48 protein-coding genes, 2 tRNA genes, 2 riboswitches and 1 other annotated feature are annotated in these 57,671 nt (G+C 57.3%); of the genes, 25 read left to right on the top strand and 25 right to left on the bottom strand.

Going from position 1 to position 57,671, the window contains the following annotated elements; genetic code table 11:
- Positions 1-755 precede the first annotated feature (755 nt).
- From HPY64_08635 to HPY64_08625, 3 genes are read right to left on the bottom strand one after another with little or no spacing between them, the layout of a single operon-like run.
- A complete protein-coding gene (locus HPY64_08635; protein NPV67196.1) occupies positions 756-1,835 on the bottom strand; it encodes an ABC transporter ATP-binding protein in 1,080 nt (359 codons plus the stop codon).
- Positions 1,835-3,535: an iron ABC transporter permease gene (locus HPY64_08630; GenBank protein ID NPV67195.1), complete on the bottom strand. Its 1,701-nt coding sequence runs from the start codon at positions 3,533-3,535 to the stop codon at positions 1,835-1,837. Before HPY64_08630 ends, HPY64_08635 begins: the two co-directional genes overlap by 1 nt.
- Positions 3,499-4,575, bottom strand: a complete 1,077-nt coding sequence (locus HPY64_08625; GenBank protein NPV67194.1) for a thiamine ABC transporter substrate-binding protein — start codon at positions 4,573-4,575, stop codon at positions 3,499-3,501. The genes HPY64_08630 and HPY64_08625 overlap by 37 nt, the downstream gene beginning before the upstream one ends.
- An 84-nt stretch (positions 4,576-4,659) precedes the next feature.
- A riboswitch (TPP riboswitch) is annotated at positions 4,660-4,766 on the bottom strand.
- 137 nt (positions 4,767-4,903) lie between these two features.
- On the opposite strand from HPY64_08625, the gene HPY64_08620 reads away from it, so the two are divergent.
- A complete protein-coding gene (locus HPY64_08620; GenBank protein ID NPV67193.1) occupies positions 4,904-5,893 on the top strand; it encodes a site-specific integrase in 990 nt (329 codons plus the stop codon).
- Positions 5,894-6,041: 148 nt separating this feature from the next.
- Here the strand turns inward: HPY64_08620 and HPY64_08615 are convergent, their stop codons facing one another.
- The 9 genes from HPY64_08615 to trmFO form a co-directional block, all read right to left on the bottom strand.
- Positions 6,042-6,800 (bottom strand): amino acid ABC transporter ATP-binding protein, encoded by a 759-nt coding sequence (locus HPY64_08615; GenBank protein NPV67192.1) that lies wholly within the window; start codon positions 6,798-6,800, stop codon positions 6,042-6,044.
- Positions 6,793-7,632: an amino acid ABC transporter permease gene (locus HPY64_08610; GenBank protein NPV67191.1), complete on the bottom strand. Its 840-nt coding sequence runs from the start codon at positions 7,630-7,632 to the stop codon at positions 6,793-6,795. The genes HPY64_08615 and HPY64_08610 overlap by 8 nt, the downstream gene beginning before the upstream one ends.
- Positions 7,633-7,707: 75 nt before the next feature.
- Positions 7,708-9,201: a transporter substrate-binding domain-containing protein gene (locus tag HPY64_08605; GenBank protein ID NPV67190.1), complete on the bottom strand. Its 1,494-nt coding sequence runs from the start codon at positions 9,199-9,201 to the stop codon at positions 7,708-7,710.
- A gap of 188 nt (positions 9,202-9,389) precedes the next feature.
- Positions 9,390-10,199: a GNAT family N-acetyltransferase gene (locus HPY64_08600; GenBank protein NPV67189.1), complete on the bottom strand. Its 810-nt coding sequence runs from the start codon at positions 10,197-10,199 to the stop codon at positions 9,390-9,392.
- 50 nt (positions 10,200-10,249) lie between these two features.
- Complete coding sequence (locus HPY64_08595) at positions 10,250-11,182, bottom strand: hypothetical protein (GenBank protein NPV67188.1); 933 nt, start codon at positions 11,180-11,182, stop codon at positions 10,250-10,252.
- A 14-nt stretch (positions 11,183-11,196) separates the two neighbouring features.
- Positions 11,197-11,457, bottom strand: a complete 261-nt coding sequence (locus HPY64_08590) for a hypothetical protein (GenBank protein NPV67187.1) — start codon at positions 11,455-11,457, stop codon at positions 11,197-11,199.
- Positions 11,458-11,478: 21 nt separating this feature from the next.
- Complete coding sequence (gene hflX, locus HPY64_08585; protein NPV67186.1) at positions 11,479-12,840, bottom strand: GTPase HflX; 1,362 nt, start codon at positions 12,838-12,840, stop codon at positions 11,479-11,481.
- Between the two features lie 75 nt (positions 12,841-12,915).
- Complete coding sequence (locus HPY64_08580) at positions 12,916-14,139, bottom strand: HAMP domain-containing histidine kinase (protein ID NPV67185.1); 1,224 nt, start codon at positions 14,137-14,139, stop codon at positions 12,916-12,918.
- Positions 14,140-14,217: 78 nt separating this feature from the next.
- Complete coding sequence (gene trmFO, locus HPY64_08575; protein NPV67184.1) at positions 14,218-15,555, bottom strand: methylenetetrahydrofolate--tRNA-(uracil(54)-C(5))-methyltransferase (FADH(2)-oxidizing) TrmFO; 1,338 nt, start codon at positions 15,553-15,555, stop codon at positions 14,218-14,220.
- A gap of 93 nt (positions 15,556-15,648) precedes the next feature.
- Between trmFO and HPY64_08570 the strand changes: the two genes are divergently transcribed.
- Entirely contained in the window at positions 15,649-17,136 is a 1,488-nt protein-coding gene (locus tag HPY64_08570) for an LCP family protein (GenBank protein ID NPV67183.1), read from the top strand.
- A 10-nt stretch (positions 17,137-17,146) separates the two neighbouring features.
- Here the strand turns inward: HPY64_08570 and HPY64_08565 are convergent, their stop codons facing one another.
- Both HPY64_08565 and HPY64_08560 read right to left on the bottom strand, forming a co-directional pair.
- The gene (locus HPY64_08565) at positions 17,147-18,403 is read right to left on the bottom strand and encodes a tetratricopeptide repeat protein (protein ID NPV67182.1); all 1,257 of its coding nucleotides are present in this window, start codon (positions 18,401-18,403) and stop codon (positions 17,147-17,149) included.
- Between the two features lie 129 nt (positions 18,404-18,532).
- Positions 18,533-18,614, bottom strand: a tRNA-Leu gene (locus HPY64_08560).
- Positions 18,615-18,921: 307 nt separating this feature from the next.
- Here HPY64_08560 and plsX point away from each other — a divergent pair.
- The 7 genes from plsX (at position 18,922) to HPY64_08525 (ending at position 26,072) form a co-directional block, all read left to right on the top strand.
- Positions 18,922-19,956, top strand: coding sequence for a phosphate acyltransferase PlsX (gene plsX / locus HPY64_08555; GenBank protein ID NPV67181.1), 1,035 nt, complete (start codon positions 18,922-18,924; stop codon positions 19,954-19,956).
- Positions 19,957-19,982: 26 nt separating this feature from the next.
- Positions 19,983-21,242 (top strand): beta-ketoacyl-ACP synthase II, encoded by a 1,260-nt coding sequence (fabF, locus tag HPY64_08550; protein NPV67180.1) that lies wholly within the window; start codon positions 19,983-19,985, stop codon positions 21,240-21,242.
- A 232-nt stretch (positions 21,243-21,474) separates the two neighbouring features.
- Positions 21,475-22,542, top strand: a complete 1,068-nt coding sequence (locus HPY64_08545; GenBank protein ID NPV67179.1) for an ABC transporter substrate-binding protein — start codon at positions 21,475-21,477, stop codon at positions 22,540-22,542.
- Positions 22,543-22,619: 77 nt separating this feature from the next.
- Positions 22,620-23,393 carry an ABC transporter ATP-binding protein gene (locus HPY64_08540; protein ID NPV67178.1) on the top strand — a complete coding sequence of 258 codons (774 nt, stop codon included), beginning with the start codon at positions 22,620-22,622 and terminating at the stop codon, positions 23,391-23,393.
- Entirely contained in the window at positions 23,393-24,196 is an 804-nt protein-coding gene (locus HPY64_08535) for an ABC transporter permease (GenBank protein NPV67177.1), read from the top strand. Before HPY64_08540 ends, HPY64_08535 begins: the two co-directional genes overlap by 1 nt.
- A gap of 7 nt (positions 24,197-24,203) precedes the next feature.
- Positions 24,204-24,908 (top strand): ubiquinone/menaquinone biosynthesis methyltransferase, encoded by a 705-nt coding sequence (locus tag HPY64_08530; protein ID NPV67176.1) that lies wholly within the window; start codon positions 24,204-24,206, stop codon positions 24,906-24,908.
- Positions 24,909-24,977: 69 nt separating this feature from the next.
- Positions 24,978-26,072, top strand: a complete 1,095-nt coding sequence (locus HPY64_08525; GenBank protein NPV67175.1) for a hypothetical protein — start codon at positions 24,978-24,980, stop codon at positions 26,070-26,072.
- Between the two features lie 12 nt (positions 26,073-26,084).
- Here the strand turns inward: HPY64_08525 and HPY64_08520 are convergent, their stop codons facing one another.
- Positions 26,085-27,722 carry a response regulator gene (locus tag HPY64_08520; protein ID NPV67174.1) on the bottom strand — a complete coding sequence of 546 codons (1,638 nt, stop codon included), beginning with the start codon at positions 27,720-27,722 and terminating at the stop codon, positions 26,085-26,087.
- 187 nt (positions 27,723-27,909) lie between these two features.
- Here HPY64_08520 and HPY64_08515 point away from each other — a divergent pair, with 187 nt between their 5' ends.
- From HPY64_08515 to HPY64_08495, 5 genes are all read left to right on the top strand, one after another.
- Positions 27,910-29,130: a S41 family peptidase gene (locus HPY64_08515; protein ID NPV67173.1), complete on the top strand. Its 1,221-nt coding sequence runs from the start codon at positions 27,910-27,912 to the stop codon at positions 29,128-29,130.
- 12 nt (positions 29,131-29,142) lie between these two features.
- A complete protein-coding gene (locus HPY64_08510) occupies positions 29,143-30,414 on the top strand; it encodes a S41 family peptidase (GenBank protein NPV67172.1) in 1,272 nt (423 codons plus the stop codon).
- Positions 30,404-30,883 carry an SsrA-binding protein SmpB gene (gene smpB, locus HPY64_08505; protein ID NPV67171.1) on the top strand — a complete coding sequence of 160 codons (480 nt, stop codon included), beginning with the start codon at positions 30,404-30,406 and terminating at the stop codon, positions 30,881-30,883. Before HPY64_08510 ends, smpB begins: the two co-directional genes overlap by 11 nt.
- An 18-nt stretch (positions 30,884-30,901) precedes the next feature.
- The gene (locus tag HPY64_08500; GenBank protein NPV67170.1) at positions 30,902-31,714 is read left to right on the top strand and encodes a hypothetical protein; all 813 of its coding nucleotides are present in this window, start codon (positions 30,902-30,904) and stop codon (positions 31,712-31,714) included.
- Positions 31,715-31,835: 121 nt separating this feature from the next.
- Positions 31,836-32,065: a binding site (T-box leader), on the top strand.
- A 138-nt stretch (positions 32,066-32,203) separates the two neighbouring features.
- Positions 32,204-34,840, top strand: coding sequence for a valine--tRNA ligase (locus tag HPY64_08495; GenBank protein ID NPV67169.1), 2,637 nt, complete (start codon positions 32,204-32,206; stop codon positions 34,838-34,840).
- An 83-nt stretch (positions 34,841-34,923) separates the two neighbouring features.
- Here the strand turns inward: HPY64_08495 and HPY64_08490 are convergent, their stop codons facing one another.
- Positions 34,924-35,142, bottom strand: a complete 219-nt coding sequence (locus tag HPY64_08490) for a HEAT repeat domain-containing protein (protein NPV67168.1) — start codon at positions 35,140-35,142, stop codon at positions 34,924-34,926.
- A gap of 220 nt (positions 35,143-35,362) precedes the next feature.
- On the opposite strand from HPY64_08490, the gene HPY64_08485 reads away from it, so the two are divergent.
- Positions 35,363-35,435, top strand: a tRNA-Thr gene (locus HPY64_08485).
- Between the two features lie 101 nt (positions 35,436-35,536).
- Positions 35,537-36,178: a uridine kinase gene (udk, locus tag HPY64_08480; GenBank protein ID NPV67167.1), complete on the top strand. Its 642-nt coding sequence runs from the start codon at positions 35,537-35,539 to the stop codon at positions 36,176-36,178.
- A 3-nt stretch (positions 36,179-36,181) separates the two neighbouring features.
- On the opposite strand, the gene HPY64_08475 is transcribed toward udk, so the two are convergent.
- Positions 36,182-36,463: a hypothetical protein gene (locus HPY64_08475; GenBank protein ID NPV67166.1), complete on the bottom strand. Its 282-nt coding sequence runs from the start codon at positions 36,461-36,463 to the stop codon at positions 36,182-36,184.
- A 225-nt stretch (positions 36,464-36,688) separates the two neighbouring features.
- Here HPY64_08475 and HPY64_08470 point away from each other — a divergent pair, with 225 nt between their 5' ends.
- From HPY64_08470 to HPY64_08460, 3 genes are all read left to right on the top strand, one after another.
- Entirely contained in the window at positions 36,689-38,272 is a 1,584-nt protein-coding gene (locus HPY64_08470; protein NPV67165.1) for a PAS domain-containing protein, read from the top strand.
- 79 nt (positions 38,273-38,351) lie between these two features.
- Positions 38,352-40,196, top strand: coding sequence for a DNA mismatch repair endonuclease MutL (mutL, locus tag HPY64_08465; protein ID NPV67164.1), 1,845 nt, complete (start codon positions 38,352-38,354; stop codon positions 40,194-40,196).
- A gap of 71 nt (positions 40,197-40,267) precedes the next feature.
- The gene (locus tag HPY64_08460) at positions 40,268-40,624 is read left to right on the top strand and encodes a hypothetical protein (protein ID NPV67163.1); all 357 of its coding nucleotides are present in this window, start codon (positions 40,268-40,270) and stop codon (positions 40,622-40,624) included.
- A 25-nt stretch (positions 40,625-40,649) separates the two neighbouring features.
- Here the strand turns inward: HPY64_08460 and HPY64_08455 are convergent, their stop codons facing one another.
- From HPY64_08455 to HPY64_08445, 3 genes are all read right to left on the bottom strand, one after another.
- Positions 40,650-41,726, bottom strand: a complete 1,077-nt coding sequence (locus tag HPY64_08455; protein ID NPV67162.1) for a LysM peptidoglycan-binding domain-containing protein — start codon at positions 41,724-41,726, stop codon at positions 40,650-40,652.
- 11 nt (positions 41,727-41,737) lie between these two features.
- Positions 41,738-42,592 (bottom strand): LysM peptidoglycan-binding domain-containing protein, encoded by an 855-nt coding sequence (locus tag HPY64_08450; protein NPV67161.1) that lies wholly within the window; start codon positions 42,590-42,592, stop codon positions 41,738-41,740.
- Between the two features lie 619 nt (positions 42,593-43,211).
- Positions 43,212-43,811, bottom strand: coding sequence for a DUF218 domain-containing protein (locus HPY64_08445; protein NPV67160.1), 600 nt, complete (start codon positions 43,809-43,811; stop codon positions 43,212-43,214).
- A 289-nt stretch (positions 43,812-44,100) separates the two neighbouring features.
- On the opposite strand from HPY64_08445, the gene HPY64_08440 reads away from it, so the two are divergent.
- A complete protein-coding gene (locus HPY64_08440) occupies positions 44,101-45,105 on the top strand; it encodes a GNAT family N-acetyltransferase (GenBank protein NPV67159.1) in 1,005 nt (334 codons plus the stop codon).
- A gap of 3 nt (positions 45,106-45,108) precedes the next feature.
- The gene (locus HPY64_08435; GenBank protein NPV67158.1) at positions 45,109-46,404 is read left to right on the top strand and encodes a glycosyltransferase; all 1,296 of its coding nucleotides are present in this window, start codon (positions 45,109-45,111) and stop codon (positions 46,402-46,404) included.
- On the opposite strand, the gene HPY64_08430 is transcribed toward HPY64_08435, so the two are convergent.
- Positions 46,390-46,695, bottom strand: coding sequence for a hypothetical protein (locus tag HPY64_08430; GenBank protein ID NPV67157.1), 306 nt, complete (start codon positions 46,693-46,695; stop codon positions 46,390-46,392). The two genes, HPY64_08435 and HPY64_08430, sit on opposite strands and share 15 nt — an antisense overlap.
- Before the next feature lie 114 nt (positions 46,696-46,809).
- Between HPY64_08430 and purH the strand changes: the two genes are divergently transcribed.
- Together purH and ugpC are read left to right on the top strand one after the other, a co-directional pair.
- On the top strand, positions 46,810-48,339 hold the full coding sequence (gene purH / locus HPY64_08425; protein ID NPV67156.1) for a bifunctional phosphoribosylaminoimidazolecarboxamide formyltransferase/IMP cyclohydrolase: 1,530 nt from the start codon (positions 46,810-46,812) through the stop codon (positions 48,337-48,339).
- Between the two features lie 145 nt (positions 48,340-48,484).
- On the top strand, positions 48,485-49,618 hold the full coding sequence (ugpC, locus tag HPY64_08420) for a sn-glycerol-3-phosphate ABC transporter ATP-binding protein UgpC (protein ID NPV67155.1): 1,134 nt from the start codon (positions 48,485-48,487) through the stop codon (positions 49,616-49,618).
- An 85-nt stretch (positions 49,619-49,703) separates the two neighbouring features.
- On the opposite strand, the gene HPY64_08415 is transcribed toward ugpC, so the two are convergent.
- From HPY64_08415 to HPY64_08405, 3 genes are all read right to left on the bottom strand, one after another.
- Positions 49,704-50,618 (bottom strand): ABC transporter permease, encoded by a 915-nt coding sequence (locus HPY64_08415; protein ID NPV67154.1) that lies wholly within the window; start codon positions 50,616-50,618, stop codon positions 49,704-49,706.
- Position 50,619: 1 nt separating this feature from the next.
- A complete protein-coding gene (locus HPY64_08410; protein NPV67153.1) occupies positions 50,620-51,624 on the bottom strand; it encodes an ABC transporter permease in 1,005 nt (334 codons plus the stop codon).
- A gap of 102 nt (positions 51,625-51,726) precedes the next feature.
- Positions 51,727-53,376 (bottom strand): ABC transporter substrate-binding protein, encoded by a 1,650-nt coding sequence (locus HPY64_08405; protein NPV67152.1) that lies wholly within the window; start codon positions 53,374-53,376, stop codon positions 51,727-51,729.
- A gap of 310 nt (positions 53,377-53,686) precedes the next feature.
- A riboswitch (SAM riboswitch) is annotated at positions 53,687-53,815 on the top strand.
- A 140-nt stretch (positions 53,816-53,955) separates the two neighbouring features.
- On the opposite strand from HPY64_08405, the gene HPY64_08400 reads away from it, so the two are divergent.
- Positions 53,956-55,203, top strand: a complete 1,248-nt coding sequence (locus HPY64_08400) for a PLP-dependent transferase (protein ID NPV67151.1) — start codon at positions 53,956-53,958, stop codon at positions 55,201-55,203.
- Here the strand turns inward: HPY64_08400 and HPY64_08395 are convergent.
- A complete protein-coding gene (locus HPY64_08395) occupies positions 55,200-56,504 on the bottom strand; it encodes a threonine synthase (GenBank protein ID NPV67150.1) in 1,305 nt (434 codons plus the stop codon). The two genes, HPY64_08400 and HPY64_08395, sit on opposite strands and share 4 nt — an antisense overlap.
- A 63-nt stretch (positions 56,505-56,567) precedes the next feature.
- On the opposite strand from HPY64_08395, the gene HPY64_08390 reads away from it, so the two are divergent.
- On the top strand, positions 56,568-57,509 hold the full coding sequence (locus HPY64_08390) for a homoserine kinase (GenBank protein NPV67149.1): 942 nt from the start codon (positions 56,568-56,570) through the stop codon (positions 57,507-57,509).
- The last annotated feature ends 162 nt before the right edge of the window (positions 57,510-57,671 follow it).

The raw sequence follows: 57,671 nt of genomic DNA, 5'->3' as shown, positions 1-57,671 counted from the left end.
ACAACGGCGACTGTGCTGCCGCCATCGCGAGTGAAGACGCGCAGCCGTAACTGGTAGATGCCATCCGGGGTCTGACGTGTATCCCAGAGGCCCAGCATGGCGTTCTGAACTGGAACTGTCGAAATCGAACCCGGAATCAGCGCCCACAGGTTGCCAGGATCAGGGCTAAACTCCAGCTGCGATTGGACAAAGAACGGGTGTGTTGCGCTACCGAGAATTTGCACAATACCCGCCAGTACGTTGTTGTTGACCGGCGAGTAAATAGCAATGTTGGCTGCCGGGAGTGGCGTGCTGGTTGGAATACGCGTTGGGAAGGGCGTTGCAGTATAGAACGGAATCGCCGTTGGCAGGATCACTGTGGTTGGCTGGATGGCGATCGGTGTATTCAGGAATACTAGGGTTGGCGGTAATGTGATGCCCGGTAGGGGTGTGGGAATCTGACCGGTTGGCGGCAACGTGCGGGTAGGTGGAACGGTGTTGATTACCGCCAGAGTCGGTGTAGTCACCGCAGCCGGCTGGTTGATAAGGTTACAGGCAAGGCTGCTCATGACCAGCAGCAGCAAGCCAACGACAACCGGCCAGGGTAGGGCAGGGGGCTTAACAGCACTTCGCTTATCCATGTACCGCTGCTCCAGTCTGAATACCACCGGTATCCACGTAGATCTTTCTTCCCCCATTATACGTCATGCCAGGGTCCAGGCTATCCGACCATCAACCTACTGACACCTGATGCTTTCCTGACGTTGTTATTCCGCCTAACAGGGTGATGATCCCCACAGGGGGACGACCAGATTAGGGTCATAGGTGATCGCGATCTGCTCACCATATTGTGGGCAGCGTGCGCCATTCATAGTTTCTGTTGTCGGCAGGCGGAAAGAGAACACAATCCCTGTCGCCTGGTGGAGGGTCACTGTCAGACGGTACGAGTCGCCGGCGAAGACGCAACGGTTTATCGTTCCTGTCAGGACAGGGTGCGACGCTCCAGGCTTTCCGGTGACAAGCTGGATTCCCCCTGGATGGATCAAGAGCGCCTCCGGTATCCGAGGGTCTTGCTGTTTCCAGTTAAGGGGAAAGCGCCCGATGCTGGTCTCTGCTGAGTCGCCATCAATTGCCGTGACGGGGACAAGGTTCTGCAAGCCCAAAAACCGGGCGACAAACACTGTTCGGGGATACAGGTAGAGCTGTTGTGGAGTGTCGATCTGCTCGATGCAGCCGTCGCGCATCACTGCAATTCGGTCAGCAATGGCAAAAGCTTCTTGCTGATCATGTGTAACGTAAATGCTGGTCAGGCCAGCGCGCTTGATAATCGTCCGCAGTTGCACCACCAGCTGCTCCCGTAAGGCTGCATCAAGCGAACCGAGTGGTTCGTCAAGCATCAAGAGTCGTGGTTTTGGAGCCAGGCTTCTGGCCAGGGCTACACGCTGGCGTTCTCCGCCTGAAATCTCATGAACACTGCGGTTTTCGTATCCCTGCAGATCAACAAGCTCAAGCACTTCCTTCAAGCGCTGGGCGCTTTCGTCGTGCCGCAACCGGTGCATACGCAATCCGAACCGGATATTCTCCGCGACGTTCAAATGTGGGAACAGGGCATAGTCCTGAAACATCAGCCCGAAGTCGCGCTCATGAACAGGAGTCCGGGTCACCGGCATACCATCAAACAGAATCTCTCCACGCTGCGGTGTTTCCAGGCCGGCGATGGTCCGGAGTAGCGTGGTTTTGCCACAGCCGCTGGGGCCTAGCAGACACATGATTTCACCCGGCTGAACATCCAGATTGATGTTGTGAAGGGTCTGTTCGCCGTTGTATCCAAAACTTACCTGGTGAACGCTCAGCATCAGAATTCCCCCACACCTGTCAGGCGCAGTTGCTCGATGATACTCAAACTGAGGCCACACACGATCATCAGAAGGACACTCAGCGCTAGCGCCTGCCCGTAATTAACTACTCCCGGTTGGCCCAGCAAGCGGTAGATGGCGATCGGAATAGTCGGAATTTCGGGTCTGGCAACAAAGACTGAAGCTCCAAACTCGCCCATGCTGACTGTGAAGGCGAACGTTGCACCAACGGCGAGACCACGCCCGATCAGAGGCAGATCGACGAGGCGCCAGACTTGCCAGGGTGATGCGCCGAGTGTCTTTGCTGCCTCATGGATATGTGCCGGAATGCTGCGCATCGCGGGGAGTACACTGCGCACCACAAAGGGCAGGGCTACCAGCGTATGAGCGATGAGCAGCAAGACAGGGGAAGTGCGCAGGTTGAGAGGTGGTTCATCTAGGGCGACGATGTACCCGAAACCTAGCGTCGCTGCACTGGCAGCCAGGGGAAGCATGAACAGTGGGTCCAGCCAGCGTGCAATCCGCCACTGTTGTGTGAGCAGTTGCGCCGTCAGCAGTCCCAGCAGGACAGCCACTAACATAGTTCCTGTGGCGAAGAACAGGGAGTTGCCTACCGCCTCGATCGGGGGCACAAACAGAATTGAGCCACGCGGGTTGTGCGCCAGTGCCGTGTAGTAGCGCAACGTAAACCTGTTTTCGCCAAGTGTCAACGATCGGATCACCAGGGCGGCCAGAGGGACAAATAACAGTAGGCCCATGAATCCTAGATTGGCGGCAACCATCAACTTTTGGGAGAACCTATTGGGCTTACGGCTTACCGATCTGGATGACCGCAATTCGCTGGCTATCTGGTTTTGCAGCCGTGCATAGACCGCCATCAGCGCGAAGAGTATCCCCATCTGGATCAGCGAGAGCGCAGCCGCCATCGGGAGGTTGAGGTAGCTGGTGGTCTGGCGGAATATCTCAACCTCAAGGGTGGCAAAGCGTGGCCCGCCCAGGATCAGGATGACCCCGAAACTGGTAAAGGTAAACACAAAGATCAGTAGCCCGGAGGCAAGGATGATAGGGCGGAGCAGAGGGATGCGTACAAACCACCAGAGACGCCATCCGTGACAGCCCAGTAAACGGGCCGCTTCTTCAATCTGAGGGCTTTGGTTAACCCAGAAGCTGCTGATCATCCGTAGTGCCAGCGGATAGTTGTAGAAAACGTGGGCGATGAGGATGATAGCGAACGTTCGCTCAAGTGCAATGGGCGGCTCTGTCAAGCCCAGCATTGACGCCGCGAGTGTATTGATAACACCCGTCCTACCTAGCAAGGCGGTAAATGCCGCTGAAACAACTAGTGTTGGTAATATAAATGGCAAGACGGACAGAGAAAGCAGCGTGCGTTTCAAGGGAAATTCGTAACGGGCAAAGACGTAAGCGCCGGGCAGGGCCAACACCAGCGTCAACATGGTGGAGAGCGTAGCCTGTCCTGCTGTAAAGCCGATGATTCGCCGGTAGTAATCTGATGAGAGAAGCTCCAGAAAGCTGCTAAGGTCGATAGTGCCTTCAGGTGCCAGACCAATGGCCAGAATGGCAGTGAGCGGGTAGAAGAAAAAGACCGCCAGGAAGAGTAGCGGCACGAGCAACAGCCCGTGCCGCACGCCTAAGAGTATCTCGCTTAGCGGAGGACGACGCTGGTCCATGCCTCGATCCATTCCTCCCGGTACGCTGCGATGGTCTCGCTGTCCAGATAGGCCGGCTCTTCCGGAATGGCGGCATACCTGGCGAAAACTTCAGGTAGTTCGGCCTCTCTGTTGACCGGGAAGACAAACATCTGCAGCGGCATATCTTCCTGGAATGGCCGGCTTAGCAGGAAGTCGATGAAGCGCTGTGCTGCTTCAATGCGCTGTGTTCCAGCCAGAATTCCAGCGAACTCGATCTGGCGGAAGCACATTCCGCTCGCTGTGATGCTGCCGGTTGGAGCGTCCTCAAGCTCTTCTTCAGCGAAGTAGACCTCGGCGGGCGGGCTGCTGGCATAACTCACCACCAGTGGCCTCGTACCATCCCCGGTCGCGCTGAATTCTCCGTAGTAAGCATCGCTCCAGCTATCGACCACCAGTACATCGTTAGCGACAAGGTCCGCCCAGAAGTCGAGGTAAGTGTAAGGCTGTATCTCCTCCTCTTCATTCCCCGTGCCAAAATAACCGATTGTTGCCAGCAGGAAAGCCAGACCAGGTGAGGAGGTGGCGGGGTTTTCAACTACCAGCAGGCCACGGTATTCTGGCTTGGTCAAATCTTCGAAACTGGCAGGCAGCAACAGATCATGTTCCGCAAAGTATGCTTTGTCGTAGTTAAGGCAGACATCGCCATAGTCGATTGGCGTGACGCGATGCTGGCTGTCGAGGATGAACTCTTCCGCAACATCCTTCAGCAACGGCGATTCGTAGGGCACAAACAGATCAGCATCCAAAGCTCGCGTCAAGAAAGTGTTATCAAGCCCATACAGGACATCCGCCAGCGGATTGTTGCGGCTCAGGATCGCCTGGTTGATCATGGTGCCGGTGTCGCCAGCGCGCAGGATGCGTACCCGGATTCCCGCTTCCTGTTCAAAGCTGCTCAGCACTTCCTCACTGACGCTAAAGCTGTCATGAGTGATCAGGGTCAACTCAACCGGTTGCTGGAGCGCGTTAAGCGGTCCTGTAGCAGCGAACGCCACAAGCAATATGCAAACCCACCAGACATACTTTCTTCTCATCACAGCACACCTCCCGGAACTGGCAAAAACCTTCGATAGAGGGAGGGAGAGATGAAAATTGCCACCGCGTAGGGTGGCAATTGCGTTCTTGAAAACTGGCTCTCCCTACGCCGGTATTACCCGGATCAGGTCACAGGGTCGACGCTACTACGTCCTCTCAGTTCGCGTTGCGAACTCCCCTGGCCATACAGTATCAGTTGTTAAACGGATATCAATATATATTATACACCTGTCAAGAGCTTGCCAAGAGGGCAAATCAGTGCTACTTTATAAGGGCGTATAAAGTCCCTAATGCGCCCTTATTATCTGTCAGAATGTGAGCGCCCTCATGAAAGCAAGATCGCGCACTTTGGCAACGGTCAACGATAACTTTCAGGTTCTTGTGCCTGCTGACTCCAGCAAAGATGGCCGCCATCGGCTCAACAAGTTTGCCAGCTGGCTCAACGCCACGGGCGGCGGCTGGGCCGCGCCGGATTTGCGTCGTTATCGGGATTACCTGCTTCATGAGGAAGGATTGTCCCCGGAGAGCGTGGCGGTGCATCTATCTACCGTCCGCACGCGATATAGAGAGCTGCTATTGAACCGGCGCCTGTTTTTCTCACTGGTTCCTCCACAGGCAAGCTTTGCTGAACATAAGGCGCTTGTCGATGAACTCATTGCGCGAATTCAGGCCGCTATTGACCCGCGCGCAGCCAGCGTCCGAACGCGTTCGCGCCAGGATCGGGCTGACTCCGAGCGGCTCCGCCTTAGCCAGGCGGAAGTGCGCGCACTGCTGGCTGCACCGGACAGCAGTACCCTTGCTGGTACACGCGATCGGGCGATCATCGCCCTGCTACTCTGCACCGGCATCCGCGAGGCGGAACTATGTGCTCTGCAGACGCAAGATCTGCGCCAGCATCTTGAAGGTGCGCTTGCTCTGCACGTCCGCGCCGGGAAAGGACAAAAGGAACGGCTGATCCCATACGGCGAACTTGACTGGTGCCTGTCTTATGTTGACGCCTGGTTGCGCAAAGCCAATATTGATAGTGGCTATGTATTTCGCGGTCTGCGCAAAGGTGATCATGTGCGGGAAACACCGCTCAATGAACGTACCATCCAGAAGATTCTGGCCCGCTATCCGATTGAGATTCAGGGGAGAATGCGCGTGGTACAACCGCATGACTGCCGCCGGACCTACGCCCGGCGACTATATGATGCTGGCGTCAAGGTAGATGCTATCCGGCAGAATATGGGTCATGAGACGATTGAGATGACTTTTGGCTATATCGGACGTCCCGATGTGACGGATCGGTTGCCTCCGAGGGTTTTCCAGCCGTAATCCGGGTAAATTAATACCCCCCCTGCCCCAACAAATAAAGCTCAAAATAATATGTAAAACTTATAAAATATATATTATCTATTGTGATAATAGTAGATTCATGTTCTTCCTACTTTCTACTTTCTCTGTAGGTGGCTTGTTGTATGGCTCAGTGGGCCAGGATGCGGCTCAGGAATTGCCGGGTGCGGTCGTGCTCTGGCGCGCTGAAGAGCTTCTCTGGTGTGGTTTCCTCAATCTTTTCACCGTTATCCATGAACACAATCCGATCGGCAGCGGCTCTGGCGAAACCCATCTCGTGGGTTACGACCACCATAGTCATGCCTTCCTTGGCCAGTTGCAGCATGACATCCAGAACCTCTTTGATCATCTCCGGGTCCAGGGCCGATGTTGGCTCGTCGAACAACATGATCTTCGGGTTCATGGCCAGCGCACGCGCGATCGCTACGCGCTGTTGCTGCCCGCCTGAGAGTTGCGCCGGGTAACTTTCGGCTTTTTCCGGAATGCCGACCTTCTGCAGGTTTTCCATGGCAATCCGGCGCGCTTCCTCCTTACTGCGTTTACGCACCACCCGCTGCGCCAACATGATGTTTTCCAGCACGGTGTAATTGGGAAATAGGTTGAAGAGCTGAAACACCATGCCGATCTCTTCACGCACCTTGTTGATGTCGGTCTGGCGATGTGTCAGGTGAATGCCATCGATCCAGATGTCGCCGCTGTCTATGGCTTCCAGGTGGTTGATGCAGCGCAGCAAAGTGCTCTTACCGGAGCCACTGGGGCCAATGATGACAACTACCTCACCGCGCTTTACCCGCAGGCTGACACCCCGCACAGCCTGAACCGGGCCAAACGCCTTATAGATGTTCTCCAGGATGATAATGTCATCGCTCGGCGCAGGTTTGTCACTCATTGGGAGACATCCTTCGTTCCAGATATCGGACACTGCGGGTCAGTAGGAGAGTCATCGCAAGATACAGGAAGGCCGCAACATTCAACGGCTGGAAGGTGGTGAATGTACGGTTACGGTGCTGACGGCTGAGATGCGTGATTTCACCTACCGCCAGCGCCGACGCCAGAGACGTGTCCTTGAGCATGGCAATAAAGTCGTTGCCGAGCGGGGGCAGCACGGTCCGAATCGCCTGCGGTAGGATCACGTAACGCATCGCCTGGCGGTAAGACATACCGAGCGAGCGTGCTGCTTCCATCTGCCCCTTATCGATAGACTCGATTCCGGCCCGGAAGACCTCGGCCTCAAATGCGCCGTACGCCAGCGCCAGCCCGAAGATGACGCGGGTATGCATCTCAACGTCACGGATCGAGAAGCCAAACCCCGCTGCTGTCAGGCCATCAACAAACAGAGGGAAAATCACAAAAGTTACGTACAGAAGCTGCACCAGAATCGGTACGCCACGGATGGTTTCCACATAGAACGTGGCGATATTGTATAGAATCGGGTTGGTTGAGACTCTGGCCAGCCCTGCCAGCAGGCCGATGACCAGCGAAAGGGCAAACGACGTCACGGTCAGGAACAATGTCATTTGCACACCCGGCCAGATGTAGTCGAAGGCGTCACGATAAGAGGGATCAAAATAGATCGCCAGGACTATCAAAATGCCGAGGATAACCACCACATAAGCCCAGAGGACCTTGGGATTGACCATGCGGCGCCAACGATCAGGAACTCTGGCATGTTGTTGTACCTTACTCTGTGCCACAATCGCCTCCTGTTTCGCGTACTGCATCAGGGTTCGCCAGCGGGCGGGAAGGGCAATGAGGTTACCCCCCTGCCCTTCCCTGTCCTCGAAAGTTCGATGACTCTACTCTGCAGGCTCGAACCACCGCGCATACAGGATGGCGAAGGTACCATCCACGCGCATTGAGCGCAGCGCCGCGTTCACCGGCTCAATCAACGCCGAGCCTGGCTGGAAGATGAAGCCCAGCGCCTCAGAAGTGAAAGGCTCGCCGACGAACTTGAGCCGCCCGGGGTTGTTGTTGATGAACCCGATGCCGGCAACGGTATCGATGACAACTGCGTCAGCATCGCCGCTGAGCAATGCCTGGACAGCCACGCCGAAATCTTCATAGCTATCTACACGCTCTGGCCCCAGCAGCTCAATAGCGGCGAGTTCGTTCGTGGTGCCCTGCTGGACAGCGGCACGGAGTTCGGGATTAGCGGCGAACTCCTCGGCATCGGCAAAGCGATCTTCATCAGCTACGGCCAGCAAGGCCTGCCCGTAGTACATGTAGGGTTCAGAGAAGGCGACAATCTTCGCTCGCTCTTCCGTGATGGTGATGCCATCCGCCGCAACGTCGAATTCTCCTGCGCTGGCAGCCTCAAAGAGGCCGTCCCAGGCCCACTCTTCCATGACCGGCACGCAGTTGATGCGGATACAAATCTCCTGCCAGGCGTCGTAGTCCCAGCCTTCGGGTTCTCCGTTTTCGCCGATGTAGTTGAACGGTGGATAGGCGTTCTCTACTGCGACAACAACTTCGCGCCCACCCAGGTCGGGCAGCACTTCTGGTTCCTTACCCGGTTCGAACCACTTTTGATACAGCGCCCACAGTGTCCCATCGCGACGCATCGACCACAGGGCGGCGTTGACCGGCTCCACCAGGTCTGATCCGGGTTGGAAGATAAAGCCCAGTAATTCGCTGGTGAACGGCTCGCCGACGAACTTGAGCTGGTCGGGATTCTGGGTGATGAAGCCGATACCGGCTACCGTGTCGATGACGACCGCATCGGCATCTTCGCTGAGCAGCGCCTGCACAGCCACGCCAAAGTCCTCGTAGCTATCCACGCGCTCTGGCCCAACCAGATCAATGGCCGCGAGTTCATTCGTTGTGCCCTGCTGTACAGCAGCTCGCAGCGAGGGATCGGCGGCAAACTCATCTGCGTTAGCAAAACGATCCTCATCAGCGCGCGCCAGCAACGTCTGGCCGTACTCCATATAGGGATCAGAGAAAGCGACAATCTTCGCTCGCTCTTCCGTGATGGTGATGCCATCGGCGGCAACATCGAATTCGCCTGCGCCGGCTGCTTCAAACAGGCCGTCCCAGGCCCATTCCTCCATGACTGACACACAGTTCAGCCGCAGGCAGATTTCCTGCCAGACGTCATAATCCCAGCCGGCCGGTTGCCCATCTTGACCGATGAAATTGAACGGTGGGTAGGCGTTTTCGACAGCGACAACCACTTCCCGCCCTTCTAGGTCAGGGAGTTCTGGCCCCTGGGCTACCGCCGCCGATAGCGATGCAAGGAGCAGAGCGACTACCAACAATCCGGTTAGCCAGGCTTTACGGTCTACGAACATGGAATTCCTCCTTTTGGACCAAGAAAACTATAGTCGCGCAGCTATGACGCTTGGACGCTTGAGTGCTCACCCAATTTAATGCAGCCTCCTTTCCCGGATGTTTGATGCAGTCTCTGCCATCCGATTTCACCAGACAACAACACTATTCTTGCGGGTAAGCTTCCGATGTGCAAAGCCCAGATGCAGCCTTATGTTGCCATGCGGAGGATATAGTAGCAGTGCACAGGGCAGCTCTGGCTTCTGACAAAGCCTTCCACGACATAACCCATAGCGAAGAGCCTGTGAAATACCTGGCGCGTGGCCATCCGCCAGGCAAGTGCATGTGACAGACTCTGCCCATGCGCCTGACTAATCCGCTCAGGTATCTCAACTGCCACCGTTGTCTCACCAGCAGGCCACGTTATCTGACCAGGCTCACCGCTGGCAGTCTGCACCAGCACTGGTGTCACGCCATCCATGTCTAGCGCCAGCGCTGCACCTGCTGCACAGCGCCAAACTCGTTCAGTGCTGAGCCACCAGCGCACCTCAAACCGATCGGTAGGCAGCCCTCGATTCAGGTCATCGTCAACTTCGCCATAGAAATCATCAAGATAGCGGTTGCAGATGCAACCAAGGACTGCGATGTTGAAGTTGGCATTCTTCGCCTGAAGCGGATCATAAGTCCAGCCAATGCAATTATACCCTTGCTCCAGCGCCCAGTCCCGCTGTAACCACTTCAATTGTCGCCCAATCCCCCTGCCCTGATAGGCTGGCAACACGCCAGTTGCATGAGACCACAGTAGCAGTTCGCCCTCAAGTACGGCGGGAAAAGCCAGGGCGAATCCCACAAGCTGTGAGCCGTCAAAGGCGCCAAGCAGCAATCCGCCGGCATGATTGATGGCATGGAGAACATGAGCAGGGATCGCGTCGCGATCACTTGCTCCCCAGACTTGCCCATGCAGATCCACCGTTTGCTCGATTTCACTTGAAGTAATTATAGGTCGATAGTCTATCTGCATATATGGCGATTCCGTGCAAAGAGTCAGCCTGAAGCCTTATCGGTATTGCACTAAAGCGAGCTTCGCACAACAGCCATAGCCGATTGAAGCAGTGGGTGAACTTCGCGCTCGAGGCACAGATGCTGTACCTGCTCAGGGGTTAGCACACCCTCTTCTGTCACTACACCGCACACTGCTGACCAGGGGGTTAGATCAAAATACCGATTTTGCACGCGGACACCGCCAGGCACTTCCGGCCAGACCTCACTGGCTGCACGTTCGTGAATGGGCTGCTCCCCCAACGCAGCCGGCCAGACTCTGGCAAGATCCGCCAGGAAGTAGCATGGGACGCCCAGTGTTCGAGCGCAAACTGCGATCCCCGCGCTGCCGATTTTCGAGACCACGCCGGTCAGGGTCAGACTATCAGCACCCAACAGGACGATGCCAGCAGTGATCAGGTTGGCGTACGCTGCTGCATCGATAGTTACTGTTACCTCAATTCCTGCTGCATTCAAGCGCTCAGATAGTTGGCGGCCTTCATACAGAGGCCGTGATTCCGTGACAATAGCGCGGAGGGCACATCCCTGCTTTGTGGCTCGTAGCAGAGCTTCAGTTACAGTCGAACTAGCCGAATGCGTCATGACTGCTGTATCAGGCGCGATCAACGCCGCTGCTAGACGGGAACAACTCTGTTGGCTCTTGGCCAGGTTTTCCCGGAAGAGCTTTAATTGAGCGCGGAGTTGCTGTCTGGTTTCCTCAAGGGTACTGGCTGAATCTAACGCGAAAAAGGTCTGATTGAACAGCGTCACCAGCGACGCCATGCCACTCTGCGCTGTCAGGATTTGCTGGGCAATGGTCTGCAACAACCCTGTCAGCGCCTGGAGAGAGGTGGATGTATCCTCATCAAGAAACGCTGACAGCGCCTCTGCTGTGGCCAAAGCAAGGCCTGTGGCGCCAGTTGTGTGATCGAGCATGATGGCTGCCAGTTGTTCCTGCCAGGTCATGGGGATTCTGCGATCTACCCCTTGCCTAATGGTTCTGCCAGCAATACACCGAGCAACGCAATGATGATGGCAAGATGCAGGACGATTATCCCGGCCAGCAGCAACCCCTTGAGCGCAGTAAGCACAGCTACTATCTGGATGCCGAGGCTGACAAGAACCAGTAGGATGCCCAGCACAATCGGCGCACCGCGATAGTTTGCCAGCCGCCCGGCGAAGAAGCTGATCAGGCGTCCCAGACGTTGGGATCGGTTGAGTCGTTCAGCAAGCTTTTGCATCTTGGTTGTCTTTTTCAGGGGTTACGGACTACGATGCGATATTTCCTGTACAACATCAACAGCGCTAAGGCGGGCGAGCGTTTCCAGAGTTACCTGAGCAGTGAGTATCACACCATCTTCCGTGTGTTCTTCACGCAGCACAACGCCATGTTTGTGCACATAGGAAACCAGATCGCCGCGTGCATAGGGAATGAGCACACGGATGGTTTTCATGCTGAGTGTGAGAACACGTTCAATTTCCTTGATTAACACATCAAGTCCCGTGCCGGTGATGGCTGACAGCGGTACCACGGCTTCGTATTCGGCGGTGGTGTAGGTATCGATTTCAGGAGGAGGAGCGCCTTTGCCCAGCAGATCGATTTTGTTCAGAACCAGAATTCGAGGAACAGGAGGTAGGTCCAGTTCAGCCAGTGTATCCTCGACTGCTTCAATCTGTTGTGCCACATTGGGGTGACTGGCATCGGCAACATGTAGGATCAAGCTCGCCTCCGCGATCTCTTCCAGCGTAGCCCGAAACGCCGCTACAAGCGTGGTAGGTAACTTTTGGATGAATCCCACAGTATCTGAGCAGAGAATTTCTTTGCCACCTGGTAGCGTGATACGGCGCATGATGGGGTCCAGCGTGGCAAATAGCTTATCCGCTGTGTAAGTATCAGCTGCTGTCAGCGCGTTCAGGAGTGTGGATTTGCCGGCATTGGTGTACCCTACCAGTGCAACAACGGGGATGCCAGCCTCCTGTCGTTGCTGGCGATGCCGGCTGCGATGGGCGCGCACTGCTTCCAGCTCTTTCTTCAGCTGGGTAATCCGGCGACTGATTTCGCGGCGGTCAACTTCCAGTTGCGTCTCACCCGGGCCGCGCAGACCGACACCACCACCTCCGGCCCTTGCCGCACCGCCGCCAGTCTGCCGGGCTAGATGGGTCCACTGGCGCGTCAGCCGCGGTAAGCGATATTCGTGCTGGGCCAGTTCCACCTGCAGCGCCCCCTCCCGAGTCTGGGCATGCTGGGCGAAGATGTCCAGGATCAGCGCGGAGCGATCGATCACCTTGATCTGCTCGCCAAATACCTTTTCCAGCTCTCGCAGGTGGCGCGGGTTCAGTTCATCATCGAAGATGATTACTGTTGCTCCTGAGGCTGCCACCGCTTCCCGAATTTCCTCCAGTTTGCCAGAGCCGATCAGGGTAGCCGGATGGGGCCTGTCCAGTTGCTGGTATGTGCGCCCAACCACTTTAATATTGGCGGTAGCTGCCAGAAGGCTTAACTCATCCAGGGAGTCTTCCACATCAAGGAGTGGCCGGCTGCCCTTGATATGCACACCTACAAGAAAGCCCTTTTCTTCCTGCTGTTTGCCATCAGTGTCATGCCCATCGTGCAAATCAGTCATGCAGTTCTCAGTACCTTTTCTATTGGGCGCTGCGCCATGCCACTGGCCTCACCGGAGGGCTTTGCACCGCGGCGTCTACCAGTCTGCCGCGGCGTTTTCTTCGCCGGGAACTCGGATCGCCTCCGGCGGGGAATCGCGCATGGGGACCATGATGTGAAATGTGCTGCCCGGCAGTTTTTGCTCGTCATAGCCCGGACTTTCCGCCCAGATCGTTCCGCCATGTGCCTCGATGATACCCCTTGCGATCGCCAGGCCCAGGCCTGGTCCCCCGCCCCTGAACTTGTACTTGCCGCTGGAGTGCAGCGCGACATCGCCAATCGAACTGAACTTCTCAAAGATACGCTGTAGATCCTCCGGATCAATTCCGATGCCTGTATCCTGAATGATGATCTCGGTGAACCCCGGCAGGCTGCGGCCATGAATCCGGACGTGCCCCCCATCCGGCGTGTACTTGATAGCGTTTGACCCAACCTTGTAAAGGACCTGTAGTAGCCTTTCCGGGTCGGCATATGTTGGTTCCCGGGGAACCGAGTCGCGGTCAATGTGAAGGGACAGCGTCCGATTCTTGAGCAGTTTTGCCAGCTCGAATTCCAGAATTTCCAGTAAATGACTTAGCCACACAGGCTGGTAGTGAAGGTTGAGCAGGCGCATCTCAATCATCGACACGTCAATCATATCCTGAATGATCTCGCGCAGCCGCGTGGTCCCAGCGGAAATACCCTCCAGCAACAGCGCCAGGCGCTGGGCATTCTCTCCTGGGACTTCAGCACGGAGTATATCGGTATATCCTTCGATCAGGGTGAGCGGCGTCTTTAACTCATGAGCTGCTACTGCGATGAAGTCCGACTTGCTCTTGTTCAGGCGCTCTACGTTTAGCAGGGCGCGGTTTAGCTCCGCCCGCGTATCCTGCAGCAAGGCTTCAGTTTCCAGCTTCACGAGGTAGGCAGCCGCCCCTGTGAAAACATGCTCAAGGTCAGTCAGCCATTGGACAAGACGATCCGGTGGTGCAGCAGCACACAGGGTTTCCCAGGTCACCTGTTTCAGTGTTTCCAGTACAGGTAGCAAGCCTGTCAGATCGTCATCATCAGTAGGCGCACTGCGTGCTTCAACCCAATCTAGCAGAATCAGGTTCAGCGGCAGAGGACTGTCCTGACGCATGGTGCGCAACAAGCCATCGTAAAATGCTTCAGTGGCTTCAATGACAGTGGCGCGCAGGCTCTCGCTCTGAGCAAGCCTTCTTGAGGCCGTCTCAACCAGTGTGGCGAGGTTATCTTGCAGCCAGTCAACCAGTTCAGTCATGGCCCGCACTTTCCCGTGTGAACTGCGGCGTAGTCCACAACTATTATAGACCAGGCTGCGCCGGCTTACTTCAGGTGTTCAGGGCGTCAGGTCGCTGTTCAGTGCATTCAGGCTACGCTCAAGTGCGGCGCGGGCACGTACTGCATAAGCTTCGTACCGGGCGCGTTTGTGCTTGATCGGCGCTTCAAGGGCGGGCAAGAGGCCAAAATTGGCCTTCATCGGTTGAAAGTCCCGGGGACTGGCATGCGCGACGTAGTGGCACAGCGCACCAAGCATCGTCTCCTCCGGCAACGTCAGTACTGGCTCACCTTTGAGAAGGCGGGCGGCATTGATTCCTGCCAGCAGGCCGGTACCAATGTTGCCTACGTAACCTTCTACACCGGTGATCTGGCCGGCGAAGAACAGGTCCTGCCGGTCGCGAGACTGCATGGTTGGCAACAGCACACGAGGAGCGTTCAGATACGTGTTGCGGTGCATTTGCCCATAGCGGGCAAATTCAGCGCTACCCAGACCAGGGATCATGCGGAAGATGCGCTTCTGTTCCCCCCATAGCAGGTTGGTCTGGAATCCCACCATATTGTAGAGGGAACCGGCCAGGTTATCCTGGCGCAACTGCAGGACGGCATAAGGTCGCTTGCCAGTGCGCGGATCGATCACTCCGATGGGGCGCATCGGGCCAAAAGCCAGTGCGTCATCCCCGCGACTGGCCAGTTGTTCCACCGGGAGACAGCCTTCAAAGAAGTGCGGATCTTCACGCTCAAAATCGTGCAGGGCGATGGTTTCCGCCGTTTTCAGCTCGTTAACAAAGCGGCGGTATTCCTCCTCAGTGAGGGGACAGTTGATGTAGTCGCCTTCCTCCTGAACGCCACGGTTATAGCGACTGGCGCGAAAGGCAATGTTCATATCGATGCTGCTGGCATAGATCAGCGGCGCAATGGCATCATAGAAATAGAGATATTCATCGCCGACCAGCTGAGCAATTTCCGCGGCTAGCGCAGGTGCGGTCAGTGGACCAGTGGCGATAATACATGGTTGGTCAGGAATGTGCGTGATCTCTTCCCTGATGACCGTGATCTGGGGATGTTCTGTAACCGTCCTGGTCACCAGACTGGCGAAAGCGGTTCGATCGACCGCCAGCGCTCCACCAGCAGGCACAGCAGTCTGATCCGCGCAACGGAGCAACAGCGACCCCAACTTTCTTAGTTCAGCCTTGAGGAGTCCCGAAGCACGATCCGGCAAATCCGACCCCAGAGAGTTACTGCAGACCAGCTCTGCCAGCATATCGGTGGTATGGGCGGGGGTGGTTCTGTGCGGTCGCATCTCGTACAGGCGTACTGTGATACCCGCCTCAGCTGCCTGCCAGGCCGCTTCTGTGCCAGCCAAACCACCACCAATGACAACCAGCTCTTCTTTCATCTTTGACCCGACCGCTGCTACAATGATCGCCGGTTAGGGAGTTCATTCTATCGCGGGCCTGATGCCTGCGCCAAATACCGGCACACGCACAATATGGCAAATGATCCTTCTGTTTCGCAGCGGCGCTATCACCCCCTGATCTACATAGCGCCGATCGTGTTTCTGCTGGCGCTGCTCGGCGGCAGCTGGCTGGTAGCGCAGAGTGTTGTAAGCGCTAGGGCGGGTGAAGCGCGCCGGGTCGCTTTTGCAGCAACGGCCACCTCGCTAGCGCTTCCGACAGCATCATTCCCCCCTACTCCACCCCAGACGATCGCACCGACGTTGGTCTTGCCAGCAACTGCTGTTATCCCGACTGTCGAAGACCTTCATATCCTTGCCACGCCTGTGCCGCAGATCACTCTCCCGCCAGATGCGCCACCGCCAATGAGCCTGCTCCCGCAGCACTATCATTACGATCTGGTGAACTTTCTTGTTCTGGGGAGCGATCGCCTTGAGACGACCGGCTCATACCGGACAGACGTCATGGTTATTGTATCGGTTAACCGCACGACACAGACGGTGAACCTGTTGTCTATCCCCCGCGATCTGTATGTGTATATTCCCGGCTGGGGTATGGATCGTATCAACACCGCGGAGTTGCACCAGCTACAGACGAAATACTCCAGCCACCGGCTGGGCTTGCTGGCGGAAACAATCGAATACAACTTGGGCATCCGCATCGATCACTTTGCCCGTGTCGATTTCACGGGATTCAAGGCACTGGTCGATTTGCTGGGCGGCATCACCGTGCCAGTTGACTGTCTGGTATCGGGGTATCGATTGGCTTCCAATGGCGTTGACTGGGTTCCCTTCCATCTTGAACCAGGCATTCATCACATGGATGGTTCGCTGGCTCTGTGGTACGTCCGCCAGCGCATGGACAGCAGTGATTTTGAGCGCAACAGGCGGCAGCAGATTGTTCTGCGTGCGCTCTGGCGTCAGGCTGTGAGCAGCGATCTGCCGCGCAACCTGCCAGTGATCTGGGATACCCTCAGGCAATCGCTGGAAACAGATGTGACGTTGGACCAGGCGCTGGCGTTTGTCCCGCTGGTATTGGGGCTGGATGCAGGCCGGGTTGAGAGCCACTTTTTAGGCCTGGACGAAGTCAACCTCTGGCGGACGCCGAACGGTGCCAGTGTCCTGGTCATTGATCCGGAGCCATTTGCCCGGACACTGAACCGCTTTCTGACTCCACCTGTCGAAAACCACCTCAACGGTGAACGGGCAACGGTGAGCGTGCTGAACGCATCCGGCTTGAACGGTGCCGACCTGCTCGCCGCCGCGCAGCTTGAGTGGGCTGGTTTGCTGGCTTTCCCACAGGGACCGAGCAGCGCGCCTTTTGCGCAAACGGTGGTCTACGATCACACTGGACAGGTCAAGGAAAGCAGTCGGGGGGCTATCCAGGCGGCGCTGGGGTTATCAGCCGCTGACATCCTGCTGGCGACCGATAGCGCTGTAACTACCGATTTCACTGTAGTAGTTGGGGCCGATTATCAGTCCTGTCAGACTTCGCCCTGGAAACCCTTCTCTCAGCCGGAATGATTCCGGCGCATCAGATATTGGCGCTTAGTTCCTCGGCAAAGCGCAAGTACGTTTCAATGCGGTCTCGGTCTTCAGCATGGGCAGGAGCGAGGCTGACCGCCTTCTTGTAGGCATTAACCGCTGCAGCGAATTGCTCCAGGGCAAAGTATGCGTTTCCCAGTAGATGGAATACGCGGTAATCCGTGATCTCCTGGTTTTCCTCCGCCAGCGCCTGGATCATGCGCTCGATGGTGGCGATAGTCTTTTCGTAAGCACGGAGCCGATAGTGACAGCGGGCAATCTGATAATACACGGATGCCTGCCAGGGATGATACGGATTGAAGTTCAGGGCGCTGGTGTAGGCTTCAATAGCTGAATCATACCGTTCCAACCGGAACAGCATATCCCCCAGCAATTCGTTGGCCCGTGACCAGGTTACGTCTACGCCAAGCGGCTTCTTCCCCAGTTGGAGGAATTGCTGGATGTGATAGACCGCCTCAGCTTCCTGGCCGGGCATATTAGCTAGAATCTCTCCTAGGGTAAGGTGGGCGTCCTGTTGCCCTCCACGCATTTCTGCACCCAGCCCTGCCATAATCTGCAGTGCCTGTTCTGCAGCCGCCAGAGCCTCGTCCAGCTTTCCCTGCTCCTTTAGCGCCCTGCTGCGCAAGAGATGCAGTTGCCCCAGCCAGCTTTCCGGTTCGCCGGGCGGATAGGTAACAGCAGCCCTATCCAGGAAGGACAGCGCAGCCGCTGGGTCGCGGCGATCGAAGAGGTGGATGAAGCCCAGGCGTTCGTAGCATAGCGCGGTCAGGGCATTCACTCGGCTGGGTTTGAGGAGCGCCTCCTGCAGGCAGCGACTGCCAGCCTCTGTGTCACCGGCGGACAGCAGGACACGAGCTTTCTGGTACAGTACCCAGCCGCTGTTGGGGTAGTCCGGATATTTGGTCAATACCTGCTCATACAGGGTGAGCGCCTGCTCAGCGTCTGCCCGGTCTGCGAATCCGACCGGCGAAAGCTCAAACCGGGCGAAGTAGGCATCCCCGAGCAACTCTAGCACCTCAGGTGAATCGGCATATTCGGGAACCAGGGCGCGGGCAGTCTGGATATCCTCAAGGGCGTCATCAGGGTACTGCCCGATCAGCCGGGCGCGGGCACGCCGGAGCAATAGCTCGGCCCGCACATCCGACGGTGGTTCCGCCCGCAGTTGCTTGGCAATAGCTACCTCGGCCTTCTTAATCTCGCGGGCAGCCAGCAGATCGTCGATCTGTTTGAGCAGACTGTTGCTCATTGTCGTTTGCACCCCACTGATGGCATTCCCGGCAGCAATGCACCCTGCTGCTGATTTTGCAGGGTGTTACCTGACAACGCAAGCAACAAAAAACAGCCCGGCGTCGACCGCCTGAGCTGTTTGCGCTAATGCCCTGGAGAGGACTCGAACCTCCACGCCCAAAGGGCACAGGCCCTCAACCTGCCGCGTATGCCAATTCCGCCACCAGGGCAAACCACTTTGGATTATACCTGTGGAATTGTCGGAGTCAATGGTTTCGCAATGTATCGAATGCAGTTGAAATGCGAATTGGCTATGCGCTGTGCCTCATCCCTCAGCTGCACTCTGTGCAGATTCCCCCTTCTCCATTTGAATGGCTGGCGGACGTCCGGACAACCCTGCGTCCAGTCTCAACCGAAACAGATACCTAGCGGTTTCGCTTACTGGTTCACTACGGCAGCATGGTACAATGCGAGCAGATATGCGGTTTGTTCGCCGATGCAGGCAGCACGTTTGACCCACAGAAAAGTGAGGTAGCGATGCGTATAGTTGTCGATGCCATGGGCAGCGATAACCGTCCTGTTCCCGATGTCGCGGGGGCAGTAGCCGCTGCTCGCGAGTTCTCCGATACAATCATTCTGGTCGGAGATCAGGCGCGAATTGAGGAGCAACTTCGTCAACATGACACCCGTGGCCTTTCCATCGAGGTTGTCCCAGCTGAGCAGGAAGTTGTAATGACGGACACACCGAGCGTGGTGGCCCGCAGCAAACCCCGGTCTTCCATGCATTTAGGGATGAATCTGGTCAAAGCTGGCCAGGCTGATGCGTTTGTGACCTGTGGTAATACCGGCGCCGCCCTGGCGATCGCCACCCTACGCACGTTACATCGCATTCCTGGTGTGTTACGCCCGGCGTTGACAACACTGTTGACGATTGGCGGACGGCGCTGGATTCTGGTGGATATCGGCGCCAATGCCGACTGCAAGCCGGAATGGCTTCTGCAATTTGCTGTGATGGGGAGTATCTATGCGGAACGCGCTATGGGGCTTCGTGCTCCCCGCGTGGCGTTACTCTCGAACGGCGAAGAAGAAGGCAAAGGCAACCTCTTGATCAAGGATGCCGCCAAGCTTCTCGAAGCGAGCAGTCTCAACTATGTTGGCAATGTGGAACCCAAAGAGATGCTGGCCGGCGCAGCTGAAGTGGTCGTCATGGATGGCTTCGTGGGCAATATCACTATCAAGTCGCTGGAGGCTATGGGCGATCTCCTCTTCAAACTGATCAAGGCGGAATTGGCCGGCGACCTGCGCTCAAAGCTGAGCGGCCTGCTGGGCCGGCCAGCGTTTCGACGAGTCTATCGTCAGGTTGACCCGTTTGAAGTTGGTGGCGCACCTCTTTTGGGGGTGAATGGTGTTGTTATTATTGGTCACGGGCGCTCCACAGCAGTTGCCGTCAAGAATGCTGTTCGGCAGGCCAGACAGGCAGTTGCCGGCCAGATCATTGACGCCATCCGCGAGGGAGTGGCTGCCTATCAGGTGAGCAGTCAGGCCGAGCACTTCTCAGCAGAAGAGGGGTAACTCCGGCACGAAATCGGGAGAACGATATGGAACTCTTGCGTAATGGCCGCAGGCGTGTGGTTATCACAGGGTTAGGGGCGTTAACCCCGCTTGGGACTGTCAAAAGCTTCTGGGAGAACCTCAAGGCGGGTCGCTCCGGCATCCGGCGGATCCGTAGTTTTGACCCTTCCCATCTCAACGTCCAGATTGCCGGTGAGGTTGACTTTGACCCTACGGAATACATCAACTTCAAAGAAGCCCGGCGGATGGCAAGATCATCCCAGATGGCTCAGGTTGCGGCGCGGATGGCGCTGGAAGACGCTGGACTGACTCACGAAGATATCGCCGCTATCAGTGAACGCACCGGTGTTGTTATCGGAACGGGGTTAGGCGGCCATGAGGTGATTGAGCAGAGTACGTACCGCTACAAATCCAGCGAGTATCGCTTCAAGCCAAGTCCGTTCAGCCTGATCAATGGCCTGCCCAACATGCCAGCCCACTATGTCAGCCGCGAATTGAATGCGACCGGTCCCCTGTCCTGCCAGACTACCGCCTGTGCTGCGGGGACGCAGAGTATTGGCGATGGTGCGGAGCTAATCCGGACTAACCGTGCTGATGTGGTTTTCGCGGGCGGTGTTGAAGCGCTGGTTGTCGACTACGCGATCGCCGGTTTCGAGGCCATGACAGTGCTGGCGACTGGCTACAACGACATGCCGGAGAAGGCCAGCCGCCCATTTGACGCCAACCGTTGTGGCTTTGTCTTTAGCGAAGGGGCCGCTGTCCTCGTTCTGGAGTCTCTGGAGCATGCCCTCAAACGGGGAGCGCGCATCCTGGCTGAGGTACTGGGACACGCCTCGTCCTCGGACGCCTATCATGTGGCGGCTATCGATCCAGAAGGCATGGGCGCCCAGCGAGTGATGCGCTGGGCCATTGAAGACGCCCATATCCCTTTGGATATGATCGATTACATTAATGCGCATGGCACCGGCACCCAGGCCAATGATGCCATCGAGACCCATGCTATCAAGCGTGTATTTGGCGAACAGGCCTATAACCTGGCCGTCAGTTCAACCAAGAGCATGATCGGCCACTGCCTCGGTGGCGCCGGGGCTGTTGAGGCCGTTGCCTGTGTAATGTCGCTGGTGGATCAGGTCATCCATCCGACGATCAACTACGAGACGCCTGACCCAGCCTGTGACTTGGACTACGTGCCCAATGAGGCGCGGAGCGCCCGTCTGCGCGCTGTCCTGTCCAACAGCTTTGGCTTGGGTGGTCAGAATGCGGCGCTGGTGCTGGGGGCGTTCTGATCGCGTCGGCACGCCTCTTTGCTGACACAACACGGTGAGCAACAGGACGGTTTGCTCACCGTGTTCTTATCTGCCGAAATTGCGGACAGTTCTGCGCCGCGCTAGAATGGACTTCGATTGTATCATTTAGAACAATTCGAAAGCATTGAATACTCACCAGCATGGTCGGAGTGCTCGCACACACTTCTGGCTACGAACATTCCAGTGCTTGCAACGTCGTAAGGAGAACCTTATGCGGAAGCTATTCATCCTGTTGTTCCTGGGCCTGTTTCTGCTCCTCATTGCACTAGCTGGCTGTGGCGCCCCCCAGACAGCAGTGACTGAGACCTCTCCTGCTCTTACCCCAACGGCGGAAGAGTCGGTTCCTACTGAAGCGGCGGTGGAAGGTGGCGCGGATACTGTGGCAGCCGCTGGCGGAGCAGCCGATCTTCGCGTTGCCTACATCCCGGTTCTGGATGTTCTGCCCTTCTTTATCGCTCAGCAGAATGGTTACTTTGCTGAGGAAGGCGTCACGGTGGAGTTTGTCCCCGCCAGTAGCGCGCTGGAACGCGAGCAACTGCTGGTCTCCGGTGATGTGGACGGCATGCTGACCGATGTTATTGGCCCGGCTATCACAAACGCGGCAGCCGAACTGTCGGTTCGCATCGTGGCGACAGCCCGCCGTGCCAGCGAGAATGCCCCCCTGTTCCGTATCCTGGCTGCGCCAGGAAGCAACATCAAGACCCCTGCTGACCTGGCTGGCGTCGCCATTGGCATCAGCGAGAACACGGTGATTCAGTATCTGGCAGATCGCCTGCTGCGCGGCGCCGGTCTTTCTACGGGCGATATTGTCTATGAATCAGTACCTGCCATCCCGACCCGCTTCAATCTCATGATGGAAGGCCAGCTTGGAGCGGCGGTTCTGCCCGATCCTCTGGCTACTGCGGCAATGCAGGCGGGCGCCATCAACGTGCTGGATGACACCGCTCTAGCCGGTCAGCAGCTCAGCCAGAGTGTGCTTAGCTTCAGCAACATCGTACTCGAGCAAAAGCCGGAGGCTATCCGTGCCTTCCTGAGGGCCTGGAACCGGGCGGTTGAGGCGCTCAATGCTGATCCGGATAGCTATCGTCAGCTCTGGCTGGATAACATTAGCGTTCCGGAAAGCGTGCAGAACACGTACGAAATCCCGCCCTTTCCGCTTGGTGAAATCACCAGCGAGAGCGTCTGGGACGACGTCAATGACTGGCTCCTTGAGCGCGGGATTATTGCGCAGCCAGCGCCCTACGCGACCAGCGTTGACCCCAGTTTCCTGCCTGAATAGGCCCCAAACACTATGGCGTTGCCCCGCCGGACACCTCTCGCTTTCCCGGCGGGGTAACCCATCTGACGCTGCTGCCCATGATCCAGGTTACCGATCTAGTCTTCCGCTATCCAACTGGTGTCACGATATTCGACAGTTTCACCTGGCACGTCGGGCACGGCGAATCCTGGGCGATTATTGGGCCTTCGGGATGTGGCAAGAGCACGCTGCTCTACCTTATCGCGGGGCTGCGCTTTCCTATCTCCGGCACCGTGCGAGTTGGCGGCCAGATCATCACCAGGCCACGCCCGGAAACAGGGCTGATCCTGCAAGACTATGGTCTGCTGCCCTGGGCAACAATCCGGCATAATGTTGAACTGGGGCTGCGCATCCGGCGGTTTTACGGCCCGGATGGCAAGCATGCCCCGCGCGACTATGACCCGCGTAACGCAGAGGCGCGAACGCAACACTGGCTGGAGCGCTTGAACATTGCCGATCAGGCTGACAAATATCCCGGCCAGGTTTCTGGTGGTCAACGCCAGCGTGCAGCCATTGCCCGCACGCTTGTCCTGGAACCGGATTTACTCCTGATGGATGAACCGTTTTCGTCGCTGGATGCGCTTACTCGTGAGGATCTGCAGAACCTGGTCATGCGGCTCCAGCAGGAGACTGGGATCGCTACTGTCATCGTGACCCATAACATCGAGGAAGCCGTATTCATGGGGCGCAACATTCTGGTGCTGACGATGCCGCCTAACGGTGCGCCCACCACCGTGGTAGCTAATCCGGAGGCCGGGACGTTGCACTACCGCAATTCCGCCCTTTTCCTGAGCCGGACAAATCAGATTCGTCGCATGCTGGGGCTTGCCTGATGCGTTGGACTTGGCGTAGCACACTATGGGGTGTGGGGATTTTCCTGATCGGCTGGGTTCTGCTGGCTGCTGTGGTGAACCGGCCGATTTTGCCGTATCCATGGCAGGTGCTTCCAGTGTTTGTGGAGAAGTTCTTTGTGCCTGCGAGCGCTGGCAGCCCCGTGGTCCCGGATTTTTACCTGCCCATACCGCTGGGCGAACTCGGGCAGCACTTCCTGGTAAGCGCCGTACGGGTCTTGACCGCGATTGTCGTGGCAGTGTTCTTCGCAGCACCGATTGGGCTGGAGCTGGGGCAAATCCAGTCGCTTAATCAGTTGTTCTCGCCGTTGATTGGCCTGCTGCACCCTATCCCAAAGATTGTGTTTCTGCCCGTTATTCTGGTGCTGTTTGGCTCAGGCGATGGAGCCAAAATACTGCTGATTGCGCTGGTCTTGTTCTTCCAGATCCTGATCGTTGTGCGCGACGAAGCCGCCGGTTTGCGACCGGAGTTGATCTACTCAGTGCGCAGTCTGGGAGCTGGCCGACGTGCTTTGTTCCGTTTTGTGTATATTCCTGCCTCAATCCCTGCCATTTTGACGGCACTCCGCATATCAGTTGGTACTGCTATTGCCGTGTTGTTTATTGCCGAGACGTACGCCACGCGCAGCGGACTCGGCTATTACATCGTCGTACGGACTTGGCAGGCGTTACGCTATCCGGAAATGTATGCCGGGATCATGGCCATGGCGCTACTGGGACTGGTATTGTATTTTGTGATTGATGCCCTGGAACGCCACTTCAATCGCTGGCGTGGTGTGGAGTAAAAGCGCTATGGCAAATCTACAGGGGGAGGCACGCGCACGATACGTTCAGGCGATGTTCGGGCGAATTGCAGCCCGCTATGACCGGATGAACCGCCTGATGACTTTTGGACAGGATATGCGCTGGCGGCGATTCGTTATCGAGAAAGCAGCGCTCCCGCCTGATGGCCGCCTGCTCGACCTGGCGACAGGTACCGGCGACATTGCCTTCGCAGCGCTGGCGCTGGCTCCCACGTTGACTGTCGTTGGCGCCGATTTCTCTTTGCCTATGATGCGGGTGGGCCAACGGCGTGCCCAGGGTCATCGGATCCACTGGTGTCAGACAGATGCTCTCGCCCTACCCTACCCCGCTGACACCTTCGATGCTGTGGTATCCGGTTACCTGTTGCGGAATGTGATAGATCTCCCGGCATGTCTGGCCGAGCAAGTCCGGGTGACCCGGCCAGGCGGAATGGTGGTGGCGCTGGATACTACGCCGCCGCCACGCAATGCCCTGCGCCCTCTGCTGCTGTTTTACCTGCGCCATGTGATTCCACTACTGGGGCGCCTCATAGCTGGTGCATCAGATGCCTACACATACCTGCCAGATAGTACAAGGTCGTTCAAGGAACCGCAGGAACTGGCCGACCTGATGACAGGTGCCGGCCTCCTGAATGTCCGGTACAAAACATTCATGTTTGGTACAATGGCTGTACACTGGGGGCAAAAACCCTGATCACCACTGGCTCCTGCCGGGTGCATCTCGATGGCGTGCATTTTTGCAGCAGGAGTATAATCCTGGTTGATGGCTCTATCCGCGGTGGGGGAGCAGATGCAAATGACAGACGCCTTCCAGGACAAATTACAGCAAGCTTATGAACTGATCCGGCAAAATCAGCTTGAAGAAGCGCGGGCGATCCTCCAGCCGATCCTGATGAGCCAGCCGAGTGCTGATGCCTGGTGGTTGTGGGCTAATGCCGTGACCAATCCAGAAGATGCTCGCCATGCGCTATCGAAGGTGCTTGATCTTGACCCTGGTTACCAGCCTGCCCTTCAGCAACTTGAGAAGCTTAACCAGCTTTATCCTCCCTTGCCGGAGGTAGAGGCCGGTGCCATTGGATACGGCGCTGCTGCTACCGCTGAGTTTGAGAGCGTTGCTCCTGCCCCGGTTACAGAGCCGGACTTCCTCACTGAATCAGTGGCTGAGCAGCCCGCGGATATGCTCTTTGATGATACCCGTGCGGATGTGCTCATTCACAGCTTTGAGCGAGACACAGAAGCCGGGAGCCAGGAACTGGCTGCGCTTGAAACCACCGAATGGTCGGCCACGCGCGGTGTAGAAGAGGCTGCCGCTGTCGCGCCCAAGGTGACCGCGGAAAAGGCACCCCGACGCACGCTCATACTCCGGCGTGTGTTGTTGACTCTTCTGGTGGTTGTCGTGGCTGTGGGTGGGGTGCTTCTGGTGCAGAACACTCGCCAGCAAGGACAGATGCCGGCGACTGAGGTTCCGATGGTTGCCCAGCTGGCTCTGGAGCCTTCCAGTGCGGTACAAGCGGTACTGGACGCAGCTCAGGCGGCAGCCAATGCCGCGACTGCTCAACTGGGTGGGCCAGCTGCTGTCAGTTTTGAGGCGTGGGACAATGTGCCAACTTTGTTGCTTCGCGTCTGCCGGCCGGTAGGACGCGATATCCCTGCCGCGCTGGATGCCGCGATGGGGCTTGCTGCCCGGTATGGTGTCTCAGCCCAGGAGGAAATTGCCGCGGTTGGCGCCATACTGATCGATTGTGAACGGGATGATACCCTGCTCGGCGCTATGACCTCGATTGATCACGCCGCCGCCTACGCTGGGCAAACACTGGAGCAGACCGCTTTCCGTGCGACCTGGTTGTTGCTCAATTGATGCCGGTTGTGGCTATGGTTGTCGATAGGCGGGCAACCTGACTGTGAATGTGGAGCCGTGATTCTCCCGGCTCCTGACTTCGATCCGTCCACCGTGCCCTTCAACGATGCCGTAGCTGACCGCCAGACCCAGGCCGGTGCCATCCACTTTGGTTGAAAAGAACGGGTCAAAAATCTTGGGCATATCATGCTCTGGGATGCCAATACCTGTGTCAGTTACTGAAATGAGGACTTCGCTTTCGAGCTGTTCGACCCTGACCCACAGGGTTCCTCCAGCGGGCATCGCCTCCTGAGCATTAAGGAGCAGGTTCAAAACCACCTGTTTGAACTGGTCTTCATTGATCTGCACGGGTGCTGTGCTGTTGATCTCGGTGACTAGTTTGATGTTGGAACGCTCAAGCTGGCGGTCAACCAGGCGCAACACTGAACGGACAGCCTCGCCAACCTCAAGCGGCCTGAGGTCACTCGAACCCCGCCGGGAGAAATCCAGTAACTGGCTGACGATCCGCCGGATTCGTTCGACGTCTTGTTCAGCCACAGTCAACAACTCTCTGTCCACCGGTCTGTGCGCGTCAATATCCTCGATAGCCAGTTCGAGACAGTTGCGGATCGCCTGTAGCGGATTGTTGACTTCGTGCGCAATGCCTGCTGCAAGGCGGCCAAGAGAAGCCAGTTTCTCCGAACGGATTAGCTGGGACTGTGCGGCCCGCAATTCCGCCGTTCGCTCCGCAACCATGTTTTCCAGGTTAAGGGCATAGTAACGCAGTTCGGCATAGAGTTCGGCATTTCGGATGGCCAGTGCCGCCTGACCGGTAATAGACTCCAGCAGGCGAAGGTGCCCCTCATCATAACAGCCCGGTGTCTCATACCCAAGCGCAATGAGTCCCAGGAGTTCGCCATGGTGGACAATGCGGGTGCCGATCAGCGAGCGGCAACCTTCAAATAAAGGATCTCTCTGCAGCATGTCGGCGATATGCACTGAGGATTCGGCCTGCAGCAGCCAGCCCAGAATGGATTCAGTGTGATCGACTAGCGCCTGGATATCAGCTTTCTTGTAGGCGCTGTTGTGGTGTAACGCTCGCCAATCGGTCACCTGCAATTGCTGATCAAGCAGACAGAAGGCAACCTGACACGCCGGCAATTCAGCCGCACACACGGAAACGATCAAATCCAGGAGATCGTCCAGCTTGAGACGCTGGTTGAATTCGTGGCCTACCCGTACCAGCGCTTCAAGCTCTTTGTTCCGGCGTTCCAGGTCTTCTTCCAGCTGGCGGGCGCGAATCTTGCTTCTCGCCCGTGCCAGTAGTTCCTGGGGATTAAACGGCTTCAGAACGTAATCATCCGCTCCCAGCCCAAGCCCCCGGACAATGTCGGTGGGTTCTTTAGCTGCGGCGCTGATGAAGATTGTGGGGATACGCGCTGTTGGCTTGCTCTGGCGCAGCTGTTTGATGACCTCGAAGCCGTTTAAGCCGGGCATCATCACATCCATTAGAATAAGTTCGGGCTGCAGGTCCACCGCTCTTTGCAGCGCGGACATGCCATCTGATACTGCCTCTACCTGAAATCCATCGTGCTCAAACAGACGTTTGAGCAACTGCACCATGTTCTCCTCGTCATCAGCGATCAGGATCAGGCCCTTTGTAGCATCCATAGATGGCGCCTCGCCAGTGCATTAATGCTCCGATAAATCCACCTATGACGCTACCCAAAAAATCTCGGCCAGGCAAGTGTTCTTCTCCGCTGAAGCATTGTCCTGCACACAGGGTCGTTTATCCCGATACTCTGTGCTAGAATTCGAAACTGCGCGGGGTGCTTTCGAGATAGTCGGGTATGGGCTTATGGGTTCTCGTGGCTCAGGTTGGGTTGCGTTATGGGTACTGCCGATCCTGAAGGGAGTTGTAATTGGCATTACGCTGTTGGCCGCTTTCGTAGCAGGTTTCTTCTTGCGCGGTAGCCTGTTGCCTGCTACGTCCGGAGGTCTGGCGCTCGCCGATCCCCCTGAGCAATACGCGCTTCTGCAGGAAGTGCAGGGGTTGCTTGAACGCTATTACCTGCGAGAACTTCCGGAGCAGCGGACGCTTGAGTATGCAGCAATTCGAGGCGCACTGAACGCCCTTAATGACCCTTACACGTTGTTCAATGATCCCCCTGTGACCCGCAACGAGTCTGATGCGTTAGCCGGACAATACGGCGGAATCGGCGTTGACGTGCAATATGCGGCTGAGGGGAGCTACGTGTTGTATCCCTATCCCGACAGCCCTGCCCTGGCTGCCGGGGTGGAGGAAGGCGATATTCTGCTGGCTATCAACGGCCAGGCGGTTACGCCGGGCACACGTCTTGACGAAATAGTCCGTGCTCTGCGCGGTGAGGTCAAAGAAGGCAATGGTGTTGACATCCGTGTTCGCAAACGCGAAAACAACGTGGAAGTCACTTACACCGTCCTATTTGCGATCATCACGGTACCCTCCGTTATCTGGCGCACCCTGATCGAAGACCCCCGGATCGGGTACGTCCAGATCAAGAGCTTCACCAGTCGTACTCCTGAGGAGTTGCGCCAGGCGTTCGATGAACTCTTGGCGCTGCGGGTGAAGGCACTGGTTCTTGATCTGCGCAATAACGCTGGCGGCCTGCTTAAGGAGGCTATTGACACCGCTGACGAAATCCTGAATGACGGTGTCATTGTCATCGAAAAGACACGGGAGGCCGAACGCACGTATACAGCCGGCGATGGCGGGTTGGATGTTGCTTTGCCGATGATAGTTCTGGTCAATCAGGGTACGGCCAGCGCCGCTGAACTGGTCGCCGGGGCGTTGCAGGATAATGACCGTGCAACTGTTATTGGCCAACGCACGTTTGGCAAAGGATCGGTACAGCTGATCTTCCCGCTATCCGATGGTTCCTCTGTCCACATCACCTCCGCCGAATGGCTGACACCGGACCGTACCCCATTGAATCGACAGGGGCTGGAACCCGATATCAGCATGATCCCCGCCGAAGACGGGCGCGACGTTGAGCTGGACGAAGCTATCCGGCAGCTTCAGTCCCGGATTGCAGAATAAAGGTTTAGCGGTATGAATAACGCCAGATCATCCAAGCCATCCGACACCGAGGTTCTGGAGCTACCACGTCTGGGCAGCCGCCGGGAGATTATTGCCATTGTGCTGGCACTGGTCGTTGTGGCGACGGGTGGGTTTTTCGCCGGCTTTGTGGCTGGGACCGGCAGTGTTTCGGCGGATGTCGCTGTTCAGCGCGGCCCGGAGGGATTCGATGTCTTCTGGGAAGTCTGGGACTATGTGGAAAGCGAATTCTACTATGATGTCCCGGATACTGTCGAACGGACCTACGGCGCCATCAGGGGAATGCTGGAAACGCTGGGTGATGTTCACACAGCGTTTGTTCAGCCCAGCATTGCCGAAGTTGAGCGTGAAAATATTGAAGGTGTCTTCGGCGGTATTGGCGCCTATGTCAACCTGAACGAGTACGGCCAGCTTTACATCGCCTATCCCTTCCCTGATCAACCGGCAAGCCGGGCAGGATTGCAGGTAGGCGACATTGTCCTGAGCGCTGATGGCCAATCGCTGGAGAATCTGACTCTGGCCGAGGGCACTGCTCTGATTCGTGGACCTCTGGGGACAACGGTGCGGCTGCGAATCTTCCGACCGCAAACTGGCGAGATCTTTGAGGTTGATGTTGAGCGGGCCGAAATCCAGATTCCAACGGTTCGCGCTGAGATGCTTGAGGGCAAGATCGCCTATGCGGCGCTGTTCCGCTTCAATGGTGTCGCAACCCGGCAACTGGAAGCCGAGCTAACCCGTTTGCTTGCTCAGAATCCGCGCGCGCTGATTCTGGACTTACGCGGCAATCCGGGCGGGTTGCTGGATGAAGCAATCAGTGTCAGCGATCTGTTTTTACCGCAGGGTATTGTAGCGATCCAGCGCACCACTCTCCTCAAGGAACCACGTGTGTTCTACTCGGACACTGGTGATGTGGCTGAAGATATCCCGCTGGTGGTGTTAATTGACCGCGGTAGCGCCAGCGCCTCTGAGATCGTAGCTGGTGCGATCCGTGACCGTGAGCGCGGGGTGCTTGTCGGCCTGCCTACGTTTGGCAAAGGCTCGGTGCAACTCGTGCATGATCTTTCCGACGGCTCGCAGCTTCGTATCACCTATGGCGCTTGGTACACCCCTGACGAGATCGCCTTGAACAGCACGGGCATTTCGCCGGATATTCCGGTTGAGTTGCCTGCCGATGGCTTCGGCCCTGCCGATGATCCCTGGCTGGCAGCGGCTATTGAGTATATCGATGCAACGTATCCAGTGGTGACAGAAAGCAATGACTCCTAAAAAGGTAGATGATGGCCGGCTAATTATTGCCACTAACCGCAAGGCCCGTCATGACTACTTCCTAGAAGATACATTCGAGGCGGGTCTGGTGCTGGTTGGCTCAGAGATCAAATCTATCCGCGCCCGGCATGTCAACTTGCGGGATGGCTATGTGCAGATCAAGGGCGGCGAGTTGTGGCTGCTCAATACCCATATTGCCGATTACAAACAGGCCGGGCCTTACCACGGCCACGACCCCCTGCGTCCTCGCAAGCTACTGATGCATCGCAAGGAGATTAACCGGCTGGCGACAAAGATCCAGGAGAAAGGTTATACCCTGATTCCGGTAACGCTTTATCTCAAGCGTGGCAGAGCCAAGGTGGAAATCGCCCTGGCGCGCGGCAAGAAGCAATATGACAAGCGTGAGGCTATCGCCCGGCGGGATAGCCAGCGCCAGATCGACCGTGTGCTGCGAGAACGAGGCCGGTAACCACGCTCAGCCCGTCCTATGGAGATCGCCCCGTATCCGCCACTGGTGTGGCCCCGTTCCATCCGGGGGATCAATGATTTGCCGGAAGCGCAAAAACATGCCATCTACCGGACATTGCTGGCGCCGTGGCTATATTCCCGCTTCCGTATTGATCCGCAAACCCTGACCCAGGACGGTCAGCCAGTGGTGAGCATGAACTGCCCTGCTGGCAGCCGCGCTATGGAGATGAGTGTCTGGCACAGACCCGGCGCGGAAGATCCGGTCATGTACATCAACATGGTCGATACGTTCAACAACCAGTTGCTGGTCCTGCTGGTTGTGATCAACAACCCCGATTCACCGCGCTTTCCAATTGACCGGGATGCTGATGGTATGCCCACTTTCCTAGGAACACGTGGACGCAATATTTCGGCGGAAGTCGCCGCGTTGCAGGCCGGACTCGCTCCGGGACAGGTGCGTGCCGGCCTGCGCAGTGGTCGTTCCGTTGTCCCGCTCTTTGAGCAGTTCGTGCACAATATGGGGCACGAACTATTCCTGGTCGAGCCGCTGGCGTACCATAATGCTATCAACTTCGAACGATACGGATTCAATTACCTCTCTGGCAGGCAGGAAATGGAACGGATCCACAGGGAGTTCCAGCCCGGCGGTGAATTGTATCGCCGGCTGGATGGTTCGACCCCGTTTCGGCACCCTGATGCCTGGCGAACGGTACGTGGGCGCTCCTGGGCCATTCATGATGGCGTTCTGGGGCGTCCCTTCACCGGTTTTCACATGTACAAGCGTATCGGCGTTCATGCCGGCATCAATACGTTTCCTGACGCTACCTGGTAGTCTCGCCGCCGGCTGTGCCCATAATCACCTGTGGCGGATCAGGCGAGCACCAGATCGGGAGGCGAAAAGCCATTGACGCTGCTTGAATCGCCATGCTATACTGAACAGAAATTGCATACCGTTAGCAACCGAGATGGAGAGGAGTAAGCGGTCAACGTCTCCGCAGAAAGGTGGGTCACCGGCTGAAAGCCCACCGGGATGGTCCCGCTGAACGTCGCTCCGGAGTTGAAATGCTGAACTCTGTTTGGCAGTAGGCATTTCCGGGTCAGCCCGTTATCGCTCAAAGCGCCGTCAGGTCATCTGCACGGAAGCAAGGTGGTACCACGGAAGGTCTGGCCTTTCGCCCTTGGGGGCGAAAGGCTTTTTTTCTGGCACGGCAGGGAAACCGTCTGTGCGGAGAAGTTACAGGCGTCAACCGCCTGCAGGGCTTCAGACGCATGGATTCCCTGAAGACGTGGTCTGTTTTAATTGTCAAGGGAAGACGCTGCTATGACCAACGAAATGCCCAGGATATTCGACTTCCAGAATGAGGAACCACGCCTCTATCAATGGTGGGAGCAAAATGGCTGGTTCAAGCCGGAGGCTGCCCGCAATCCGGACGCTGAGCCATTTGTGATCAGCATCCCCCCACCCAATGTGACCGGTGAATTGCACCAGGGTCACGCCATGTTTGTCAGCCTGGAAGACATGATGATCCGGTACGAGCGCATGCGCGGCAAAGCGGCCCTGTGGGTTCCCGGCACCGATCATGCTGGTATTGCCACTCAGCTTATGGTTGAGCGGATGCTGGCTGAGGAAGGCACCACCCGTCAGGCAATCGGACGTGAGGAGTTCCTGCGCCGTACCTGGGAGTGGAAAGCTAAGTACGGTGGGCGCATCGTTCAGCAACTCCGCCGTCTGGGGGCCAGTTGCGACTGGGACCGCGAGCGTTTCACCATGGACGACCAGCTCTCGCGGGCCGTTCGGGAGGCTTTTGTCCGCCTGTGGGAAGATGGACTGCTCTACCGCGGGACAAGACTGGTCAACTGGAGTCCTAACCTGCAGACTGCAGTCAGCGATCTGGAAGTGGAATACGAGGAGCGTGATGGTACGCTCTACTACTTCCGCTACCGCCTCAAGTCAGACCCAGCTCACTACATCCCCGTGGCGACCACCCGCCCGGAGACTATCCTGGGCGATACTGCGGTTGCTGTTCATCCTGACGATGAGCGCTATCGCCACCTGATTGGTCAGGAGGTGCTGGTTCCCATCCTGGACCGCGCGATTCCCGTTATCGGGGACGAGTACGTGGATCGCGCCTTCGGCACCGGCGCGTTGAAGATCACCCCCGGCCACGATCCGAACGACTATGAGATCGGCCTGCGCTTCAACCTGCCGATGATCAATATCCTCAACAAGGACGGTACGCTGAACGAAAACGCGGGGCCATATGCCGGTCTTGATCGCTTTGTGGCCCGGGAAAAGCTATGGGCGGATATGCGGGCGGCAGGGCTGGTCATCAAGGAAGAGCCTTACCGCCACAGCGTGCCCATCAGCCAGCGCGGTGGTGAACTGATCGAGCCTCTGCTGAGCGAGCAGTGGTTTGTCCGAATCAAGCCTATGGCGGAGAAAGCTATCGCAGCAGTGCGCAGTGGCCAGATCAGGATTGTGCCGGAGCGTTTTGAGAAGATCTACTTCCACTGGATGGAGAACATCCGTGACTGGTGCATCAGCCGACAGCTCTGGTGGGGGCACCGCATCCCAGCCTGGTATGCTGACGACGGTGAGATATGGGTCGGGCGCGAGGATACGCCTCCACAGGATGGTCGTCACTGGACTCAGGACCCTGACGTGCTGGATACGTGGTTTAGTAGCGGCCTCTGGCCATTCAGCACGCTTGGCTGGCCGGAAGACACACCTGATTACCGGCGCTTTTACCCGACCAGTGTCATGGAGACAGGTTACGATATCCTGTTCTTCTGGGTGGCCCGGATGATCATGATGGGTCTCTGGTTCACCGGCAAGGCGCCGTTCCACACCGTCTATCTGCACGGCCTCGTCCGCGATGAGAACGGCCAGAAGATGAGCAAGACCAAGGGCAATGTGATTGATCCGCTGCAAAACATCGAGGAGTACGGCACAGATGCCCTGCGCTTCACCCTGCTGACCGGTAGCACCCCCGGCCAGGATATGAACCTCTCGGAGGATCGCATCCGGGGCAATCGGAACTTTGCTAACAAGTTGTGGCAAATGACCCGGTTCGTGACTGCCAATCTGGACGGTGAAAAACCGCTTGGTCCTCCCCCTCTGAACGCCGACCTTACCCTGCCCGATCGATGGATTCTCAGTCGCCTTCAGACCCTGATCGGCAATGTGCAGCGTCTCTTTGACACCTACCAGTATGGTGAGGCTGGCCGCCAGATTTATGAATTCATCTGGGGAGAGTATGCTGACTGGTACATCGAGATCAGCAAAGAGACGCTTTACGGCGGTGAAGCTGCAGCCAAGTCCCGTGTGCGGCACATTCTGGTGTATGTGCTGGAAACCTGCCTGCGCCTCCTGCACCCGTTCATGCCCTTTGTGACTGAGGCGGCGTGGCAGTACCTGCCCCATGAGGGCCAGGCGCTGATCATAGCCGAATGGCCAACCGTACAGCAGGCTTACCAGAATCGGAAGGCCGAAGAGGAAATGCAGGTACTGCTTGAACTCATCCGCGGCCTGCGGAATCTGCGCGCTGAGTACAACGTTGACCCTGGTCGGCGCCTGCAGGCGATGGCTCACGCCGGCACTCGCCAGCAACTCCTGGCGGACTACGCGGATCTCTTCGATCGCCTGGCCCGGATTGAGACCATCACCTTCCTTGATCAGAGTCAGCCTGCGCCGGACAAGGCGGCCTCAGTGGTGGTTGGCGAGGCAACCATCTACTTGCACCTTGCTGACATGATCGACCTGAGTGCTGAACGCGCCCGCCTTGCACAGGAGCTGGAGGCAATCTCACAGCAACTGGAGCGCGCCTCACGACTTCTCAGTAATGCGGACTTTGTGAGCAAAGCCAACCCGGCTGTCGTTGAGCGTGAAAGGGCTAAAGTGGCCGATCTGCAGACGAGTAAAGACGCTATCCTCAAGCGTCTGGAAACACTCGGCTAGTCCACAGCCAGAAACACCAGCGGGGTCTCCCCAAGACCCCGCTGGTGTTCCACCACTATCGTGAGCGGTCTGGCGATGCTTTTCTACTTACCCTGCTGGAGACGTATCCGTTTGAAGATCGCCCTGCCAGCTTCCTGAGCGGCTCGCTTGACCTCTGGGTCCCGATCAGTCTGGAAAAGCTCCTCGAGGGCGCTCAATGCAGCGGCGTCCCCTAGCAGCCCTAGCTCATGGGCGGCAGCAGCGCGAACCCTGGGATTCTTATCCTTTAGCCGTGCAATATGATATTGCACCAGATCGGGCATCGATCCTGCTCCTTATCCAACACGACTGGCATACCGGGCCGTACGTCAGCCTTATCGCTGATGTGCCATGGATTGCCAGTTTATTCATGCCAGCACACGCACGGATTCGCAGTACAAGTATAGCCTTGTTTTGGGATCGAGCCATGGTTGTAGCGCCAGGTTCTTGCCTTACTTCGCCCTTGAACGCCCCACACCCAACTGCTATAATCAATTTTGTTATGCCACCGTAGCTCAATCGGCAGAGCAGGCGCTTCGTAAGCGTCAGGTTATCGGTTCAACTCCGATCGGTGGCTCACTGGATGCCCGTCACCATAGTTGATGCGGGCATTTTTCATATCAAATCTGGTCTCCTCCCCCAGTCAATGTTGCCCTGCCCGCAATTGGAGTCCAATCCATGAGCCAACCCATACAGCGTCCGGTCACGATTGGAGTTGCCGGTGGAACTGCCTCCGGTAAGAGTACGGTATCCGCCAGGTTGCTGGAGCAAGCCGGCAGCAACAATATTGCCTATCTATCCCATGACTCTTACTACCGGGATATGGCGGACATCCCGCGCACCCAGGATGGCCGTCCCAACTTTGACCACCCCGATTCCCTGGAAACGTCGTTGCTGATCGCCAATATCCGCCGCTTGCAGAACTGGGAAGCTGTCGAAGAGCCGGTTTATGACTTCACCACATACAGCCGCACAGCCTGCACGCGCACTATTCTGCCCCAGCCCGTGATCCTGGTGGAGGGTATCCTGCTCTTTGTGGAGCCAGAGCTGCGCAACCTGTTTGACATTCGAATCTTTGTCGATACGCCGGATGATATCCGCCTGATCCGTCGCCTCAAAAGGGATATTGCAGAGCGAGGACGCACTGTGGAGTCGGTCATTGACCAGTATCTGGCCACTGTCCGTCCCATGCATCTGGAATTCGTCGAGCCAAGCAAGCGTTACGCGGACGTGATCATCCCTGAAGGCGGGTTTAACCAGGTGGCCATTGACATAGTGGCGGCCCGGATCAGATCGATGCTGGCTGACCTGCGCCGGTGAACCTCACTCCTGATCAGAAGCGGGTGGCGTAACGGCCCGCACCAGCGCCACCAGGAATGCGGATGTCTCATCCAAGCGGGCTTTCAGGTCCTTCATCTCGTTCAGCGCCATCTCAGGACGCGTTGACCATGCTCGCAGGATGATCTCAGCCTGAATGCTGGCATTGGTGATGCGCCCTCCGAGTTGATCATGAATCAGATCGGCCAGCCACAGCCGCCCCTCTCGATCTAGATGCCTGTCCAGCGCTTCCTGCAACGCCTGAGGATCAAAAGCAGAGATAGGCATACACTTCTTCCCCTTTCGATGTCGTTGTACGCTGCACAAGGGATATGATCCATTTAAGGCGAGTCTACCGACCCGGTCGCAGATTGATGGCCTGTATTCGCGGTCAGAGGTCAGTCTACCTGCGTTGCCCTGTGCTATGCAGAATGCTATAATGCTCTTCGGGGATTTGCCACTCCCAACCGTATTTCCTTCTTTGTTCGTCGCAATTGATCCGGAGAAATGTGCGTGGCGCAACCAGGTGTTACCCGACAAGACCCTGTCAGCCATGACAAACTGGAACGGCAGGTCGCTGAACAGGCGCTTTTACTTCGCGCTTCCGAATATCTCACTTCCAGCCTGGACATCACCCACACTCTCCCTCCTGTAGTTGAACTGATTCTGTTAACTGGCGTCGGGCATTCTGCTCGCCTGGTTCTTGGTGGCGTTGGCCACGAGATTACTGTCTTTGCTGCCGGACGTCTGGCTGACTCCCCAATGGTTCTGGACGAGCACATTCTGCAATTCTCGGCGGCTCCTCATGACGTGTTGACGCTTGATCCTCAAGAGTTGCCGGATGCCGTCTGGCAGACAACCTCACGGGAGGTTCCCGGCAGGATTCTTGTCTGGCCGCTTCACGCCGTGGATCGCTGGCCCGGCGTGCTCTGGATCGCCACCGATAGCCCCGCTGCCCCATCCGCAGATCATCTCTCTCTGATCTCTAGACTAGTGGCGCAGGTTTCAGCCGCTCTGATCAACGTTTCACGTTTTGACCAGTTGCACAAAGAGTACCAGCGCTTGCAGATAGCGCTGGATGATGTAGCCGATGCCGTCCTGATTATGGATCTCCAGGGAAACCTGGTGTTAGTCAACCGGGCGGCGCAAACCCTGCTGAACATCAATCCATCCGAGGTCGTTAACCAGCCGGCAAGCATAGCACTGCGGGCTTATCCAGAATTATTGGACTTTCTGAATAGCGGCGAGAACGCTATGGATTACTGGGAAGGGCCTGGACAGCGAGTGTTCTCGCCGCACTTGCGGGTCGTTGAAGATGGTGAGAACGCGGTCGGTAGCGTGCTGCTAATCCTGCGCGATGTCACGGCCAATGTACTGCTTGATCGCAACCAGCGCGAGATTGTTGACCTGATGGGGCACGACATCCATACTCCCCTTACCGTAATCAAAAGCGCGACTGATATGCTGGGCATGGCCGGCGATCTCAATAGCAGGCAGGCGGCAATGCTGGATAAGGTGCTCAGCGGAGTCCGCCAGATCACGGCCCTGGCCAATAACATCGAGGATGCTGGCCGCTGGGACCCTCAGACCGGAAGCTACCAGATGATCCGTGGTCCGGTCAATGTTGCGGCCATCGTATCCAGTATTGTAGCTGACCAACAGGATATTGCAGCCAAGCAGAATATTCGCCTCAGCACGATCCTTCCCCCTGCGGTTCCGATCATCTCCGGCGACAAACTGATGATTGAACGCGCTCTGGCCAATCTGGTCAGCAATGCGATCAAGTACACCCCTGATGGTGGTGATGTCACTGTCACCATCACAGTCACTGACAACGCGCTAACTGTCTGTGTGAGTGACACTGGCTTAGGCATCGCCAAAGAGAATCTGGACCGGCTGTTCAAACGCGGTAGCCGGATCATTACCCCGGAGATCACCAGAAAGCGGATCAAAGGTAGCGGCCTGGGATTGTTCATTGTCCACAGTGTTGCCAAGTATCATAATGGCAGAGTGTGGGTAGAAAGTGAACTGGGCAAAGGCAGCAAGTTCTACTTCAGCCTGCCGCTGAAACAGGAAGGCGCTCTCGCTGGCCAATGACCACGATGTGCAAGCCTAGCGGCAAGATCAACAAACACGCCCCGGCGAAAGCCGGGGTGCGGCTTTCAGGCAAATGACGATGACCATTCACATTCTCCCTGAAATTGTCGCAGCGCAGATCGCTGCCGGAGAAGTTGTTGAGCGCCCGGCCTCAGTGGTCAAAGAGCTGGTGGAAAACGCGATTGATGCCAGCGCCGACCACATCCACATCGATGTTGAGGAAGGCGGACAGCGTTTGATTCGGGTCAGCGATAATGGCCATGGCATCCCCTCAGCCGATGTGGCGACTGCCTTCTTGCGCCATGCCACCAGCAAAATCCAGACTCTCTCTGACCTGGATCATCTCAATACCCTGGGCTTTCGGGGGGAAGCCCTGCACAGCATCGCCAGTGTCAGCCGCCTGACGCTGATCACCCGGCACCGCGATGAGCAGGCAGGCACGCGGATAGTCATCGCTGGTGGCAAGACCCAGGATCAGCGGCCTGTCGGCGCGCCTGCAGGCACGGTAGTGACGGTGGAAGACCTGTTCTTCAACACCCCCGCACGCCTCAAATTTCTGAAGAGTGCAACCACAGAGCGCCGCCAGATCACGACACTGGTCACCAATTTTGCGCTGGCCTATCCAGCCATTCGGTTTTCCCTATCGCACGACAGCCGGGAAGTTTTCCGCACCTACGGCGGGGGCAAGCTGGCGGATGTCTTGCCTGTGGTGCTGGGAGCAGAGGCCTTCCGCCACATGCTGGAAGTGATGCCGCTGCCAGCCAGCCGTCCCGATCTTCCGGAGATACGGGTCTCTGGCTTTGTGTCTGCCCCCGACTATCATCACGCTAACCGTACGCAGATCACCCTGTTTGTGAACGGTCGCCTGATTCGGGATACAGCCCTGGCCTATGCGGTCACACAGGCCTATCATACACTCCTGCCACAAGGCCGTTATCCCATCGCTGTGCTTATGATCACGCTGCCTCCTGAAGAGGTGGATGTGAACGTCCACCCTACCAAGGCAGAGGTACGCTTTCGCAGCCCCGATGCTGTTTTTGCTGCCGTCCAGCGGGCGGTGCGCAGCGCGGTCATCAGTCAGGCTCCACCACCGGAGGTCAGACCCCATCCGGACGTTCAATGGCGCAACATGGCTTGGTCAACACGCCGTGACATGGCTCCTGCTCGCGCCGATTCAAATGAATCTAGTCGTCAGTCGTCCCTGGGTTTAGAGATTGATTCGCCCGGCTACCACGGCCAGCACGTTGCCTCCGCACAACCTGGCGCGCCCGGAAGCGCTGCGGACGATGACGAGGCGTTTCTGGCCGGTATCCCCGAGGGTATGGGGCGCCCCAGCCAGCCACGAACCTTGCCCATGTTGCGCGTGCTGGGACAGGTCGGCGCCGCCTATATTGTGGCTGAAGGACCGGCTGGGCTGTATCTGATCGATCAGCATGCCGCCCATGAGCGTATTCTTTACGAACAGTTCTTAGCTGAAGCTGTCGCCCGGCAATCGGTCGCCCAGCAGACGCTGGATTCCGTCACAGTTGAACTACCACTGCGCGATATGGCGCTTGTTCAAGAGCACCTGGAGCAACTGGCCGGTCTGGGGTTTGAGCTGGAGCCGTTTGGTGCTACCACCCTGCGCGTCCGGGCTATTCCCGCCATGCTCGCCAGAACAGACCCCACTGAAGCGGTACGGCTGGTTCTGGCCGATCTGGAAGTCGGCGCTCCACCTGGCCAGCGTAAGCTTGAAGAGATCATTGCGCTGCGTGTCTGCAAAGCGGCAGCGGTCAAAGCGGGTCAGGTTCTCAGCCTTACCGAAATGCAGGCGATCATCCGTCAGCTTGAGCGCAGTCAATCCCCTCACACCTGCCCTCATGGACGCCCCACATTGCTCCATATCAGTGCCGAGCAACTGGCACGGCAATTCGGGCGTACCTGACCCTGCTCAGCCTGTCCTTTCACATCTATGATCCGGGACGTAGTACGGGTGATGCGAGGAGGCCACAAGAAATGCCGAAGATCAAAGTCGCTGTGGCAGTGTTGATCAGCCTGATATTATTGTCGGCATGTGCAGGTCGCACAGCGGTTATCTTCGACAACCAGACGGTCTGCAGCAGCATTCGTGTCGAACTGACCAACGACCAGACCGGCGTCACTGAAATCTATGCGGTAACAGCTGGCGAGACTCTTACCGTCGACGTACAGCCCAATGTCAGCTATACCTACTACATCGATTACTCGGCCGGGAACACTCCCGGCGCAGGAAATCAGTGTTCAGGCGAATATCGCGGCCAGGTCGTCGTGCCGCTTGGTGCATCGCAGCGATTCAGCTTGACTGTGGCTACCCCTACCCCGGCTGCGCCATAGCCTCTGGCGGAAGATAGGCCTGCTCTCAGGGTGCGGCAGTCCACTGGAACGGCCGTTGTTCTCCAACAGCGCCGACCCGGAAGGCTACGTTGTCATTACCCACCCGTACGACTTCGACTTCCCACATCATCTGATGTGCCAGCGTGTCCGTTGGCTGCAGGTTAGCAGGCAGCGTTAATGCGTTGTTCCGCGTAAATTCCGTGTACACGACACCACGCGTCGTATCCGTCACCGTCACCTGATACAGCTCATCGGGTTGCAGCACGCCTACCGATACCCAGCGCAGGGTCAAAGGGCCTCCAGCAATGATGCTGCCTGCTGCTGGCCACAACAGCCGGACCGGGCCGGGCGTGGGGGTTGGCGTAGGTGTCTCAAAACCGGACGGTGTGGGTGAGAGCGTAGGCGTTGGGGTTGGCATAGGTACTACCAGCTCCTGGCCAATGCTCAACTGCGGATTGCAGTTCTCCCCGCCACTGGCGATCGTGAAATCGCAACCAAACCAGAACAACTGAGGATTCAGTTCAGCCAGAATGGCCATCGTGGTGTTGTACTGCAGAGCAATCCCGATGATGGTCTGACCCTCCTGAACCGTGTGAATCATTGTCAGCAACGGCGGTGTAGCGCTGGGAGGATTGCGAGCGATGACCGTAGCTGTGAGTTCACCGCCCGGAGGTGTAGGCGAAGCGGTGGGACGTGGGATCAGGATCACCGATCCAGGGGGTGGCAGCCGGTCCGGGTTTGGCACGTTCGGGTTCATCGTCACCACAACGCTCAACACATCCAGGGAAAAGTGCCCGTATTGCTGCACTACCGCAATGAGTTGATCATTCGGCTGGATCACATGCTCATACGGCCCCGGTGTGTCGGTGATTGTGGGGGTAGCCGAAGGCGTTACCGGTGTTGGTGTGCTGGCGGGGGTGATCTGAGCGATTGGTGGTGGCGTGGCAGTCGCCGTAGCAGTCACCAAGGGCACCACCTGTTCAGTAGCTGTCGGAGACACGGTTGGTACTGGCGGCGTCTCCACAGCCAGGGCAAAGTTACAGCCCGCCAACAATAACGCGCAACCAAGTACAGCCAGCAATGATGTACGCGATGTACGCATAAAGGCGTTCCTTATGGGCTATCCCAGAAGAACTGGCGGGTTGGCGTACTGAAAGTAACGGAAGCCAGTCCGCCACGGCTGTCAGCAGGCCCCACGGCGACCTTCCAGGTGAACTGATGCCGCTGCCCATCCGCAGGTCGCCATTCATCCGGTAGGATAACCATTGTTTCACGGGATGACAGGGTATAGGTGGTTTTTAGCGTATCATCAGTTACTGTGACCAGATACAGGTCTCCCGGGCCAAGCATACCGGATGCAGTCCAGCGCAGGGTCACGATTTCGTTGGCGCGAAACAGATAGCGATCCCCGGGGGAGTACAGGGCCGGTGCGTTGAATGTCGGTGTTGGCGTTGGAGTCGGGGTCTCGCTGCCAGAAGGCGTCGGGGATAGTGTTGGGGTTGGCGTTGGCGCAGGCACACGCAGCCGTTGCCCCTCGTAGAGTTGCACAATGCAACTGGCCCCGCCAAAGTCCTCGCCAAAGTCGCACTGCGAGAACGTCACCTCGGGGTTAAGCTGGGAGAGAATCTCCACATTGGCATCGAATTTCAGGGCGATCTCAATGATCGTCTCCCGTGGCTGCACGGTGTACCACATCACCCCGGGTTGAAGTGTTGCTGTCGGGATGACTTCGCTGATCGGAGTAAATGCTCCGGCATCCCTGGCGCCACCGAATGCCGTCAGATCAAGACTGCTTTCACTCCCGGAGTCTGAAGACGGAGCCTCAGCTGTCGGACCGGGTGTGGGTGTCGGCCAGGGGATGAGAATAACCTGACCGAGTTGCAGACTCTCAGCGGATCGCAGGCCGTTAATCCGCAGGATTTCGTCGATGACATCCAGGTCACGATGTCCGCAACGAGTCGCCAGCATGATCAGGGTATCCCCCTGCCCTACTGTTTGTTCGCAGGGGCCGGGTGTCTCAGTCGGCGATGGCGTCAGTGTGGGCGTATCGGTAGGTGTCAGCGTCGGCAGGAACAGGGTTGGTAACGCTGTCACTCCCGATCCTGGCTGCCCGCCCCCGGCCAGTGTTGGGATAGCCGTTGGCCTTCCGGGTGCCGCAGAAGATGCTGAACCAGTTCCTCGGCCTAACGCGCCTGCCAGAAGTATCACCGCCACAACCAGAAGCATGACAAACATCCCTGACCCGACCAGACTCCACCACGGGAATCCAAGTATATCAGGGGCGTACAGGTCATCTTCACCCTGATCAGAGTCATAGGCGCCACCCGGCAGTATCTTTCTGCCATCGAAGGAGCGTGCTACTTTGCTGCCAGGTTTTGCCCTGCCGGCAAGGGAAGCCCCGCATACCGGGCATTCTCTAGCCGCTGCCGGGAGAGCAGTATCACAGATTGGACATGTGATCTTATCGGCCATCATCCGCCAGACTCCGGGCAAACAGCGTCATTATAACTGGCTGGCCCAATCCTGCCACAATGCCATCGCCCTTTCCCCGCTCTTCGCGCACTTCGCCTTGTTCAACCCGCTATCTTCAACCACTGACTCTGTCGGCGATTCGATGCAGAATGCCATCCCAGGCGGCGACCGGCAACGCCAGCAGTTCGCGCAGATCGTACCAGCGAGCGTTGCTATACGCTCGCCGATCTGCCGACACACCTACTGCATCAATGCCCAGCAGATCGCATGTGAACAGGGCACGTGGCAGGTGAAAGTTCTGGGTGATCAGGACAACCCTGTCCAACCCGAATACGAATCTGGCCCGATAACAGGTTTCATAAGTACGCAATCCCTGATGATCAACGATGATGGCTTCTGGTGGCACACCATGCGCCTGAGCGTAACGGGCCATCGTCTGAGGCTCGTTATAATCAGCCGTGCGGCCATCCCCGGACATAACCAGACGATCGACCTGGCCAAGCTGATAAAGTTGAATGGCTGTATCGAGGCGATCGCGCAGCACTGCTGTGGGCTGTCCCTGGCGCACCGCCGCGCCAAACACAATCGCGGTCCGGTAGCCACCTCCGGGCGGCGGTCCCTCGGCGATTCGCGGCGCATACCGTGCCAGCACCAGGCTGCGTAACAACAGCGGCGCCAGAGCTAAAACAACAGCTACAGCGACAGGCCAAACCATCAAATACCTGCGTGCTATCCTCATACTGGCTATGATCATGCCCTTGACCGTTCGAACCCGCAAATCACGGCGAAACGCTGGCACTTCTGTTCTACCGCCTGAACATGAGACATAGATGAGGATTCCCTGCCGGATCGCGCCGATTTTGATCGAGGGGCGAACGGCGACTATAATACGTGTGGCGCGGCGGGCATCACTTCGACCATCTCCCCGCATCTGCCTCTGCGCCTGATCATCTTTTGTCAGAAGCGATTCTTGTGACCGTAAGTTTCGCTCAGGATTTGCACCCTTGAAACTCGACATCCGGACTAATGACAGCGTTTTCACTGAACTGGCCAGTTGTTGGAATACGCTTCTCCAGCATAGCCACAACAACCTGATTTTTTTGACACTGGAATGGCAACGAACCTGGTGGGAAGCCTACCATCCAGGGGAATTGCATGTCGTCGTCGGGAAAACCGATGATGGCGACGTGGTTGCCATCGCCCCCTGGTTCATTCAGCACCGCGACAACCAGAGCGTCATCCGCACCATTGGTTGCGTGGATGTTACCGATTACCTGGACATCATCGTGAAGCCAGAGTATGCTGAGAGCTTTCTGAATGCTCTGGCTGACCATGTCTCCAGTCCGCATATGCGCGATGTCGCGCTCCAACTGTGTAACATTCCGGCTAGATCGCTGTTGCTTGAACAGTTGCCTCCGCTGCTGGAAGCCAGGGGCTTTGCCACACAGGTTTCCCTGCAGGAAGTCTGCCCGGTTATCCACCTGCCGGAAACGTGGGACGATTACCTTAGCCTGCTCAACAAGAAGCAGCGCCATGAACTGAGGCGCAAAATGCGTCGTGTGAGCGAGCAGGCTGACTGGTATATCGTCGATTCCCGCCATGATCTTCAGGCTGAAACGGACACATTTTTGCGGCTTATGGCCGCCAGCACACCGGAAAAGAGCGCGTTTCTGGCCGATCCCCTGAACGCGACATTCTTCCGCTTGATCATTCCACGCCTCTATGTGGCAGGGTGGCTGAAGCTTTGCTTCCTGACCATCAATGGCGAGCCTGCAGCAGCTTATTTTAACCTGGACTACAACAACCGTATTCTGGTTTACAACTCCGGCCAGGATGTAGCGCAGTATGGCAACTACAGCGCGGGGATTGTGCTGCTGGCCTACTGCATTCGCCATGCTATTGAAAGCGGGCGTGAAGTCTTCGATTTTCTCCGGGGAGATGAAACGTACAAGTATCAGTTAGGCGGTCAGGATACGCAGGTTTTCCTGCTCAGAGCACAACGGGCGTAAGTCATGGCTAGAACCATCCAGCGTATCGCCATGCTCAGTGTGCATACCTGCCCTCTGGCCACACTTGGCGGCAAGAAGACTGGCGGCATGAACGTCTACGTCCGCGATCTCAGCCGCGAGTTCGCCCGGCAGGGCATAGCCGTGGACATCTTCACGCGTAGCCAGGACCCCTGCCAGCCGCATATTAACGATACGCTCGCTGATCGCGTGAGGGTGATCCACGTCCCTACTGGTCCTGAGACGCCGCTGGAGACTACTGCCGTCTACCCGCACCTGCCCCAGTTTGTGGACAATACACTGACCTACGTGGCAGATAACCACTTCCATTACGACATCATCTACAGTCACTATTGGCTGAGCGGCTGGGTAGCTCATGCCCTGCGGGCCGTCTGGGGTGTGCCAGTGGCCCAGATGTTTCACACTCTGGGCCACATGAAGAATCGTATTGCTGGCGAACAAACAGAGTCATCACGCCAGTTGCGGGATATCCGGGTCTTTACCGAAACCGATATTATGTCCTGGGCTGATGTGCTCATCGCGGCAACGCCTGCCGAACGTGCCCAGATGCTCTGGCTTTACCAGGCCCCTCGTCAGAAGATCCGGATCGTACCCCCGGGGGTAGACCTGACACACTTCCAGCCGATGGATCAGGCCGTCGCCAAGACTGCTATCGGTATTCCGCCGCAACATCGCATGCTGCTTTTTGTTGGACGGATTGAAAAGCTAAAAGGCATTGAGACCCTGCTGCAGTCGGTTGAACTGATCCGCAGCCATCACCCAGAAGCCCTGAGGAATGTTGATGTAACAATTATTGGCGGTGACCTCGCTGAAGCCGAAGAACCTGATTCAGAGTTGAGCCGTCTACAGGCCATGCAACAGGAGTTACAGCTGCATGGTCTGGTTAGCTTTATTGGCGCCAGGGATCAGGACCGGCTGCGTTACTACTATAACGCTGCTGAGGCCCTGATTATGCCGTCGGATTATGAGTCTTTTGGAATGGTCGCTCTGGAAGCTATGGCCTGTGGGACACCGGTGATTGCCTCAGAAGTTGGCGGTCTGGCCTACCTGATTCGCGACGGTTATACGGGCTTTCATGTGCCTGTGCGGGAGCCAGAGGCGCTTGCCCAGCGTATCCTTAGCATCCTGAAGCATCCTGATCTGCGCGCCAGTATGAGCCAGAACGCGCGGCAAGTCGCCCAGGAATATGCCTGGCCCCTGATAGCCGAGCGCCTGCTGGAGATTTTCGCCAGTTTACCGACGCCTGTGCCAGACTCGCGCAGACCGCTAACCGCCGTATGAATTCGGGATGTTGGACTGCACCGTGTCAATATAGGGTTCTTTTTCCAGCAGGGTGAGCACTTCCGCTTCGCTCAGCTTACGCTGTCCTTTGTGATACAGCACATCGTTGAAAGAGTCGTAGCGGTAGCGCCTGCTTACCCAGCCATAGGAGGGATGAAAAAAGACCACATTAAACAGGATTTCTTCTTTGTCAGCCGTCAGTCTCTCGCTTTCCAGCCATACCGGTGCATATTGCTGGAGGTGCGGGACTACTTTGGCATCGCGCTTTCTGCGAATCGTTTCCGCCGTCATTTTGGCTCCTTCGCCATAAACAGGTGGCAGCCGCAAACAGCTTTATTCTAGTGAACTGCGTCCCCGGTAGCAATAGCCGCTTTGCGCCTGTATAGACCACAAGGAATAATTTCCATGCCACGCGCGCTCCTGAGTGTTTCCGATAAAACTGATCTTCTCCCTTTTGCTCAAACTCTGTCCGAACTGGGCTGGGACCTCATTGCCAGCGGCGGAACTGCTGATGTCTTGCGCAGCCAGGGTCTGGCCGTTGTCCCGGTGGAGGTTGTAACCGGTCTACCGGCCATGCTCGGTGGCCGGGTCAAGACCCTTCATCCAGCCATTCATGCTGGAATTCTCGCGCGGGACACCGAAGAGGATATGGAAGACTTGCGACGTCATGGTTACGCGCCCATCAGCATGGTTGTCTGTAATCTCTATCCTTTTGAAAGCACCATAAGGCGCGCCGGGGTGACGCTTGAAGAGGCCATCGAAAATATCGATATCGGTGGTGTCGCTCTCATTCGCGCCGCGGCCAAGAACTTCCAGCGTGTGGCGGTGGTCACCAGCCCGCAAGACTACGGGCAAATCAGCGCCTTTCTCCGCACGGCTGGTGAGATCCCATCTGAAGTTCGCCGTGAACTGGCTGTAAAGGCCTTTGCCTATACCAGGAACTACGATACCGCCATTCACGCCTTCCTGCAGGCTGACTCGTCTGCGCTGGAACACCTGCCCGACTCGCTATCGCTGAGCCTCTTCCGGGTTAGCCAGTTACGTTATGGCGAAAACCCGCATCAGGACGCTGCTTTCTATGGCTTGCACCCAGACGCCCAACCACTGGGTGGGGAACTACTGAGCGGCAAGGAACTTTCATACAACAATCTCCTTGATCTCGATGCAGCTTGGCGAGCAGCTGAAGCCTTCAGTGATCCAACTGCCGTGATCGTCAAGCATCAGTCACCCACCGGTATTGCCACCAATGACACGATTGCCCTGGCCTTTGGACAGGCCCTGGCTTCCGATCCCATCTCGGCGTTCGGGGGAGTCATCGCGGTCAACCGCATGGTGGATGACGCCTTGGTCGTGGCGCTAAATGATCTCTTTATCGAAGCCATAGCCGCTCCAGATTTCGCTCCCTCTGCTGTTGAGGCGCTTGCACGTTCGCGCAAGAATTGCAGGCTGGTTCGGATGTTTCCCCTCTCGCGGCCAGACCGCTTGAGCCTGCGCAGCATCCGGGGGGGCTTTCTGGCGCAGACAATCGATCCCGGCGATCCGGCTGATGCTACCTGGAAGATTGTCACCAAACGCAAACCCACGCCTGAAGAGACACTAACCCTGCACTTTGCCTGGAAATGTGTGCAGTTTGTCCCATCTAACGCGATTGTTCTGGCTCAGCCTGGCGCTACGGTTGGCGTAGGCGGCGGCCTGCCCAGCCGGGTGGATGCGGCCCAGCTGGCTATACAGAAAGCAGGCGCTAGAAGCGTGGGAGCAGTGCTGGCATCGGACGCTTTCTTCCCTTTCCCTGATGTCGTGGAACTCGCGGCACAGGCCGGCGTTGCGGCGATCGTTCAGCCCGGCGGCTCTATCCGTGACGCCAGCGTGATTGAGGCTGCTGATTCCGCTGGCATTGCTATGGTCTTCACCGGAATCCGGCATTTTCTGCACTGATTGTCATACCGCGCAGGAGCAATTTCCTTAAAATCATCGTCAGATGGCCCCTGGGGGCGATCAAATGTTGGCGTGTAGCACAAATCTGCATATACTAAATGCAGCAAACCTTTTATTTAGCCAATGTGCATAAAGGAGAGAAGCTGTGGCAAGTGTGACGTTTCGGAACGTGACGAAGCGCTTTGGCGACACGGAGGCGGTCTCTCACCTCAACCTGAACATCGCCGACCAGGAATTCCTGGTGCTCGTCGGCCCGTCGGGTTGCGGTAAGTCCACCAGTCTGCGGATGCTCGCCGGCCTAGAGGAAATCACCGAAGGTGAGATCCTCATCGGGGACCGCGTGGTGAATAATGTCGCGCCGAAGGACCGCGACATCGCCATGGTGTTCCAGAGCTATGCGCTTTACCCGCACATGACGGTCTATGACAACATGGCGTTCGGCCTCCGGCTGCGCAAGACGCCCAAGGCGCTCATTGACGAGCGCGTGCGTCGTGCCGCCAAGGAGCTTGGCATCGAGCAACTGCTCGACCGTCGTCCGCGCCAGCTCTCCGGTGGTCAGCGTCAGCGTGTCGCCGTCGGCCGTGCTATCGTCCGTGAGCCTGCCGTATTCCTTATGGACGAGCCGCTTTCCAACCTGGATGCCAAGCTGCGTGTTGAGGCCCGTGCCTTCATCCAGAAGCTGCATCAGAACCTGGGCACCACCTTCATCTACGTCACGCACGACCAGGTTGAGGCTATGACGATGGGTACCCGCATCGCCGTCCTCAATGCTGGTGTGCTCCAGCAGCTCGACACCCCGTCGCATCTTTACCGTCATCCGCGCAACCGGTTTGTTGCCGGGTTCATCGGCAGCCCATCGATGAACTTCTTCGATGCCGTTCTTAAGGAAGAAGATGGCAGGCTTGTAGTGGAATCGGATATCTTCAAGGTTACCGTCCCTGCCGAGTACGAGAGCCGCTATACCGCCTACAAGAACAAGCCGGTGATCTTCGGTATGCGCCCGGAGAACATTCACGATCCCAACTACCAGCCTCCCGAAACTCAGACGGCCATCGTGGAAGCCAATGTCGACGTGGTCGAGCAGATGGGTAACGAGATGATCGTTTACTTCGAGAGCAACGGCAAGACCTTCCTGGGCCGTCTCGATCCGCGCACCAGTGCCCGCGTGGGTATGCGCATGGGCGTCGCCTTTGATATGGCTAACATGCACCTCTTCGATGCCGAGACCGACGAGGCCATCTGGCTGCCGGATGAGGTCAAGGCGGCGCTGGAGAAGTAGCCTGTTAGTACCTGTATCGCTCGAATAGAAAAGCCGCCCGGAGCAACCTCCGGGCGGCTTTCCTGTTGGATGGTAGATGCTGGACTTAATCGGTACCACGCAGTCTGGGGTCCAGCGTGTCGCGTAGACCATCCCCCAGCAGGTTGAAGCCCAGAACTACCAGCGTGATGCTGATACCCGGAAATACCATTCCCCACCATGCCCCGGTGACCAGATACTGCTGGCTTTCCGCCAGCATCTTTCCCAGTTCAGGATAAGGCGCTTGCTGGCCTAGCCCCAGAAAGCCCAGCGCTGCTGTTTCGACGACGGCCGTTCCCAGCCCCAGCGTCGCCTGGACAATCAATGGCGCGAGGCTATTTGGCAGAACATGCCGCAGGAGAATATGCCCTGGCTTGGCCCCAACACTATGCGCCGCCATCACATAGTCTTCATTGCGAATGCTGATTGACATTGAACGGGCCAACCGGGCATAAACCGGGATGTTGACGACTGCAATCGCCAGCATTGCATTTCGCAGACCGGGTCCAAAGATGGCAACCAGCGCGATGGCCAGCAGCAAAGATGGAAAGGCCAGGATGATGTCCATAAACCGCATGATCACGCTGTCGGTCCAGCCGCTCATGAATCCAGCAATTTCGCCCAGGGTTACCCCGATCAACACTGATACCGAAACCGAGAGAAGACTCACTACTAGTGAGACACTGGCGCCATGCCCTACCCGGCGCATCACATCACGCCCAATGTTGTCTGCTCCAAAGGGATGCTCCAGACTGGGTGGACTGAAACGGGCTGACAGATCCTGGTCGCGCAACGGGTTATAGTGATCCAGCAGCGGTACCAGCAGCGCCACCGCTACATAGAGGATCACAATCACGGTGCCAATCCGCGCACTTTTGTTGCGCTTGAAGCGCAGCCACAGCGATTGCCATTCTGAGAGGTACGGTGCCTCCTCTATGCCCAGCGCAAGGGGGGGTGCCTGTGTGGAATTGACCTGTCCCATACTATTCGTACCTTATCCGCGGGTTCAACCAGGCGTACGAAAGGTCAACGATCAGATTGACAACAACAAAGATGAACGTGATGACCAGCGTGACCGATTGCACGATGGCATAATCGCGCCCCTGTATGCTGTTGAACAGCCAGCGGCCTATCCCCGGCCAGGAAAAGATCGTCTCAGTCAGTACCGCGCCAGCCAGCAGCGAACCGAGCTGCAAGCCGATCACCGTGACCACCGGTAACATCGCGTTACGAAGGGCATGACCCAGAATCACAGTTCGCTCCCGCAATCCCTTGGCGCGTGCCGTCCGGATATAATCCATATGCAGCACTTCTAGCATGGCTGAGCGGGTGATACGGGCAATAATCGCGATCGGAATCGTGCTCAGGGTGACCGAGGGCAAGATCAGGTGTTTGAAGGCATCGACTAAGCCTGACCAGTTGCCGGTAAAAACGGCGTCCACCATGTGCAGCCCGGTGACTGTCTGGATTTCTACATTCGGACTCAACCGTCCAATGAACGGCAACCACCCCAGAGCTACGCCAAAGATCCACAGTAATAACAATCCCAGCCAGAAGATCGGCATGGAGACCCCGACAAGAGACCCTAGCATCGTCCCGGTGTCAATCCAGGATCCTCGTTGCACCGATGAGATGATTCCCAGCGGTACACCCACAACCACCGCAATCGTCAAGGCGACCAGTGACAGCTCGACTGTCGCAGGGAAGCGCTGCCGCAACTCATCCGCGATTGGAATATTACCGGCAACGGATCGACCCAGGTCACCCCGCAATATGTTTCCAACATAGATCAGGTACTGCTCGTAGAGAGGCCGATCCAGCCCTAACCTTGCGCGCAATTCAGCAACGTTGGTCTCGCTGCCCCGTTCTCCCAGTAGCACTACTTCCGGGCCGCCAGGAATCAGGTGCACCAGCAAGAAGACCACAATGGACGCGCCAATGAGTACAGGGAGTGTTTCGAAAATGCGCCGGATAATGTATCGAGTCATGGGCCAAGCCTCTATGCCGCAGCGACCTTACCAAAAGCCAGGCCCCGGCCGATCCGGGGCCTGGCGCAGACTGGCGCCTGTTGACGCCAGGCACAGACTGAATTACTCGACTGTCACAAACCGGATCAGCTCGGTACCCAGCGGGTTGGCGATGTAGCCGGAGACATTACTACGGAAAACCAACGGTACCTGGCTATGAGCGATGGTGATCCGTCCAACTGTCTCGGCCAGCATAGCATCCGCCTGTTGGTACAGTGGCTCACGATCGGCCTGATTCACCAGGCTACCGGCCTGCAGCAGCGTTTCGCAGATCTCCGGGAAGTTGAAGTAGCCTTCCTGAGGCTGGTTGCAGTTCTTGAAGAAGTAGCCGCTGAAGTTGTCCGGATCGCCGTTATCGCCCGTCCAGCCAAGCTGATACAGACCGATCAGGTCGCCGGTTCGGCGGCGGGCCAGGTACGTTGCCCAGTCACCCGCGTTCTCTAGCTGGACATTGATGCCAATTGCCGCCAGGTCCGCGGCCATCGCCTGGCCAATGCCTTCACCGTCTGGATTGTAGGGGCGTGTCACCGGCATCCAGAACAGCGTCAGCGGGATTTTCTCACCTTCGGCGTCAAGCATCACATTGCCCGCATCATCGAGCGGCAGCACAGTGACTTCGGAGAATCCGTTGGGGAAGCCCGCCTGGGCCAGCAACTCGACAGCCTTATCCGGATTGTATTCCGGCATCGGTACATCCGGGTTGTAACCCCACATCAGCGGTGGAAGGAACGTATTCGCGACTTCGGCCGCCACGTAGAAAGCGTCCACATAGGCCTGACGATTCAGTGCCAGCGAGATCGCCTGGCGCACGAGTGGATCATGGAACTCCTTGATCCGGTAGTTGAAGGCTAGGTAGAAGACGTTCAGTGATGGGCGGAGTATGTAGTACAGGTCATCCGAGGCTTCGATCAAGGCAATTTCTTCAGGTGTTGCGTTCTCCTTGCCATGGATAGCACCAGCCTGCAGCGCAGCAAACCGGGCGGCATTGTCAGGGATCACGCGCTGGATAATCCGTTCAACATTGCCCTCGATCTCACCCCAGTAACCATCCCACAGATCTTGGGTCACATGGTCGTCAGTCACCCACTCCACGAATTTATACGGGCCGGTGCAGACGTAACCCACGGTTGGCGTACCGTAGTCCTCGCCGTATTTTTCCAGTGCTGCCGGGCTATGAATTTCAAACATGGGCATAGCCAGGGTATTAGGCATCTGAACGTACGGACGGGACAGGTTGAAGCGCACAGTGTACTCGTCAACGATATCGATGCTCTGGATTAGCGAAGCATCATCGAAGCCATCGAACATGTACTCATAGTATTCGTACACCTGCGAGTCAAAGTGCAGAGGATGATCGGTAAGCCGCCAGACGTTGAAGTTGAAAGCGACCGCCTCGGCGTTGAATGGTGTACCATCATGGAAGGTGACGCCTTCGCGCAGCTTAGCCGTCCACACCGTCAGGTCTTCATTGGCGGTGAGTTCGGTAGCCAGGCTGGGAATCACGTTTGTGGTCGCCCCATCAAAAGCCAGTAGTGACTCGCAGCCCTGCTCAAGCACAAAGAAGGACACCCCGTCAGTCACTACGGCAGAGTACAGCTGCACCGGGTTCGTATAGGCGCCCCAGATAAAGGTGACCGGCTCCTGCGCCTGCAGCGGGCCAACAAGCGTCAAGACCAACAAGACCGCCAGCAGGACACCCAGTTTCTTGGCCATGAAGTTGCCTCCTCCTTCTAATTTTCACAAGTGAACGCTTTTAGAAAAGGCGAACAGATCGTCTTTACCGTCAAACCTCCTTTCATGCTGTCACGATCTGGGTGAGCCACGGAGAATACGTAAACGCCCGGGATAGACGTTCACCCAAGTATGATTTGAAACGCGACCTTTGTCAAACAAATAAGAGCCAAAATCGGGCAAAACATTCCGAAGGAGCACATTGATGACTCAGCGCCCGTTTTTCTTGACAGTGTGCCACCTTCTATGCTACCATGCGCGGCAGTTACCAATCGAATATTCAGAAACGGAACACTCATCCAGAGCGGTGGAGGGAACGGCCCTGTGAAACCGCGGCAACCCCTGTTGAGCTGGTTGCAACCAGTCTCAGGGAAGGTGCCAATTCCGACAGATTTCAATCTTGAAATCTGGGAGATGAGAGCAAGTCTGTGAATCATCCCGCCTGCAGGCAAGCTCCCTCTGGATCAGAGGGAGCTTCTTTTTTGGGGTGAGCAGCCTCTAGGAGTGTTCCGCCTGTTGTATCTTTGCAGCCCACAACCGGTACATCCAGGGAGGCCTGCCATGACTGTTCCGCGTCAGAGTATCCGCTCATCTCGCGCTGTTTCGCCTGTCTCATCAGCGCTGCCAGGCGCATCTACCCGCGCCGTCCATGCCGGGAGCAGCCGCCGCAAACCCCACCACGCCCTGACTACACCGATCTTTCAAACAGCGACTTTTACATTCGCCGACACGGCGGATCTGCTGGCCTTTGTGGAAGGCCGCTATAACGATGGAGAGGAACGCCGCGAGGAATACGGTCGCTATGGCAACCCGACCATCGCTGCCGTTGAGCGAAAGCTTGCTGCGCTGGACAGCGGCGACGACGCCGTGCTGTATGCCTCAGGCATGGCCGCGATTACGTCTGTGTTGCTGGCCAGCCTGCCCACCGGCGCGCATATCATCATGACCGATGATTGTTACCGCCGCACTCGCCAGTTTTGTCAGACTTACCTGCAGCGCCTGGGTATCACCACGACCGTTGTCCAGATGGGCGATTACGCCGGCATGGAAGCGGCTATCCAGGCTGGCAGGACACGCTATCTCATCTCAGAGACTCCAACCAACCCATTCCTACGGGTCGCTGACCTGAGCCGTATCGCCGAGATCGGGCGGCGCTACGGCGTGCGCACCATTATCGACAGTACGTTTGCTACGCCGGTTAACCTGCGCCCCCTGGAATGGGGCATCGATCTGGTGATCCACAGCGCCACCAAATATCTGGCCGGCCATAACGATCTGCTGGCGGGTGTTGTGATTGGTCGAGGAAGCATCCTGCAGGCCCTGCGGGAAGCGCGCGGCATCCTGGGTAGTGTCGTCGACCCGCAGAATGCCTTCTTGCTGGAACGGGGTCTCAAGACCCTTGCCTTGCGGGTGCGCCAGCAGAATGCTACCGCCCATGCTGTGGCGCAGTACCTTGAGCGCCACCCCAAGATTCGTCGTGTCTGGTATCCCGGCCTGCCCAGCCACCCCGATCACGAGACTGCAGCTGCGCAGATGTCAGGCTTCGGCGGTGTGGTCACCTTTGAAGTTGACGGTACGTTGCAGGACACCAGCCGTTTTATCGACGCAATGCGCATCCCCTACATTGCACCGAGCCTTGGCGGAGTCGAAAGCTTGATTGAACAGCCTGCGATCATTTCGTATTATGATCAATCGCCGGAAGAGCGTGCTGCGCTGGGCATCGGGGACAGCCTCGTCCGGTTGGCCATCGGTATCGAGGATGCCGAGGACATTCTGGAAGATCTGGAACAGGCCCTGCGGGTGGTCTAGTGCTGTTGACCGGCAGATTCTGCCTCAGCTAATATGGCCTGGACTGCTTCCAATGTTGGCTCAACCCGCAGCAACGGGTTGGCGTAGGTTGCGTGGATGCCTTCGATGCGGTTGGTGTGGTAATCCACAATCAGGCCAGGGTCCTTGAGCACATGGCCGGTCAACACACCCACCACGCGCTCCAAAGGACGGATGATGCCAGCTTCGGCCAGTTTACGCGCGCCCGCCAGCGCACAGGCAGACGCTGGCTCGCATCCTATCCCACTGGCGTCGATACGTGCCTTGGCATCAAGGATCTCCTGGTCGCTGACCTGCTCCACCACGCCGTTAGTCCAATGGAGCGCCCGCACCGCCTTGTCATAGCTGACCGGGTCGCCGATCTTGATCGCGGTCGCCAGGGTTTTTGCCTTGACTCGCTCATGCACAGAGAAGCCGCTACGATAGCCCCGGTAGAGTGGATTGGCGCCTTCTGCCTGGACGATGGCCAGCCGCGGCAATCGATCGATCAAGCCTAGTTCACGCAACTCCATTAGCCCTTTGGCGAAGGCTGAGCTGTTGCCGAGGTTGCCACCGGGCACCACAATCCAGTCCGGCACTTCCCAGCGCAATTGCTGCAGCATCTCGAAGACAATGGTTTTCTGGCCTTCCAGACGAAACGGGTTAACCGAGTTGAGCAGGTAGATGCCCAGCGACTCAGCAACCTGCCGCACCAGGCGCATCGCCACGTCAAAGTCGCCCGGAATCTGGATGCAGGTCGCGCCATAAGCGACCGCCTGCGCCAGCTTGCCCAGGGCAACCTGCCCCTCCTGGAAGAATACAATTGCCTGCATGCCGCCCCGCGCCGCATACGAGGCCAGGGAAGCCGATGTGTTGCCGGTTGATGCACAGGCCACGCGGTTCATCCCCAGCCGTCGTGCCTGGCTAACGCCTCCTGTCATACCGCGATCTTTGAAGGAGCCAGTCGGATTCTCCCCTTCATGTTTCAGCCATAGATGTTTGAGGCCGGCCCACTCTGCTAGGTCGGGGACATGGTAGAGATTGGTGTTGCCTTCCGGCCTGGAGATAATTAGATCATCAGCGATGTCCGGATAGACCAGCTCCTTGAACCGCCATACACCGCTACGATAGGGACTCTCCAGGGCGCCAAGTCGCGCGTCAAAGAGATCGCGGGTAACCCGTCCGCGCAGGGCATCCAGGTCATGGATCACATCCAGCAGCCCGCCGCAGGTGACACAGGTATACACAAGCCGGTCAAGCGGGTACTCTGCGCCGCAATCTATGCATTTGAGGACACTTTGCATCTTGGCCCTATCCGGGATTATATTGGCAGGTGTCTGTGCTCCGCATTGCCAGGATGATACACGATGTCTCCGTTCTCTGCGACAGCCTACGCCCCCGCTACAGTAGCCAATCTTGGCCCCGGTTTTGATATCTTGGGGTTAGCCCTGGCTTCCCCTGGTGATCGCGTCACTGTCGAACGCAATTCATCCCCCGGTGTAACCCTGAAAGCGATCACCGGCCACAGCGATTCACTGCCGCTTGATCCCGCCCGCAATACAGCTTGCATCGCCGCCAGCCATGTGCTCCGCCAGATTGCGCCGGAAGCAGGCGTTACCCTGACGCTGGAGAAAGGGTTGCCGCTGGCGAGTGGCCTTGGCAGCAGCGCGGCCAGCGCCGTCGCTGGCGCAGTCGCCGTAAACGCGTTGTTTGGCTCTCCCTTGAACCGGCTTGAACTCTTGCCGGCCTGTGTAGAAGCGGAGAGTGTGGTCAGTGGCCGCCATGCAGATAATGTGGCGCCGGCATTGCTTGGCGGCGTTGTGCTCGTTACCGGCACAACGGCTGATGCAGTTCACAGGCTACCCGCCCCACCCGGCCTGTACCTGGCTGTGGTGACGCCTGATGTGGCTGTACCAACGGCCCAGGCCCGCGCTGTCCTTCCTGCAACGGTTCCGCTGACAGCCATGGTTCACCAGACAGCACAGGTGGCTCTGCTGGTGCATGCGCTGTACACCGGCGATGTCGGCCTGCTCGCCAGGGCAGCAGGCGGTGACCGGGTGATCGAGCCTGCCCGTGCACATCTGATGCCTTACCTCACTGCAGCCAAACAGGTTGCTGCTGAAAGTGGCGCGCTCAACACGATCGTCAGCGGTGCCGGGCCTACCCTGTGTGCATTATGTGATAGCCAGCGCAGCGCCGAGAAGACAGCTGCTGCTCTTGTGACGTTCTATCAGCAGATGGGGTTGGCGGCTCAGGGCCAGGCGACCACGGTGGCTCCTGATGGCGCCCGCGTGATCGACGTGCGTTAGTACCGCTGCTGTGACTGCACCCCATACCAAGGTGTGGTAGTGTATCTTTCGCGGTTGAAATTCAGATGCCGGTTGAAGGTTGCCCATCTACGCACCAAATCGCATGTGTATTTTCTCTCAAAATGACACGCGACTTCATTCTGTTGCAGGAACATGAAAACC

The organism is Anaerolineae bacterium, assembly GCA_013178165.1.
Classification (GTDB): Bacteria; Chloroflexota; Anaerolineae; order Aggregatilineales; family Ch27; genus Ch27.
The sequence above is the reverse complement of the archived record's forward strand: the minus strand, read 5'-3'. Positions and strand labels throughout refer to the sequence as shown.

Bases quoted from the DNA above. Each gene is read 5' to 3' on its own strand.
- HPY64_08635 (NPV67196.1), bottom strand. From the start codon at position 1,835: ATGCTGAGCGTTCACCAGGTAAGTTTTGGATACAACGGCGAACAGACC.
- HPY64_08630 (NPV67195.1), bottom strand. From the start codon at position 3,535: ATGGATCGAGGCATGGACCAGCGTCGTCCTCCGCTAAGCGAGATACTC.
- HPY64_08625 (NPV67194.1), bottom strand. From the start codon at position 4,575: ATGAGAAGAAAGTATGTCTGGTGGGTTTGCATATTGCTTGTGGCGTTC.
- HPY64_08620 (NPV67193.1), top strand. From the start codon at position 4,904: ATGAAAGCAAGATCGCGCACTTTGGCAACGGTCAACGATAACTTTCAG.
- HPY64_08615 (NPV67192.1), bottom strand. From the start codon at position 6,800: ATGAGTGACAAACCTGCGCCGAGCGATGACATTATCATCCTGGAGAAC.
- HPY64_08610 (NPV67191.1), bottom strand. From the start codon at position 7,632: ATGCAGTACGCGAAACAGGAGGCGATTGTGGCACAGAGTAAGGTACAA.
- HPY64_08605 (NPV67190.1), bottom strand. From the start codon at position 9,201: ATGTTCGTAGACCGTAAAGCCTGGCTAACCGGATTGTTGGTAGTCGCT.
- HPY64_08600 (NPV67189.1), bottom strand. From the start codon at position 10,199: ATGCAGATAGACTATCGACCTATAATTACTTCAAGTGAAATCGAGCAA.
- HPY64_08595 (NPV67188.1), bottom strand. From the start codon at position 11,182: ATGACCTGGCAGGAACAACTGGCAGCCATCATGCTCGATCACACAACT.
- HPY64_08590 (NPV67187.1), bottom strand. From the start codon at position 11,457: ATGCAAAAGCTTGCTGAACGACTCAACCGATCCCAACGTCTGGGACGC.
- hflX (NPV67186.1), bottom strand. From the start codon at position 12,840: ATGACTGATTTGCACGATGGGCATGACACTGATGGCAAACAGCAGGAA.
- HPY64_08580 (NPV67185.1), bottom strand. From the start codon at position 14,139: ATGACTGAACTGGTTGACTGGCTGCAAGATAACCTCGCCACACTGGTT.
- trmFO (NPV67184.1), bottom strand. From the start codon at position 15,555: ATGAAAGAAGAGCTGGTTGTCATTGGTGGTGGTTTGGCTGGCACAGAA.
- HPY64_08570 (NPV67183.1), top strand. From the start codon at position 15,649: ATGGCAAATGATCCTTCTGTTTCGCAGCGGCGCTATCACCCCCTGATC.
- HPY64_08565 (NPV67182.1), bottom strand. From the start codon at position 18,403: ATGAGCAACAGTCTGCTCAAACAGATCGACGATCTGCTGGCTGCCCGC.
- plsX (NPV67181.1), top strand. From the start codon at position 18,922: ATGCGTATAGTTGTCGATGCCATGGGCAGCGATAACCGTCCTGTTCCC.
- fabF (NPV67180.1), top strand. From the start codon at position 19,983: ATGGAACTCTTGCGTAATGGCCGCAGGCGTGTGGTTATCACAGGGTTA.
- HPY64_08545 (NPV67179.1), top strand. From the start codon at position 21,475: ATGCGGAAGCTATTCATCCTGTTGTTCCTGGGCCTGTTTCTGCTCCTC.
- HPY64_08540 (NPV67178.1), top strand. From the start codon at position 22,620: ATGATCCAGGTTACCGATCTAGTCTTCCGCTATCCAACTGGTGTCACG.
- HPY64_08535 (NPV67177.1), top strand. From the start codon at position 23,393: ATGCGTTGGACTTGGCGTAGCACACTATGGGGTGTGGGGATTTTCCTG.
- HPY64_08530 (NPV67176.1), top strand. From the start codon at position 24,204: ATGGCAAATCTACAGGGGGAGGCACGCGCACGATACGTTCAGGCGATG.
- HPY64_08525 (NPV67175.1), top strand. From the start codon at position 24,978: ATGGCTCTATCCGCGGTGGGGGAGCAGATGCAAATGACAGACGCCTTC.
- HPY64_08520 (NPV67174.1), bottom strand. From the start codon at position 27,722: ATGGATGCTACAAAGGGCCTGATCCTGATCGCTGATGACGAGGAGAAC.
- HPY64_08515 (NPV67173.1), top strand. From the start codon at position 27,910: ATGGGTTCTCGTGGCTCAGGTTGGGTTGCGTTATGGGTACTGCCGATC.
- HPY64_08510 (NPV67172.1), top strand. From the start codon at position 29,143: ATGAATAACGCCAGATCATCCAAGCCATCCGACACCGAGGTTCTGGAG.
- smpB (NPV67171.1), top strand. From the start codon at position 30,404: ATGACTCCTAAAAAGGTAGATGATGGCCGGCTAATTATTGCCACTAAC.
- HPY64_08500 (NPV67170.1), top strand. From the start codon at position 30,902: ATGGAGATCGCCCCGTATCCGCCACTGGTGTGGCCCCGTTCCATCCGG.
- HPY64_08495 (NPV67169.1), top strand. From the start codon at position 32,204: ATGACCAACGAAATGCCCAGGATATTCGACTTCCAGAATGAGGAACCA.
- HPY64_08490 (NPV67168.1), bottom strand. From the start codon at position 35,142: ATGCCCGATCTGGTGCAATATCATATTGCACGGCTAAAGGATAAGAAT.
- udk (NPV67167.1), top strand. From the start codon at position 35,537: ATGAGCCAACCCATACAGCGTCCGGTCACGATTGGAGTTGCCGGTGGA.
- HPY64_08475 (NPV67166.1), bottom strand. From the start codon at position 36,463: ATGCCTATCTCTGCTTTTGATCCTCAGGCGTTGCAGGAAGCGCTGGAC.
- mutL (NPV67164.1), top strand. From the start codon at position 38,352: ATGACCATTCACATTCTCCCTGAAATTGTCGCAGCGCAGATCGCTGCC.
- HPY64_08460 (NPV67163.1), top strand. From the start codon at position 40,268: ATGCCGAAGATCAAAGTCGCTGTGGCAGTGTTGATCAGCCTGATATTA.
- HPY64_08455 (NPV67162.1), bottom strand. From the start codon at position 41,726: ATGCGTACATCGCGTACATCATTGCTGGCTGTACTTGGTTGCGCGTTA.
- HPY64_08450 (NPV67161.1), bottom strand. From the start codon at position 42,592: ATGCTGGCGACTCGTTGCGGACATCGTGACCTGGATGTCATCGACGAA.
- HPY64_08445 (NPV67160.1), bottom strand. From the start codon at position 43,811: ATGGTTTGGCCTGTCGCTGTAGCTGTTGTTTTAGCTCTGGCGCCGCTG.
- HPY64_08435 (NPV67158.1), top strand. From the start codon at position 45,109: ATGGCTAGAACCATCCAGCGTATCGCCATGCTCAGTGTGCATACCTGC.
- HPY64_08430 (NPV67157.1), bottom strand. From the start codon at position 46,695: ATGACGGCGGAAACGATTCGCAGAAAGCGCGATGCCAAAGTAGTCCCG.
- purH (NPV67156.1), top strand. From the start codon at position 46,810: ATGCCACGCGCGCTCCTGAGTGTTTCCGATAAAACTGATCTTCTCCCT.
- HPY64_08415 (NPV67154.1), bottom strand. From the start codon at position 50,618: ATGGGACAGGTCAATTCCACACAGGCACCCCCCCTTGCGCTGGGCATA.
- HPY64_08410 (NPV67153.1), bottom strand. From the start codon at position 51,624: ATGACTCGATACATTATCCGGCGCATTTTCGAAACACTCCCTGTACTC.
- HPY64_08405 (NPV67152.1), bottom strand. From the start codon at position 53,376: ATGGCCAAGAAACTGGGTGTCCTGCTGGCGGTCTTGTTGGTCTTGACG.
- HPY64_08400 (NPV67151.1), top strand. From the start codon at position 53,956: ATGACTGTTCCGCGTCAGAGTATCCGCTCATCTCGCGCTGTTTCGCCT.
- HPY64_08395 (NPV67150.1), bottom strand. From the start codon at position 56,504: ATGCAAAGTGTCCTCAAATGCATAGATTGCGGCGCAGAGTACCCGCTT.
- HPY64_08390 (NPV67149.1), top strand. From the start codon at position 56,568: ATGTCTCCGTTCTCTGCGACAGCCTACGCCCCCGCTACAGTAGCCAAT.